The 51,414-nt window shown below is 71.9% G+C and carries 41 protein-coding genes and 1 tRNA gene; 24 read left to right on the top strand and 18 right to left on the bottom strand.

The genetic code is table 11. The features are described from left to right. Window positions 1–77: 77 nt before the first annotated feature. From ACFT2C_RS19435 to ACFT2C_RS19425, 3 genes are all read right to left on the bottom strand, one after another. On the bottom strand, window positions 78–3,914 hold the full coding sequence (locus tag ACFT2C_RS19435; protein ID WP_377208715.1) for a multifunctional oxoglutarate decarboxylase/oxoglutarate dehydrogenase thiamine pyrophosphate-binding subunit/dihydrolipoyllysine-residue succinyltransferase subunit: 3,837 nt from the start codon (window positions 3,912–3,914) through the stop codon (window positions 78–80). A gap of 402 nt (window positions 3,915–4,316) precedes the next feature. Continuing rightward, entirely contained in the window at window positions 4,317–5,486 is a 1,170-nt protein-coding gene (locus ACFT2C_RS19430) for a sensor histidine kinase (RefSeq protein ID WP_377208714.1), read from the bottom strand. 15 nt (window positions 5,487–5,501) lie between these two features. Then, on the bottom strand, window positions 5,502–6,185 hold the full coding sequence (locus ACFT2C_RS19425) for a response regulator transcription factor (protein ID WP_377208718.1): 684 nt from the start codon (window positions 6,183–6,185) through the stop codon (window positions 5,502–5,504). 309 nt (window positions 6,186–6,494) lie between these two features. Between ACFT2C_RS19425 and ACFT2C_RS19420 the strand changes: the two genes are divergently transcribed. From ACFT2C_RS19420 to ACFT2C_RS19410, 3 genes are all read left to right on the top strand, one after another. Then, window positions 6,495–7,868, top strand: coding sequence for a hemolysin family protein (locus ACFT2C_RS19420; protein WP_377208713.1), 1,374 nt, complete (start codon window positions 6,495–6,497; stop codon window positions 7,866–7,868). Then, entirely contained in the window at window positions 7,865–8,911 is a 1,047-nt protein-coding gene (locus ACFT2C_RS19415; RefSeq protein ID WP_377208712.1) for a hemolysin family protein, read from the top strand. The genes ACFT2C_RS19420 and ACFT2C_RS19415 overlap by 4 nt, the downstream gene beginning before the upstream one ends. 158 nt (window positions 8,912–9,069) lie before the next feature. Continuing rightward, window positions 9,070–10,089, top strand: coding sequence for a D-alanyl-D-alanine carboxypeptidase family protein (locus ACFT2C_RS19410; protein ID WP_377208711.1), 1,020 nt, complete (start codon window positions 9,070–9,072; stop codon window positions 10,087–10,089). 55 nt (window positions 10,090–10,144) lie between these two features. Here the strand turns inward: ACFT2C_RS19410 and ACFT2C_RS19405 are convergent, their stop codons facing one another. The 3 genes from ACFT2C_RS19405 to ACFT2C_RS19395 form a co-directional block, all read right to left on the bottom strand. Beyond that, the gene (locus ACFT2C_RS19405; RefSeq protein WP_377208710.1) at window positions 10,145–10,810 is read right to left on the bottom strand and encodes a hypothetical protein; all 666 of its coding nucleotides are present in this window, start codon (window positions 10,808–10,810) and stop codon (window positions 10,145–10,147) included. Between the two features lie 97 nt (window positions 10,811–10,907). After that, on the bottom strand, window positions 10,908–11,462 hold the full coding sequence (locus ACFT2C_RS19400) for an STM3941 family protein (protein ID WP_377208709.1): 555 nt from the start codon (window positions 11,460–11,462) through the stop codon (window positions 10,908–10,910). A gap of 52 nt (window positions 11,463–11,514) precedes the next feature. After that, window positions 11,515–12,207: an NADPH-dependent F420 reductase gene (locus ACFT2C_RS19395; protein WP_377208708.1), complete on the bottom strand. Its 693-nt coding sequence runs from the start codon at window positions 12,205–12,207 to the stop codon at window positions 11,515–11,517. A 59-nt stretch (window positions 12,208–12,266) separates the two neighbouring features. Here ACFT2C_RS19395 and ACFT2C_RS19390 point away from each other — a divergent pair, with 59 nt between their 5' ends. Further along, window positions 12,267–12,614 (top strand): winged helix-turn-helix transcriptional regulator, encoded by a 348-nt coding sequence (locus ACFT2C_RS19390; RefSeq protein WP_377208707.1) that lies wholly within the window; start codon window positions 12,267–12,269, stop codon window positions 12,612–12,614. 66 nt (window positions 12,615–12,680) lie between these two features. Here ACFT2C_RS19390 and ACFT2C_RS19385 read toward each other — a convergent pair whose 3' ends face one another. Beyond that, entirely contained in the window at window positions 12,681–13,295 is a 615-nt protein-coding gene (locus ACFT2C_RS19385; RefSeq protein WP_377208706.1) for a TetR/AcrR family transcriptional regulator, read from the bottom strand. A gap of 104 nt (window positions 13,296–13,399) precedes the next feature. Between ACFT2C_RS19385 and ACFT2C_RS19380 the strand changes: the two genes are divergently transcribed. After that, a complete protein-coding gene (locus ACFT2C_RS19380; protein ID WP_377208705.1) occupies window positions 13,400–13,822 on the top strand; it encodes an ester cyclase in 423 nt (140 codons plus the stop codon). A 536-nt stretch (window positions 13,823–14,358) separates the two neighbouring features. Here ACFT2C_RS19380 and ACFT2C_RS19375 read toward each other — a convergent pair. Further along, window positions 14,359–14,431 (bottom strand) — tRNA-Arg (locus ACFT2C_RS19375). Window positions 14,432–14,643: 212 nt separating this feature from the next. Between ACFT2C_RS19375 and argS the strand changes: the two genes are divergently transcribed. Both argS and lysA read left to right on the top strand, forming a co-directional pair. Continuing rightward, a complete protein-coding gene (gene argS, locus ACFT2C_RS19370; protein WP_377208704.1) occupies window positions 14,644–16,305 on the top strand; it encodes an arginine--tRNA ligase in 1,662 nt (553 codons plus the stop codon). 47 nt (window positions 16,306–16,352) lie between these two features. After that, window positions 16,353–17,669: a diaminopimelate decarboxylase gene (lysA, locus tag ACFT2C_RS19365; RefSeq protein ID WP_377208717.1), complete on the top strand. Its 1,317-nt coding sequence runs from the start codon at window positions 16,353–16,355 to the stop codon at window positions 17,667–17,669. A gap of 111 nt (window positions 17,670–17,780) precedes the next feature. Here the strand turns inward: lysA and ACFT2C_RS19360 are convergent, their stop codons facing one another. The 6 genes from ACFT2C_RS19360 to aceA form a co-directional block, all read right to left on the bottom strand. Beyond that, window positions 17,781–18,494 (bottom strand): hypothetical protein, encoded by a 714-nt coding sequence (locus ACFT2C_RS19360; protein WP_377208703.1) that lies wholly within the window; start codon window positions 18,492–18,494, stop codon window positions 17,781–17,783. Window positions 18,495–18,630: 136 nt separating this feature from the next. Then, on the bottom strand, window positions 18,631–21,351 hold the full coding sequence (locus ACFT2C_RS19355) for a S8 family serine peptidase (RefSeq protein ID WP_377208702.1): 2,721 nt from the start codon (window positions 21,349–21,351) through the stop codon (window positions 18,631–18,633). 161 nt (window positions 21,352–21,512) lie between these two features. Continuing rightward, on the bottom strand, window positions 21,513–23,189 hold the full coding sequence (locus ACFT2C_RS19350) for a D-alanyl-D-alanine carboxypeptidase family protein (protein WP_377208701.1): 1,677 nt from the start codon (window positions 23,187–23,189) through the stop codon (window positions 21,513–21,515). A 175-nt stretch (window positions 23,190–23,364) separates the two neighbouring features. Continuing rightward, complete coding sequence (locus tag ACFT2C_RS19345; protein ID WP_377208700.1) at window positions 23,365–25,026, bottom strand: histidinol-phosphatase; 1,662 nt, start codon at window positions 25,024–25,026, stop codon at window positions 23,365–23,367. Window positions 25,027–25,244: 218 nt separating this feature from the next. Continuing rightward, window positions 25,245–27,107, bottom strand: a complete 1,863-nt coding sequence (gene aceB / locus ACFT2C_RS19340) for a malate synthase A (protein ID WP_377208699.1) — start codon at window positions 27,105–27,107, stop codon at window positions 25,245–25,247. Further along, window positions 27,107–28,453 carry an isocitrate lyase gene (gene aceA, locus ACFT2C_RS19335; RefSeq protein ID WP_377208698.1) on the bottom strand — a complete coding sequence of 449 codons (1,347 nt, stop codon included), beginning with the start codon at window positions 28,451–28,453 and terminating at the stop codon, window positions 27,107–27,109. The genes aceB and aceA overlap by 1 nt, the downstream gene beginning before the upstream one ends. A 157-nt stretch (window positions 28,454–28,610) precedes the next feature. Between aceA and ACFT2C_RS19330 the strand changes: the two genes are divergently transcribed. Beyond that, the gene (locus tag ACFT2C_RS19330) at window positions 28,611–30,131 is read left to right on the top strand and encodes a helix-turn-helix domain-containing protein (protein WP_377208697.1); all 1,521 of its coding nucleotides are present in this window, start codon (window positions 28,611–28,613) and stop codon (window positions 30,129–30,131) included. A gap of 25 nt (window positions 30,132–30,156) precedes the next feature. Here the strand turns inward: ACFT2C_RS19330 and ACFT2C_RS19325 are convergent, their stop codons facing one another. After that, window positions 30,157–31,407 carry a PHB depolymerase family esterase gene (locus ACFT2C_RS19325; protein WP_377208696.1) on the bottom strand — a complete coding sequence of 417 codons (1,251 nt, stop codon included), beginning with the start codon at window positions 31,405–31,407 and terminating at the stop codon, window positions 30,157–30,159. Window positions 31,408–31,655: 248 nt separating this feature from the next. On the opposite strand from ACFT2C_RS19325, the gene ACFT2C_RS19320 reads away from it, so the two are divergent. Genes ACFT2C_RS19320 through ACFT2C_RS19285 form a run of 8 tightly spaced genes read left to right on the top strand, consistent with a single transcriptional unit; the run spans window position 31,656 to window position 39,691 of the window. Next, window positions 31,656–32,858, top strand: coding sequence for a substrate-binding domain-containing protein (locus tag ACFT2C_RS19320; RefSeq protein WP_377208695.1), 1,203 nt, complete (start codon window positions 31,656–31,658; stop codon window positions 32,856–32,858). Then, window positions 32,858–33,631 carry an ABC transporter ATP-binding protein gene (locus ACFT2C_RS19315; RefSeq protein ID WP_377208694.1) on the top strand — a complete coding sequence of 258 codons (774 nt, stop codon included), beginning with the start codon at window positions 32,858–32,860 and terminating at the stop codon, window positions 33,629–33,631. Before ACFT2C_RS19320 ends, ACFT2C_RS19315 begins: the two co-directional genes overlap by 1 nt. Then, entirely contained in the window at window positions 33,628–34,458 is an 831-nt protein-coding gene (locus tag ACFT2C_RS19310) for an ABC transporter ATP-binding protein (RefSeq protein WP_377208693.1), read from the top strand. The genes ACFT2C_RS19315 and ACFT2C_RS19310 overlap by 4 nt, the downstream gene beginning before the upstream one ends. Next, the gene (locus ACFT2C_RS19305; protein ID WP_377208692.1) at window positions 34,455–35,330 is read left to right on the top strand and encodes a branched-chain amino acid ABC transporter permease; all 876 of its coding nucleotides are present in this window, start codon (window positions 34,455–34,457) and stop codon (window positions 35,328–35,330) included. The genes ACFT2C_RS19310 and ACFT2C_RS19305 overlap by 4 nt, the downstream gene beginning before the upstream one ends. Continuing rightward, window positions 35,327–36,427 carry a branched-chain amino acid ABC transporter permease gene (locus ACFT2C_RS19300; RefSeq protein ID WP_377208691.1) on the top strand — a complete coding sequence of 367 codons (1,101 nt, stop codon included), beginning with the start codon at window positions 35,327–35,329 and terminating at the stop codon, window positions 36,425–36,427. The genes ACFT2C_RS19305 and ACFT2C_RS19300 overlap by 4 nt, the downstream gene beginning before the upstream one ends. Beyond that, complete coding sequence (locus ACFT2C_RS19295) at window positions 36,424–37,971, top strand: class I adenylate-forming enzyme family protein (RefSeq protein ID WP_377208690.1); 1,548 nt, start codon at window positions 36,424–36,426, stop codon at window positions 37,969–37,971. The genes ACFT2C_RS19300 and ACFT2C_RS19295 overlap by 4 nt, the downstream gene beginning before the upstream one ends. Beyond that, on the top strand, window positions 37,968–38,699 hold the full coding sequence (locus tag ACFT2C_RS19290) for a TetR/AcrR family transcriptional regulator (protein ID WP_377208689.1): 732 nt from the start codon (window positions 37,968–37,970) through the stop codon (window positions 38,697–38,699). Before ACFT2C_RS19295 ends, ACFT2C_RS19290 begins: the two co-directional genes overlap by 4 nt. Next, window positions 38,696–39,691: an alpha/beta fold hydrolase gene (locus ACFT2C_RS19285; protein ID WP_377208688.1), complete on the top strand. Its 996-nt coding sequence runs from the start codon at window positions 38,696–38,698 to the stop codon at window positions 39,689–39,691. The genes ACFT2C_RS19290 and ACFT2C_RS19285 overlap by 4 nt, the downstream gene beginning before the upstream one ends. 270 nt (window positions 39,692–39,961) lie before the next feature. On the opposite strand, the gene ACFT2C_RS19280 is transcribed toward ACFT2C_RS19285, so the two are convergent. Continuing rightward, entirely contained in the window at window positions 39,962–40,891 is a 930-nt protein-coding gene (locus ACFT2C_RS19280; RefSeq protein ID WP_377208687.1) for a LysR family transcriptional regulator, read from the bottom strand. A 162-nt stretch (window positions 40,892–41,053) separates the two neighbouring features. Between ACFT2C_RS19280 and ACFT2C_RS19275 the strand changes: the two genes are divergently transcribed. From ACFT2C_RS19275 to ACFT2C_RS19255, 5 genes are all read left to right on the top strand, one after another. Beyond that, window positions 41,054–42,418 (top strand): MFS transporter, encoded by a 1,365-nt coding sequence (locus ACFT2C_RS19275; protein WP_377208686.1) that lies wholly within the window; start codon window positions 41,054–41,056, stop codon window positions 42,416–42,418. A 54-nt stretch (window positions 42,419–42,472) separates the two neighbouring features. Then, window positions 42,473–43,237, top strand: coding sequence for a 3-hydroxybutyrate dehydrogenase (locus tag ACFT2C_RS19270; protein ID WP_377208685.1), 765 nt, complete (start codon window positions 42,473–42,475; stop codon window positions 43,235–43,237). Between the two features lie 91 nt (window positions 43,238–43,328). Next, window positions 43,329–44,162 (top strand): CoA transferase subunit A, encoded by an 834-nt coding sequence (locus tag ACFT2C_RS19265; protein WP_377208684.1) that lies wholly within the window; start codon window positions 43,329–43,331, stop codon window positions 44,160–44,162. Window positions 44,163–44,268: 106 nt separating this feature from the next. Then, window positions 44,269–44,919, top strand: a complete 651-nt coding sequence (locus tag ACFT2C_RS19260; RefSeq protein ID WP_377208683.1) for a CoA transferase subunit B — start codon at window positions 44,269–44,271, stop codon at window positions 44,917–44,919. A gap of 92 nt (window positions 44,920–45,011) precedes the next feature. Further along, window positions 45,012–46,232 (top strand): acetyl-CoA C-acyltransferase, encoded by a 1,221-nt coding sequence (locus ACFT2C_RS19255; protein ID WP_377208682.1) that lies wholly within the window; start codon window positions 45,012–45,014, stop codon window positions 46,230–46,232. A gap of 85 nt (window positions 46,233–46,317) precedes the next feature. Here ACFT2C_RS19255 and nhaA read toward each other — a convergent pair whose 3' ends face one another. Further along, window positions 46,318–47,622 carry a Na+/H+ antiporter NhaA gene (gene nhaA, locus ACFT2C_RS19250; protein ID WP_377208681.1) on the bottom strand — a complete coding sequence of 435 codons (1,305 nt, stop codon included), beginning with the start codon at window positions 47,620–47,622 and terminating at the stop codon, window positions 46,318–46,320. Beyond that, window positions 47,619–48,203, bottom strand: a complete 585-nt coding sequence (locus tag ACFT2C_RS19245) for a DUF1697 domain-containing protein (RefSeq protein WP_377208680.1) — start codon at window positions 48,201–48,203, stop codon at window positions 47,619–47,621. Before ACFT2C_RS19245 ends, nhaA begins: the two co-directional genes overlap by 4 nt. A 504-nt stretch (window positions 48,204–48,707) precedes the next feature. Between ACFT2C_RS19245 and ACFT2C_RS19240 the strand changes: the two genes are divergently transcribed. The 3 genes from ACFT2C_RS19240 to ACFT2C_RS19230 all read left to right on the top strand — a co-directional run bounded on the left by ACFT2C_RS19240 (window position 48,708) and on the right by ACFT2C_RS19230 (window position 51,363). After that, window positions 48,708–49,967, top strand: a complete 1,260-nt coding sequence (locus ACFT2C_RS19240) for a PhoH family protein (RefSeq protein ID WP_377208716.1) — start codon at window positions 48,708–48,710, stop codon at window positions 49,965–49,967. A gap of 148 nt (window positions 49,968–50,115) precedes the next feature. Continuing rightward, window positions 50,116–50,886 (top strand): GPP34 family phosphoprotein, encoded by a 771-nt coding sequence (locus tag ACFT2C_RS19235; protein WP_377208679.1) that lies wholly within the window; start codon window positions 50,116–50,118, stop codon window positions 50,884–50,886. Between the two features lie 213 nt (window positions 50,887–51,099). Continuing rightward, the gene (locus tag ACFT2C_RS19230) at window positions 51,100–51,363 is read left to right on the top strand and encodes a TM2 domain-containing protein (RefSeq protein WP_377208678.1); all 264 of its coding nucleotides are present in this window, start codon (window positions 51,100–51,102) and stop codon (window positions 51,361–51,363) included. The last annotated feature ends 51 nt before the right edge of the window (window positions 51,364–51,414 follow it).

Below are 51,414 nucleotides of genomic sequence, written 5' to 3'. Positions count from 1 at the left end.
GGTCTCGACAGGCTCGGACCACCGGTGGTCGAGCCTGTCGAGACCGGACAGGCGCTCTACTTCGCGGCCCCGGCGGGTCAGCGGGTGAAGGCCTGCTCCATGAGGGTCTTCTGCTGGGCCTGGTGCGCCTTCGCCGTGCCGGCGGCCGTGGACGCCGACGCCGGGCGGGAGACGACCTTGACGTACGGCACGTCCAGCGGCAGGGCCAGGTGGATGAAGCCCCACGCGCCCTGGTTCTGCGGCTCGTCCTGCACCCAGACCACCTCGGCGTCGCCGTACTTGGCGATCTCCGCGCGGAGGTGAGCCTCCGGGAATGGGTACAGCTGCTCCAGGCGGACGATGGCCACATTCTCGTCGCCGCGCCTGGTGCGCTCGGCGAGCAGGTCGTAGTACACGCGGCCCGTGCACAGGAGCACGCGGTCCACCTTCGCGGGGTCCGCCGACGAGTCGGTGAGGACCTCGCGGAACGTGTCCGAGGTGAAGTCCTCCACCGAGGACGCCGCCGCCTTGAGGCGCAGCAGCTGCTTCGGCGTGAACACGATCATCGGACGGCGCGGGCGGGCGTACGCCTGGCGGCGCAGCAGGTGGAAGTACGACGCCGGCGTGGACGGCTGCGCGACCGTGATGTTGTTCTCGGCGCACAGCTGCAGGAACCGCTCGATGCGGGCGGACGAGTGGTCCGGGCCCTGGCCCTCGTAACCGTGCGGCAGCAGCATGACCACCGACGACGACTGGCCCCATTTCTGCTCGGCGGACGAGATGAACTCGTCGATCACCGTCTGGGCGCCGTTGACGAAGTCGCCGAACTGAGCCTCCCAGAGCACGAGGGCGTCCGGCCGCTCCACCGAGTAGCCGTACTCGAAGCCGAGCGCCGCGTACTCCGACAGAGAGGAGTCGTAGACCCAGAACTTGGCCTGGTCGCCGGAGAGGTACAGCAGCGGCGTCCACTCGGCGCCGGTCTCCCGGTCGTGCAGCACCGCGTGCCGCTGCACGAAGGTGCCGCGGCGCGAGTCCTGGCCGGCGAGGCGCACCGGGGTGCCCTCCGCGAGCAGCGAGCCGAAGGCCGCGAGCTCGCCGAAGCCCCAGTCGATGCCGCCTTCCTTCGCCATGAGCTGGCGCTTCTCGAGGAGCTGCGCGAGCTTCGGGTGGACGGTGAAGCCCTCCGGCGGCGTGGTGTGCACGTCGCCGACGCGCTGCAGCATCTCCGGCGAGATCGCCGTCTGCCAGCCCACCATGGTCCCGGCGTCCTGACGCTGGGACTCGGGACGCTCCAGGCCGGCGAGGTGCTCCGTCTGCGGGGCGGGCGTGAAGCCGGACTTGGTCTCGGTGAACACCCGCTCGAGCTGCGACTGGTAGTCCTGCAGCACGCCCTCGGCCTCGTCCACGGTGATGTCACCGCGCGCGACCAGGTTCTCGGTGTAGAGCTTGCGCACCGAGCGCTTGGTCTCGATGAGGTTGTACATGAGCGGCTGCGTCATCGACGGGTCGTCGCCCTCGTTGTGCCCGCGGCGGCGGTAGCAGATGAGGTCGATGATGACGTCCTGGCCGAAGTGCTCGCGGAACGCGAAGGCGAGCTCGGCGGTCCGCACGACGGCCTCGGGGTCGTCGCCGTTCACGTGCATGACCGGGACCTGGTAGCCCTTGGCCACGTCCGTCGCGTACGTGGTCGAGCGGGACGACGTCGGACCAGTGGTGAAGCCCACCTGGTTGTTCACGACCACGTGGATGGTGCCGCCGGTGCGGTACCCGCGCAGCTGCGACAGGTTCAGCACCTCGGGGACCACGCCCTGGCCCGCGAACGCCGCGTCGCCGTGCACGAGGATCGGCAGCACGGAGAACCCGTCGCCGCCGAGGTCGATGCGGTCCTGCTTGGCGCGGACGATGCCTTCGAGCACCGGGTCCACGGCCTCCAGGTGCGACGGGTTGGCCGCGAGGTAGACGCGCGTCGTGGCGCCGGACTCCGACGTGAACGTGCCCTCGGTGCCGAGGTGGTACTTCACGTCGCCCGAGCCCTGGACGCTCTTGGGGTCGAGCTGGCCCTCGAACTCCTTGAAGATCTGGCCGTAGCTCTTGCCCGCGATGTTCGCCAGCACGTTCAGGCGGCCACGGTGGGCCATGCCGATGCCGACCTCGTCGAGCCCGCCCTCGGCGGCCCGCGACAGGATCGCGTCCAGCAGCGGGATCAGGGACTCGCCGCCCTCCAGCGAGAAGCGCTTCTGCCCGACGAACTTGGTCTGCAGGAACGTCTCGAACGCCTCGGCGGAGTTCAGGCGGCGCAGGATGCGCAGCTGGTCCTCGCGCGGCGTCTTGGCGTAGCCCGCCTCCAGGCGCTCCTGGAGCCACTTGCGCTGGGCCGGGTCGGCGATGTGCATGTACTCGATGCCGATCGTGCGGCAGTACGAGTCGCGCAGCAGGCCGAGGACGTCGCGCAGCGTCGCCTTGGGCTTGGGGCCGAAGCCGGCCGTCGGGAAGGTGCGATCCAGGTCCCACAGCGTCAGGCCGTGGTTCTGGATGTCCAGGTCGGGGTGCTTGCGCTGGCGGTAGGCGAGCGGGTCGGTGTCCGCCATGAGGTGGCCGCGCGAGCGGTACGACTGGATGACCTCGGCGATCTTGGCCGGCTTGGCGGCCTCGACGTCGGCGTCGACCGTGTTGTCACGGACCCAGCGGACGGGCTCGTACGGGACGCGCAGCGCCGCGAAGACGCGGTCGTAGAAGCCGTCCAGGCCGAGCAGCTTGTTCGAGATGATCTTGAGGAACTCGCCGGACTGGGCGCCCTGGATGATGCGGTGGTCGTAGGTCGACGTGACCGTCATGACCTTCGAGATGGCCATGCGGGCGAGCTGCTCCTCGGACGCGCCGGCGAACTCCGCCGGGTAGTCCATGGCGCCGACGCCGACGATGGTGCCCTGGCCCTGCATCAGGCGCGGCACCGAGTGCACGGTGCCGATGCCGCCCGGGTTGGTCAGCGAGATCGTGGTGCCCTGGAAGTCCGGCACGGCGAGCTTGTTGCCGCGGGCCTTGCGGACCAGCTCCTCGTAGGCGGCCCAGAACTCGGCGAAGTCGAGCTCCTCAGCCTTCTTGATGCTCGGCACCAGGAGCTGGCGCGAGCCGTCCGGCTTGGCCAGGTCGATCGCGAGGCCGAAGCCGACGTGCGCGGGCTGGTTCACGCCCGGCTTGCCGCCAACCTCTTCGTAGTGGGCGTTCATGACGGGCATGTCGGCCAGCGCCTCCACCAGCGCGAAGCCGATGAGGTGCGTGAACGAGATCTTGCCGCCGCGGCCGCGCTTGAGGTGGTTGTTGATGACGATCCGGTTGTCGACCATCAGCTTGGCGGGCACGGCGCGCACCGAGGTGGCGGTCGGGACCTCGAGCGAGGCCTCCATGTTCGTGACCACGCGCGCGGCGGGGCCGCGCAGCTTCTGGATGTCGTCGACGGCGTCCGGGTGGGCGACGGGGCGCTCGAACGTGTCGTCGTATTGCGTGCTGGGCGGGGTAGCGATCGGGCTGGCCGGGTTGACCTTCGGGTCGGCCGGCAGGACCTTCTCGCGTACCGGCTGCTCGGCCTCCGCGGCGGCGGTGCCGCCGGTCACCGGGGTGGCCGCCTGCTGGGCGGGTGCCGCCGGGGGGGACGCCGTCTCAGCAGGGGCGTTCGCCGGCGCCGCGGGGGCGGGTGCCGCCGGAGCGGCCGAGGCGGTCGGCGCCGAAGAGGTAGGAGTCGGGGCGGCTGCGGCAGCGCCGTCCTTGGTGGAGCCGTTCTCGCTCGGGGTGTAGTCGGCGAAGAAGTCCCACCACGCGGGGTCCACCGCGTTCTTGTCCTTCAGATACTGCTGGTAGAGCTCGTCCACAAGCCATTCGTTGGCTCCGAATGACGAGCTCGCCACGCTGATCGACTCTGAACCAGCCTTAGCTGACACGCGCGGATCGCCCACCTTCACCACAGTTGCGTTTCGTCGCGCGCCACCTTGGCGCGGCGCGCACAGCCCGAATGCTTTCGGACCCTCCAAGCCTATGCCCTTTCCGCCCGCTGGTGGGTGTGGTCGCGCGGGCGCCGGGGCGTGTCACGGCGCCAAAGAAGTTGGTTCGTCATGGTTCTCGCACCCAGAGCAAAACGCGGGCAACATTGGCCCTCGAAGTCGCCAACGCGACGTTACGGGGAATTGTTGTGGGCCGGAGTTCCTTTGCGTGTGTGACCGAAATCACGGAACCCCGTCTCACACTTCGACCGCCGGCGGTCCTAGGCTCTTCGTTTCCCGCCGACGCGTTCCCGCAGTTCGGGTGCCGGACGGCGAGCCGTTGCGCCGGACCGCCGTCCGGCCTCAGTCCGTGTGCGTGGTCGTGACACCCGGTGCCGGGTGTGCCCGCGCGGGGAGGGTGACACGCATCGTCGCCCCCCGCTGGGAGTCGACCACCTGGACCTGGCCGCCGTGCAGCTCGACCGCCCACCGGACGATGGCGAGGCCGATGCCGGTGCCGCCGCTCGACCCGACGGTGCCGCCGGCGGTGCTACCCACGGTGCTACCCACGGTGCTCCCCGCGGTGTCGGTGAACGTCTCGCTCGAGGGTCCGTTCCGCCCCCCGCTCGACCCGGTGCCGCGGACGAACCGCTGGAAGATCCGCTCCCGGTCCGCCGCGGCGATCCCGGGTCCCTCGTCGCTGACCTCGAGCACGACGTCGGACCCCTCGCTGCCGTCCACGGGATAGGCGTCCAGGCGGACGACGCCGCCCTGCGGCGAGTGCCGGATCGCGTTCTGCAGCAGGTTGAGGACCACCTGGTGCAGGCGTTCGGCGTCCCCCTCGATGGTGAGGTCCTCGGGCGTGACGTCGACGACGTAGTGGAGGTCCTTCGCGGCGTCGACCATCTGGAGGTCCTCGGCGCAGTGCTCCAGGAAGTCGCCCACGGCGATCTTGCCGACGTTCAGGGCCGAGGCGCCCGCCTCGATCCGGGAGAGGTCCAGCAGGTAGGTGACGAGCCGGGTCAGCCGCTCCGTCTGCGCGTGCGCCTGCTCGAGCGCGGCCGGGGTGGGCTGCACGACGCCGTCCACCATGTTCTCGAGCTGGGCCTGGAGCGCGGCGACCGGCGTGCGCAGCTCGTGCGACACGTTCGCGATCAGGTCGCGGCGGGTCTGCTCCACCGAGGCCAGGTCCTCGGCCATCCGGTTGAACGCGTGCGCGAGCTGCCCCACCTCGTCGCTGCTCGTCGCGCGCACCCGGCGGGTGTAGTCGCCGTCCGCCATGGCCTCGACGGCCTCGGTGATCTCCCGCAGCGGCGACGTCATGCCGCGGGCCAGGACCTGCGTGACCAGCAGCGACAGGATGATCGCCAGGGGGAAGGTGCGGCTCGGCCCCAGGTGCGCCTGCAGACCGAGCCACGTGATCAGCACCGCAGCGGTGACCGTGATCGCCACCAGCACGCCCAGCTTGATCTTGAGCGAGCGCAGCGGGTCGAGCGGCCGCACGTCGGGGACGCGGGGCACGTGCGGTCTCATCCGGATCACCGGCGGCTACTGGTTGGCGGGCGGCTCGAACGCGTACCCGACGCCGTGCACCGTGCGGATCAGGTCCGGCCCGAGCTTGCGGCGCAGCGCCTTGATGTGGGAGTCGACGGTGCGGGTGCCGCTCGCGTCCGCCCAGTCCCAGACCTCGGCGAGCAGGCGCTCGCGCGTCAGCACGGTCTTGGGGGAGCCGGCGAGCATGACGAGCAGCTCGAACTCCGTCGGGGTCAGGTGGACCTCCTCGCCCCCGCGGTAGACGCGGCGCTGCGCGCGGTCCACCGTCACGTCGCCCATGGTCATGGGCGGGTCCGCCGGCGTCGTGGCCGCGGCCTGCGCGGCGCGGTCCACCCGGCGCAGCAGCGCCTTGATGCGGGCTACCAGCTCGCGCATCGAGAACGGCTTGGTCATGTAGTCGTCCGCGCCGACGCCCAGGCCGACCAGCATGTCGGTCTCGTCGTCGCGCGCGGTGAGCATGAGGATCGGGGTGGGATGCTCGGCCTGGATGCGCCGCGTGACCTCGAGCCCGTCGATGCCCGGCAGCATCACGTCGAGGAGCACGACGTCGGGGCGGAGCCTGGACGCGGCGTCGACGCCGGACAGGCCGTCGCGGGCGACCTCGACACGCCAGCCTTCAGCGGACAATCGCTGGGCGATCGCCGTGGCGATCGTCGGCTCGTCCTCCACCACGAGCACGGTCGCGCTCTGCTGACCGGTCGAGGCTGCGGCCGACGCCGTGGCGGGCTGCTGCGGGGCCCCAGACGGCTGGGGAATACCAGATGACATAGGTCAATCATGCCCGTATCTGCCTGACAAGACACTGATGACAGGCTGAGAGTGCCACCGGGAGCGCCTCCGCGCCCCGCTGCACCCGGTCCGTCCTGCCCGCCACCGCAGCCGCTGGCACAGCGTTCCGGCTACGATCTGTAGCACGATGATCGAGCGATATCCCGACCGAAGATCCTGGAAGAATCCGGACCCCCCGAACGCCCTCCGGAGCGCGAGATGACCGGCGACTGGATCATGGTCGCCGTCGGCGTTCTCCTCACAGCAGGTACTGCTGTCTTCGTGGCCGGGGAGTTCTCCCTCGTCACCATCGACCCCGCCGTGATCGGCGACTCCGACGACTCGGAGGGGGACAGACCCGGCCAGAAAAGGTCGGGCATGCGGGACCGCAGTGTGCGCACCGCCCTGCGGCATCTGTCCACGGAGCTGAGCTCCGCCCAGGTCGGCATCACGCTGACCACGATCCTGCTGGGCTACACCGCCCAGCCCGCGCTGGACTCCCTGCTGTCGGCCGGGTTCGGCGCCGCCTCCGTGCCGACGGCGGTGTCCGCGGCGCTCGCGGCCGTGCTGGCCGTCGTGCTGGTGAACGTCTTCTCCATGGTGTTCGGCGAGCTGATCCCCAAGAACTTCGCGCTCTCGACGCCCCTGGCCACCGCGCGCCTCGTGGTGCCGATGCAACGGGTGTTCACCATCGCCTTCAAGCCGGTGATCGCCGTGCTCAACGGTTCCGCCAACGCGCTGCTGCGGCGCATCGGCGTGGAGCCGCGCGAGGAGCTGTCCGGGGCGCGCTCCGCGTCCGAGCTCGCCTACCTGGTCCGCCGCTCCGCCGAGGAGGGCACGCTCCAGGAGTCCGTCGCCACCCTGCTGACCAACTCGATCGAGCTGGACACGCTCAGCGCGCGCGACGTCATGACCGACCGCCTGCGGATGTCCGTGGTGGACCGGGACGCGACGGCGGAGGACGTCGTCGCGCTCGCCCGGCGCACCGGCCACTCGCGGTTCCCCGTGATCGGGGAGGACCGGGACGACGTCGTCGGACTGGTGCACCTGCGGCGCGCCGTGGGCGTGCCGCACGACCGCCGCGGCGAGGTGCCTGCGGCCGCCCTCATGGTGGACGCGCCGCGCGTCCCCGAGACGGTGCGCCTCGGCCCGCTGCTCGTTGAGCTGCGTGGGTTCGGGCTGCAGATGGCGGTCGTCGTCGACGAGTACGGCGGTACCTCCGGCGTCGTGACGCTGGAGGACGTCGTCGAGGAGCTGGTGGGCGACGTCGCCGACGAGCACGACCCCCGGCGCGCGGGCGCCGCCCGTGCCGCGGACGGGTCCTGGATCGTGCCGGGCATGCTGCGGCCCGACGAGCTCGACGAGTACACCGGGATCGAGGTCCCGGAGGGCGCCGCGTACGAGACGCTCGGCGGCCTCGTCATGGCCGAGCTGGGCCGCATGCCCGCCGTCGGTGACGAGGTCACCGTGGGGCACGCGGCGGGCTCAGTGTCCCTGCGGGTGGAGGCCATGGACGGGCGGCGCGTCGAGCGCCTGCGCGTCCGGCCCGTCACGTCCGGCGGGACACCTGGCGAGAAGGGCGGGAACCGATGAGCACGACCACCGCACTCGTCATCGGCCTGGTGCTGCTCGCCGGCAACGCGTTCTTCGTCGGCGCGGAGTTCGCGGTCATCTCGGCGCGGCGCAGCGCCATCGAGCCGCTCGCCGCGGCGGGGGACCGGCGCGCCGTCACCGTCCTGTGGGCGATGGAGCACGTGTCGCTCATGCTGGCCTGCGCGCAGCTCGGCGTGACGGTCTGCTCCACCGGCCTCGGCATCGTGGCGGAGCCGGCGCTCGCGGACCTCCTCGAGGGGCCGCTGCACAGCCTGGGCGTGAGCGAGGACCTGACCCACCCGATCGCGCTGGTCGTCGCGCTGTCGCTGGTCGTGTACCTGCACGTGGTGCTCGGCGAGATGGTGCCGAAGAACCTGGCCGTCGCCGGCCCGGACCGGGCGGTCATGTGGTTCGGGCCGCCGCTGGTGTTCCTCGGCCGGGTGCTGCGGCCCGTCATCGTCGCCCTGAACTGGATCGCGAACCACGCCGTGCGGCTCGCGGGCATCGAGCCCAAGGACGAGGTGGCCTCGGCGTTCACCGCCGAGGAGGTGCAGTCCATCGTGGAGCACTCCCAGGCCGAGGGCGTGCTGCGCGACGAGCAGGGCCTCCTGACAGGCGCCATCGAGTTCTCCAACCGCACGGCGGGCGACGTCATGGTGCCGTTCGACGACCTGGTCGCCGTCGACGAGACCAGCACGCCCGACGACGTCGAACGGCTCGTGTCGCGGCACGGGTTCAGCCGGTTCCCCGTGGTGACCCGGCGGGCGGACGGCGACGAGCTGGTGGGGTACCTGCACCTCAAGGACGTGCTGTACGCGACCGGCCCGGCCCGGTTCGAGCCGGTCGCGGCCTGGCGCGTGCGGGCGCTGGCCGCCGTCGCGCCGGGTGACGAGGTCGAGGACGCCTTGCGCGTCATGCAACGGTCCGGCTCGCACCTGGCCCGGGTCGAGGCCGCCGAAGGCACGGTCCTCGGCGTGGTGTTCCTCGAGGACATCCTGGAGGAGCTCGTCGGCGAGGTGCGCGACGCGATGCAGCGCCGATGAGGCCGGGGAGCGCCGATGAGCGGGCATGAACGGGTAGTGATCGCGTCATGCGCAGGTCGCGCGATCCACAGGCCGGGGTTGGCAGGCGCGCCGACCCCGGTTAGTGTCTCGTTCGACCACACCGCGAGGGGCCGCGGACACTCGACGACGGAGGACCAGTGGAGTCCACTGCTGTGACGAGCCTGCAGCCCGCGCCCATGACACGCCGCGCTCGGCGTGAGGCGGAGCAGCAGGCCGAGGCGCTACGCGCCCAGGGATCCCGGGGACCGGCGACGCGTTCCGCGGCACCGCACGCCCCGGTGAACCGGGCCCCGATCGCTCACGTGCCAGGGCCGCTCGTCCCGGCGAACCCCGCGCCGGTTGCCCCGGTGACCCGGACGCCGGTCGCCCCGGCGACCCGCGGCACCACGTCGTTCGACCAGGTGCTCACCGGGGCCATCACCCGGCCCGCCAGGCCGACGTCGTCCGTGCCGGCCGGGCAGCGGATCGTCTCCCGGGCGGCCGTGATCGGCACGTTGGCTGCCGCGACCATCGCGGCGCCGTTCGTGCAGGGCCTCGACCAGTCCAGCGAGTCCCCGTTCGACGTCGAGGCGCCGCACACGGGCCCGAACGTGCTGGACCTCGTGACGCAGCCCGTGGAGCGGCCGAAGACCTCCGGGTCGGTGGTGCGCGCCGAGGCGATCACGCGGCCGGAGTCGGCCGCGAGCCGGAGCCTCGAACGCAGCCCCCTGCCCGACTGCGATGTCAACGCTCCCGTCGAGGGGACCAACGGCGCGCTCGCCGACCACTCGCTGTGCGAGCTGTGGCAGCCGGGGGAGTACCTGCGGCCCGACGCCGCGCTGTCGCTCAGTGCGCTCAACGAGGCGTTTCGCGCGTCGTTCGGCCGCGAGATGTGCCTCGTGGCGAGCTACCGCTCCCTCGACACGCAGTACGCGCTCCAGGCCTCCCGCGGGTGGTACGCCGCCTCGCCGGGCACGTCCATGCACGGCTGGGGCCTCGCCATCGACCTCTGCACCAAGGAGACCGGGAGCAGCGAGATCATGTCGTGGCTCTGGGCCAACGCGCCGTCCTACGGCTGGCAGAACCCCTCGTGGGCGCAGCTCGGCGGCAGCAAGTACGAGCCGTGGCACTGGGAGTTCGTGTCGGGCGTCATCGAGAAGGGCGAGTGGCACGGGTAAACTCCCGGCCTGACCCCGCGGGCCGAGCCCCGCGCCTTCGCCGAGCCCCGCGCCTTCAGAGGCGAAGGTGCGTGTTCGGCCCGAAGTCCTGGCGGAACACCGGGCCGTGGCTCGCGAGCTCGGTGGCGAACGCCGGCGCCCACGCGCTGTAGGGCTCGATGGCGAGCGACTCGTTGGAGAACCGGCGGTCGTCGGTGATCTCAGTGACGCAGAAGTCCGGGATCTGCAGGCCCGTGACCGGGCCGGAGCGCTCGCACTCGGCCACCACGAGCGGGTGGTTGGCACCGCCGAAGACGTCGATCGACCAGCCGTCCGCGCCGAGCCAGGCCGCGTACCGGATCTTGACGATGGGCGCCCCGCCGCGCCGGACCAGCTCGACGCCGACACTCGGGTCCAGCTCGCGCTCCGCCTCGTACCGGGTCCCGCCGACGGCCGGGCCCTTCACTGTGACGGCGGCGAAGTCGATGTCACCGAGGTGCGCCCGGAGGATCTCCACGGGATCGGTCTCGCCCGTCAGGTCGGCGTCGACGCCCCCGGCCTGGACGCGCACGCGGAGGGCGTACCCGGCGTCGGCCAGGAAGTACGACTGCACGATGAAGGCCGGCGCGTCCCGGAGCTCGGCCGGGAGGTCGCGCACGAAGAACCGGCGCTCGAACTCGAAGTCGGCGTAGCCGCGGTCGGGATCGGCCTGGCCGGGTTCGTCGAAGCGATCGTCGCTCATGGGGTCCCCAGGTGCCTGTCGTCGGCTGATCCAGGTAGTTTACCCAGGCGGTGCGGGGCGTGGGCGCCACGGGTGCGCTGCGGCCCCGCGCACCCGATCAGGCCTGCGCGACGGCGGGGTCCGGCCGGGTGAACCGCTCGAACGCGGCGTCGAGGTCGGCCATCGTGCAGTTGATGCTGCCCGGCTTGAGCACGACGGGCGTGCCGACCAGGCGGGCGTTCGCCGCGGCGACCACGCGCCGCAGCACGGTCCGCTGCCGGGCGACCACCGCCTTCGGGTCGGCGACGTCCACCGCGAGCACCCGCCGGAAGGCGAGCCGGGTCTCGCGGACGCCGGTGACCTCGGACCAGAGCACCTGCTCGACGCCGAGGTTGGGCAGCCAGTCGACGAGGCCGTCGCCGTCCAGCGTGAGCACGGGCCACGTCGGGAGCAGCAGGCGGCGCACGACGAGGAGCCCCAGGCCGGTGAAGACGAGGACGCCGATCGCGCTCACGGACACGGTGGCGAGCGCGGCCCGGGAGCCGCTGGTCTGCGCGACGTCGAAGCCGATCCGCGCGGCGATCGCGCACAGCACCACCAGCGCGAGGGCGGCGAGGGCGAGCGTGAGGACGTGGGAGCGGGACGGGTAGAAGTCCACGGACTCGTCTGGCATACGGGGAGAGTAGCGGCACGGGGGGCGGGCCGGTAGCCGTGCGATGACGGGCTCACTGGTTCGCGGCCCTCACGCCAAGAAGAGCCGGGTCGACGTCGGGGACCGCGAAGCGCGGGTTCGCGCCAGCAGCGACCACACGCATCACGAAGCCTGCGGCTTCTTCGGCCTGCCGGGCGGCGGTCAACCCGCCCAATACCGCGGCCCGCGCCCCGAGGTCACCGATCAGCGCCGCCGTTCGATTCAGGGCGCCTGCGTCGTCGCCACAGATCGCGATCACCGGCGAGGCGCCCACCTCGCCGGTGAAGGGCCAGGATGCGCCGGCGAACAGATGCAGTGCCTTGACCACGTGGGCGCCGGCAGCGAGATCGGCGACCAGCTCGGCGGCCGATCCGGTCTCCGGAAGCAAGCACCCGGTAGCGTAGTCCACAGCGTTGGTGCTATCGATGACGGTCTTCCCCGACAGCATCCCGTCGGGGCCACCGACGAGCCTCAGCGCTTCCTCCAGCCCGCCCCAGGCGATCGCGACAACGACAGCCTCGGCCTGGTCTGCGAGCTGGCCCGGGTCGATTGGCCTCGCCGCGGCGCCGATCTGCTCCGCGGCGAACTTCGCGCGATCGGAGCTACGGCCCGTGACCACGATGGAGTGCCCAGCGGTCGCCCACGCCTTCCCCAGTGCCATGGCAAGGTTTCCGGTCCCCAGCAGCCCGATGTTCACAAGCATCTCCTTCGTCTCGTCAGATGTCATGAAGACGCTAGGAGACCGGCTCCTACCGATCGGTAGGGGCGGGATGCGAGACTCGGCTGGTGAACGAACAGGGCTGCGAGACCTTCATCTCGGACTGCCACGTGCGATCCGCGGTCGAACTCCTCAACCACACGTGGGACCCGGTCGTCGTCTCTGCTCTGCGCCTGGGCCCGACCCGCCGCAGCGTCCTCTTGGACCGCATCGCCGGGGTGAGCGACAAGGTGCTGACCGAGTCCCTCAGACGTCTGGCCGCGCGCGGCCTGGTCGAAAGACCGCCACGCGAATCGGGGCGCGACGCCGCCGTCTACGAACTCACGCCGTTGGGAGCGTCTTTCGCCAACGGTCCCTTGGCCCACCTCGCCGAGTGGGCAGCAGAGAATCAGGTCGAGCTGTCGGCAACGTCATGACCCGCGGCATCCGGTCATCCAGTCCAGACATCGGTCGGGGTTGGCGGAACCTAGCAGTTGCCGCTTTCATCGGATGCTGTCGTCCGGTGTCGAGGGAGTGTCCGTGCCCTGTCTGACCAGGAGGACGAGGCGCTCTGCTTGAGTGGCGCCGGTGGCGGTCAGGGCGATCCCGTTGGCCAGGGCGAGTAGTTCCGATGCGTTGAGGTCGGCGCGGACAGCACCGGCGCTTTGCGCCCGGGTCAGCAGTGCGGACGCGGCAGTGTGCATCGAGTGGTGCCAGCGGTCGAACAGCACGGAGCGCTGACCGGCGCGGTCATCGGTGATCGACATCGCCAGTTCCCGCTTGGCTGCCACGTGTGCGATGAAATCCTGAAGCCATTCGAAGAGGGCATCGCCAGGAGGCTCCTCGGCCAGTAAGGACTGGCTCCGGGCGCTGAGCTCGGCCACTTCCTCGGAGTAGACGGCGATGATCAGTTCGCGGCGCGTACGGAAGTGCCGATACATGGTGGCGTTGCCGACGCCGGCCCGGCGGGCGATGTCATCAAGCGGGGCATCGACGCCCTGGTCGTGGAAGACGTCGCTGGCCGCGGCCACGAGCAGGTCGTAGTTGCGCTGAGCATCCGCGCGGCGACGACGCTGGGGTTCGGAACGCGGCGCAGGTCCGGCGCTCTGCGATGGCATGACCCTCCTTGTTAACTGGGGACTTCCCCGGTTACAGTAGCCGAACATGGCAAGCGGGGTGGTCCCCACTTGCTGCCTCACGTACCCGCCAGAGGAGACTCCGGATGCCGCAGGGAGCAGAAGACGCCGCGCACGCAGAGCCGGGAGAGATTCACCGACGCTGCGTCGAGAGCTACGCGCAGGTCCTGGAAGGCCAGCTCGAGGACGCACTGGAACTGATCGACCCTGAGGTCGTCGACCACCGGGGAGGCACCCAAGGCGATCACCGGGGACGCGACGCCTGGCGACAGAAGTGGGAGCAGATGAGCGCGGGCAGAGCGTTCCACGACGTCTCCGTGACGATCGAGCAGAACGTCGTCTCCGGCGACACCTCCGTCAACCGGTACACCAGCAGGGGCACCCACACAGACTCCGGCCGACGCTACGAAGTCCTCGGCATGGACATGGTCCGCGTCCGCAACGGCCGAATCGTCGAGCACTGGGCCCTGCGCGACGCCGATGCGATGCGCGACCAGTTGGGCCTGTGAAAGAACTCGCTCATCCACGAAACATGCCGTGACCAGCGTTCGCGCTGGTCACGGCATGTTTCCATCGGTGCGCCTGAAGGTGTGCTGGTTCACGACATCGTTGATATCTGAGTCGGGACATCGTTGATATCGGCGGGTCGAGGCGGGCGGCCACGCAGGCTGGCGTCGAGCCGCAGGTTGCGGGGCGATCAGGCGGTGCAGCCGGTGCTGGCCGCGCATGCCGAGCCGAAAGAAGCACGTCGCTCAGGGCCCGGATCGACACGCGACCTACGGTTCGCCCCGGGACGCGGACCACGACCTTGCGGTTCAGCGCCGAGCCGCACCGGTCTGACGCCGCGGGGAAGGTCCGCTTCCAGAACACCATCACGCATGCTTATGGGCCCAGAACCAGGCCCAGGCGTGTTCTGGAAGCGGACATCCAAGCCAGCCCTGGCCCCCACAGCCCCGACGAGCAGAGAGCCCGGCCGATGGCCGGGCTCTCAGATATGAACGATGACGCGAGACATCTATGAATGATGTCTCGCGTCATCACACGGTGCGCCTGAAGGGATTCGAACCCCCGACCTTCTGCTCCGGAGGCAGATGCTCTATCCACTGAGCTACAGGCGCGTGGCCGACATCCAGGAGCTGACGCTCACCGTATCGGCCGAAACGAGACTACCAGGTGACGGGCCCGGGGCGTGCACTGATACGTGTGACGAGCATCGTGCCCGACGGCGGTGGCGCGCTGAGCGCGATGCGCGCCACCGCCGTCGGACCTCACGTTCCCGGCCTGTGGAAAGCGTGGGCCTCGTGTGGGTGCGCGCCCGTAGAATCGTCGAGTGACACCTTCCGAGCTCTCTGAAGCGCTGAGCGCTGCCCTCGCCGCGGCCGTTGCCGACGGCACACTCGCCCTGCCCGCCGACGCCGTCCCGGCGTCGGTCCACGTGGAGCGACCCCGGCAGCGAGAGCACGGAGACTGGGCCACGAACGTCGCCCTGCAGCTCGCGAAGAAGGCGGGCACGACGCCGCGCGCGCTCGCCGACGACCTGGCCGCACGCCTCGGCGCGACGCCGGGCATCAAGTCCGTGGGCGTCGCAGGCCCGGGCTTCCTCAACATCACGCTCGACGCCGCAGCGGCCGGCGAGCTGGCGCGCACCATCGTGGAGGCTGGCGCGGCGTACGGCCGGGGCAAGGCCCTGACCGGCCAGGTGATCAACCTGGAGTTCATCAGCGCCAACCCGACCGGCCCGCTGCACATCGGGCACACCCGCTGGGCCGCGCTGGGCGACTCGCTGGGGCGCATCCTGCGCGCGGCCGGCGCCGAGGTGGCCGCCGAGTACTACATCAACGACGCCGGCGCGCAGATGGACCGCTTCGGCGAGTCCGTGCTGGCGCGCGCCACGGGGGGCGAGGTCCCCGAGGGCGGCTACCGCGGCGAGTACGTCAAGGAGCTCGCGGCCAAGGTGCTCGCGGACCGCCCCGACCTGCCGGAGCTGCCGCGCGACGAGGCGATCGCGGTCGCCCGCGAGGCGGGCTACGCGCACCAGCTCGCGGAGATCCGCGAGGTGCTGGAGGGCTTCGGCGTGCACTTCGACGTCTGGTTCTCGGAGCGCGACCTGCACGACTCGGGCGCCGTCGAGAAGGCCGTGTCGCGCCTGCGCGAGCAGGGGCACGTGTTCGACAAGGAGGGCGCGGTCTGGCTGCGCACCACGGACTTCACGGACGACAAGGACCGCGTGATGATCCGGGCGAACGGCGAGCCCACGTACTTCGCCTCTGACGCCGCGTACTACCTGTCCAAGAAGGACCGCGGGTTCCCGGGCAAGATCTACCTGCTCGGCGCCGACCACCACGGGTACGTCAACCGCCTCAAGGCCATCGCGGCCTGCGCGGGGGACGACCCGGAGACGAACATCGAGGTGCTGATCGGCCAGCTCGTGAACGTCGGCGGGGCCAAGCTGTCCAAGCGCGCCGGCAACATCATCGAGCTGCGTGACCTGGTCGACTGGATCGGGAAGGATGCCGTCCGCTACTCCCTGGCCCGCTACCCCGCGGACACGCCGCTGGAGCTGCAGGGCGAGGACATGATCAAGCAGTCCAACGACAACCCGGTGTTCTACGTGCAGTACGCGCACAGCCGGACCGTCCAGATCGGGGCGAAGGCCGTCGAGCGCGGCGTGCGCCGCGCGGACGGGTTCGACCCGGCGCAGCTCTCGCACGCGTCGGAGACGGCGCTGATCGGCCGCCTCACCGAGTTCCCCCGGATCGTGGCGCAGGCCGCCGAGCTGCGCGAGCCGCACCGCGTCGCCCGGTACCTGGAGGCGCTCGCCGGCGACTTCCACGCCTGGTACAACGACGACGAGAAGCTGCGCGTCACGCCGTACCCGGACGAGGAGGTCACGGACGCCCACCGGGCGCGCCTGTGGCTGAACGACGCCGTCCGCACGGTCCTGGCCAACGGCCTGGACCTGCTGGGCGTGAGCGCCCCGGAGCGGATGTGACGAGCGCGCCCTGGTCGAGCGGCGTCGGGCGGCTGCCGGACGGCGCGATGGCCGTCGGGGGCGTCGACATCCGCGGCCTCGCAGCCCAGCACGGCACGCCCGCGTACGTGCTCGACGAGGCCGACTTCCGCATGCGCGCCCGCACCTATCGCACGGCGTTCGAGGCGGCGTTCGGTGCCGTCGGCACGGGCGTGGACGTGTACTACGCCGGGAAGGCGCTGCTCACGGTCGCCGTCGCGCGCTGGGCGCGCGAGGAGGGGCTGCGGGTCGACACGGCGTCGGGCGGCGAGCTCGCGGTCGCGCTGCGCGCCGAGGTGCCGGGCGCGGAGATCGGCCTGCACGGCAACAACAAGTCCGACGCCGAGATCCTCCGGGCGCTGGACGCCGGAGTGGGCCGCATCATCGTGGACTCGCTGGTCGAGATCGAGCGGGTCGCGCGACTCGCGGCCGAGCGCGGCGTCGTGGCGCCGGTGATGGTCCGCGTCACCACCGGCGTCCACGCGGGCGGGCACGAGTACATCGCGACGGCCCACGAGGACCAGAAGTTCGGGCTGTCGGTGAACCCGGTGGGCGACTCCGGGAGCCCCGCGATGAACGGGCTGCTGGAGGTGCTGAAGCACCCCGAGCTGAAGCTTCTCGGCATCCACTCGCACATCGGCTCCCAGATCCTCGACCCCGATGGCTTCGAGGCCGCGGCGCGCGTCGTGCTACGCCTGCGGGCCGACCTGGCCGAGCGCGCGGGCGTACTGGTCGACGAGGTCGACCTCGGCGGCGGCTACGGCATCGCCTACCTGCCGGGCGACGTCGCGCTCGACCCGGAACGCGTGGCGAAGGACATCGCGCAGTCGGTGGCCGGCGTGTGCCAGGACCTGGGCACGAGCCTGCCGCGGTTCTCGATCGAGCCGGGCCGGGCGATCGTCGGCCCGGCGGGCCTGACGCTCTACACGGTCGGCACGGTCAAGCCGGTCACGGTGTCCGACGCCGCCGGTGCGGGCGCCGAGTTCGTCCGCACCTACGTGTCGGTCGACGGCGGCATGAGCGACAACATCCGCCCCGCCCTGTACGGGGCGGCGTACCACGCGGAGATCGTGGGCCGGTCCTCGACGGCCGAGCCCGTGCTGGCGCGCGTGGTGGGCAAGCACTGCGAGTCCGGCGACATCGTGGTGCACGAGGTGCGGCTCCCCGCCGACGTGCGCGCGGGCGACCTGCTCGCCGTCGCCGCGACCGGCGCCTACGGGCGCTCCATGGCGTCGAACTACAACATGCTGCCGCGCCCGCCGGTGGTCGCGGTGTCCGACGGCGCTGCGCGCGTGCTCGTGCGCCGCGAGACCGAGGACGACCTGCTGGGCCTCGACCAGGGCTGACTCAGCGGGGCTGATTCAGCGGGGCTGACTCTGCCGGGCTGGTTCAGCCGGGCTGATGCGATCCCACGGAACGGGCGGGCGACGGAGATCGCCCGCCCGTTCGCGTGTCGGTCAGGCGTCCTGCGCGTTGTCGACGTGGCAGCCCTCCGCGGCGTCCTCGTAGTCGTCGATGTGACCCTGGACCTGCCTGTTCAGGTCCTCGATCTGGACGCTCAGCTTGTCGATCTCGGTGCCGACCGTCTCGGCGGCCACGAGGTCGCCGGCGTTGAGGGCGGCCATGAAGTCGTTGAGACCCGCCAGGTACACGACGGTCTTCTCGTCGATCTTCGCGGCGACCTCGAGCATCGCGTCCGCGTCGTCGATCGCGCCGACGCACGCCGTCGCCGTGCTCTCGGCGCGCGACTTGGCCGTCTCCAGGTCGTCGATCGCGGCCTGGGCGTCGGCGAAGCTCTCCTCGGCGCTCGCCAGGTCGGCCGAGAGCGAGGCCGCGCGGGACTCCCAGCTGTTGGCCGAGGACACGCCGAGCGCACCCCAGATGATCGCCGCGACGAGCAGCACCGCCAGCACGAGTGTGACGGCGTGCGCCTTGAGGAAGGCCACGGCCTTGGCGGGCTCCCGCGGCGCGGCGGGCGGGAAGGCGCCGGCCGGAGAAGCCTCGGGCCGCGTGATCTCGGCGGGGCCGGGTTCGGCAGGGCCGGGCTCGGCGGGGCCGGGTTCGGCCGCCGCGGCGGCGGGGGCGGGATCGGGCGGCGAAGCCGGTTCGGCTGAATTCGGTTCGGCCGGGGTCGCTTCAGCGGCGGGACGCGCGCTCTCGTCGTCGGACATGCGGGCAACGTACTGGCTGAAAACTGCCCGAAAGCACGAAAAACGAAAAGATCACCCGCTCGTTGAGTGCTGGATATTTGCGCTTCGAACGGCCCGGAAGGCGCAAATATCCAGCACTCAACGGTGTGGGTGAGGGTTACGGGCGGTCGATCGTGATCGTTGGGGAGGTCCAGGTCTCCCAGTGGTCCGGGTTCCAAGAGTCGCCGCCGGCCTTCAGCGCCTTGAGGGAGAGCACGTAGTCGCCGTCGCGCACGGACTTCGTGTCCCCGCGGAGCGTGGTGTACGAGCCGTCCCACGCATAGGCGGTGAACCCGCCGGCGCTCGCGTTCCGTTCCACGCCCGTCAGGTCGACGGCGTACGCGCCGCGACGGTCCACGGGGCGGCCGGTCGCGGCGTCGAGCACCGTGACCTGCAGCTTCTCCACCTGGTGCTGGAAGTGGACCAGCGTGTACGGGACGTCGGGCAGGCCGTTCACGGTGCCGAGCGTGTACGTGGCGCCGTCGGGCACCAGGTCGTAGGTGCCCTGCGGGTCGATGCAGTCGAGCTCGATGAGCTCGGCGCAGGCGGTGAGGCTCGCGACCGACGGCAGGTCGGCCACCACCTCGTCGCCCGACATGACCGGCGTGATCGGGTCGATCGCCTGGTAGTCGCCCGCGTAGCCGGCGTACGGCACGGAGTAGGCGGTGCCGTCGTCGGCGGTGACCACCACGTACCCGCCGTAGACGAGCTGGTCGGCGTCCGTCGCCTCGGGTGCGGTGACCGTCACGCCGACCGTGCCCGAGCGGCCCGGACGGAGCGTCACCGACTCGCGGCTGAACGACACGTCCGCGTAGGCGTCGGCGAACGACGGCGCGAAGGTGTCGCCGTACGTCGCGAGTGCCGGCGCGTGCGACACGGTGTATGTGACTGTCTTGCGGGTGGTGTTACGGACCGTGACCCACTTGGTCGTGGTTCCGGTCCGAGCGTCGCTCTCCCCGAGCGTGAGCTTCGCGGGCAGCACGGTGGCCCCGGCCTGCACGGCGCCCGGGATGTCGAGCATGCCCGCGCCCTGCCGGTGCGCGTTGTCGAGGTAGCCGGCTCCCGGGGCGCCGGACCAGTCGGCCGGGTCGGCGCTGTTCTGCAAGACGTCCCGGACCTGCCACGCCCGCAGGCGCGGGTGCGCCTCGAGCAGCAGGGCGACGGCGCCCGCGACGTGCGGCGACGCCATCGACGTGCCGGACATGACGCCGTGGCCGCCCTGCTCCAGGGGCAGCGTCGAGTTGATGTTGCCGCCGGGGGCGCCGATGTCGGGCTTGAGCGCCAGGTCGGGGGACAGGCCGTACGAGCTGAACGAGCTGATCAGGCCGCCGGTCGGGCTGGGCGTGGACACCTCGTCGTCGGTCCAGGTGAGTGTCACCTCGGTGCCGGCGGCGATCTCGGCCGCGAGGGCCTTGCCCTCGGCCTGCGGGATGCCGATGCCCGGGATGCCGCGGTCCACGACGCCGCCGCCGGAGAACAGGCCGGGGCTGGAGTTGTAGATCACGACGGCGGTGGCGCCCGCCTCAGCGGCCGTCGCGTACTTCTCCTCGAAGGTGCACGAACCGCGTGCGATGAGCGCGGTCTTGCCCGCGACGTCGGCCGTCAGCGGTATCCCGACGCTGGGGCAGACCTTTCCGGCGTCGACCATCGGGTCGGTGGTGCCCTCGGTGGGCGGGGCGGCGACGTTGCCCAGCGGGAGGTAGGGCACGCTCGCGCCCGACGGGTTGGCGACGGCGGAGAGCGCGGTGACGTGCGTGTTGTCGAACGACGCGACGCCGATGACCTTCTCGCCGAGGCCGGGAGCGCCCGCCGAGTACAGGCCCGAGGCGCCCTCGTTGCCGATCGAGGCGACGACGACCATGCCGCGGTCGACGAGCCGGTCGCTCGCGGTGGCCGTGGGGTACGACGGCCAGCTGTAGGCCGAGCCGATGGACATGTTCAGCACGTCCATGTCGTCCGCCAGGGCGCGCTCCATGGCGGCGAGCATGATGTCCGAGTCGGTGGAGCCCTCGCAGCCGAACACGCGGTACGCCCCGAAGGTGACGCCCGGGGCCACGCCCGTGATCCCGCCTGCTCTGCCCTCGGCGTTCGCGCCGACGATGCCCGCCACGTGGGTGCCGTGGCCGTAGCAGTCGTCCGGTACGGCGTCGGGATGCGGGACGCGCTTGGCCGGGTCGCTCGAGCCGGCGTCGTAGTCGTCGCCCACCAGGTCGTAGCCCGTCACCACGCGGCTGTTCGGGAAGCCGGGGCCGCCCAGGTCAGGGTGGTCGACGTCGACGCCCGTGTCCATGATGGCGACCTTCACGCCCGCGCCGGTCAGGCCGAGCTCGTTCTGCGCGATGTCGGCGCCCGTCATGCCGAGGGCCGTCGCGAGCTCCGGCTCGTTGCCGGCGCCGGCGGGATTCTCGGGGATCTCGACCTGCGTCATGGGGTAGATCGCCTTGACGCCCTTGGTGCGCTGCAGCCGCCCGAGCTGGGCCGAGTCCATGTCGATGGAGTAGCCGTTGAACAGCGTGTGGAACGTGCGCCGGACCGAGTAGTCGACGCCCGCGTCCTTCGCGGCCGCGCGGAAGTCCTGGCGCTCGGCCGTCAGGGTCTCGGCGTCCGTGCCCGACGACGCCGGCTCGCTCTCCAGCTCGACGAACCACGAGCCCTTGGTCTCGTTGACCAGCGTGCTGTCGACGGAGCTCGGTATGTCGTGCACCGGCGCTATCGGGTCGATGGCGCTGGTCGCGTCGAGCCCGGCGGTCGCGCCCTGGGCCGCGAGGCCCTGAGCGGTGACACCCCCGGCAGCCAGTGCGAGCGCGGCGAGCGCTCCGAGGTACTTGCTGCGATTCATACGTGCTCCCCGTTCCGAAGGCCGCCCCGACCCGGGTGGACCTTATGTGAAGAAAGCGTGACTCGGCAGACTGTAGAGGAGCGTGTGGGCACGGGGAAGGCGCTACGCGGGGGGCGGGGGTGATTTCTCGGTTGCGGCGGATGCCGCGGGGCGGCGGCGTCTCAGTCCGTGCCGAGCAGGCCGCCGACGAGGCCGCCCACCACGCCGTCGACGGTCCCGTCCACCAGCTCGACGGTGTCGTCGACGACTTCGCCGACGACTCCGGTGTCGGCCGGTGCGTCCGGGTCCTCCTCGGGCGGGTCGGAGGGAGCGGGCTTCGACGGTGCGGGCTCGGCAGGGGCGTCCGGGGTCGGCTTGGCCGGGCCGGGATCGGCCGGCCCTGTCGTCGAGCCGTCGTCCTTGGCGGGCGCTCCGCCGTCGGCTTCGCTGCCCGCCGCGTCGTCGGCGCCTGTGCCCTCGGACGGCGCGCCCGCCTCGCCGGGAGCCCGTGCGGAGGCGGGGATGACGACCAGGCCGTCGTCGCCGCCCGGCGCCACAGGTGCGACGGGCGACCAGGTACCGACGTCGGACGGGTCGATGGCGCGGTTCGGGATGGAGCCCGCGGCGAAGAACTCGAAGTGCCACGGCTCCGGCTTCGCGCCGCCGAGCCGGGCCCACGACGGGTTGTCCCAGCCGTAGTCGGGCGCGTGCAGGCGCAGCCAGACGTACTCGGGGGAGCTGCCGCCCGCGATGGGGTCGTCCAGGTCGATCGCGAGGCCCCAGCCGTGGTTCGACGTGCCGGGGATCGCCGCGAGGTGCGGCTTGGTGCCCTTGATCGCCACCTGCATCGCGTACGGGCGGTAGGAGTCGGTCAGCGGGATCGGGTAGCCGAACTCCTTCTCGAACTCGGCGCTGAGCGCCGTAAGGCGCTCGGCGGCATCGCAACGCAGCATGTGCCCGGGCGCGAACGGCAGCGGGCACAGCACGTCGGCGGGGATGCGGCCGTTGGCGTACCCCGCCGTCGAGTCGCCGTAGGCGGCCACGGTCTCCTGCAGGCTCCGGCGCAGCGAGGACTCGGCGTCCGGCCGGGTCTCGACGAGCGCGGTGGGCGACGTCGGATCGAGCATGTTCGCGAGCCGCATCGCGGCGACGGCGACCTCGTCGAAGGTGACGCGGTCGGCGTCCTGCTGCTCAGCCGGGGGGCGCGACACGGCCGGGGCGTCCGCCGAGGGCTTGTCGGTCACGAACCGCAGCACCGGCGCCGCCGACGTCGCACCGGTGGTCGTCTCAGCGGCGCCCGCGGGGCCGGACGCCGGGTCGGACGCGGGGCCGGACGCCGGGTCGGACCCGTCCCGGGGCTGCCCGTCGGCGTCGCCGAGCGCGAGCTGCTGCGCCTGGTACGTCGTGTAGAGCATGCCCAGCTCGGCCGCCGCCTGCGCGATGCGAGGGTTGAGGGGCGAGCTCTGCCGCAGCCGGCGCTCGGCGCGCTCCAGCACGGCGAGCACCTGGCCGACCGTGACGCCGTCGGTCCCGGTCGGCGCGGCCTGTCCCTGGCTGGCCGTCCCGGCGGGCGGGCGGCTTACGCCAGTCGTGGCGCCCGTCGCGCCGGACGCCGCGGCCGATGCCGCGCTGCCCGCCGCCGCGGACGTCGCCGTGCCCGTCGCCGTGCCCGCGACGGGCACGCTCGCCGACGCGCTGACCAGCACTCCGCCCGTCACGGCCAGCGCGACCGCGCCGGTCCAGACGTGCCGGGCGCGCGGGCTCGTCAGCGCGCGGCGCAGGTCCGCGCCGCGGTCACGCAGGAATGCCGCGCCGGCCTGGTACTCGCTCGTCCCGGCACCGCTCGTCTTGTCCGTCACTGGTCCAACGCCCCCTTACGCCTGGCATGTCCGCGGCGGAAGGGCTCGTGCCGCCCGCCGCGCGGTCTCGGCCGGGCCGGGCATCGATGCAGGCTGCGGCACCGATGCCCGGCCGACGAGAGCGTTCAGGGTAGCGATACTGACGCGGACGCAACAACCAAGATGTCCGGTACCGCTACCGGGCGTCGATGTAGATCGGGTTGGTGTAGAGCCAGGTGTCGGCCCACGGGTCGCCGTCGTTGTCGGCGTGGGTCACGGGACCCGCAGGGTCGACCGACGCCCCGAGGTAACCGGCGCCGTGGCGGTTTCCGTCGCTGCCGCGCAGCCGGACGTAGCAGGACTCGGTGATGCGGCCGAGCGGGATGCACAGGTCGTAGGTGCCTGATCGGGCGCTGGTGTCGACCTGCTCGACCACCCGCGCCTCCGGCGCCTGCCAGCTGTCCCGGTCGGTCGCGGGTCCGGTGACGGTGCCCCGGATCACGTCGAGGTGCGCGAGCCGGGGGAGCACCCCGTGCGGGTTCGGCCGGTGCGCGCTGCGTACGGTGACCCGCAGCTCGACCGAGGTTCCGCGCTTCACCGCGAGCCGGCCGCCGAGCGTGGCGCCGGTGCCGCGGCCGCTTCCGGCGGCGACGAGGCGCACGTCGAGGCCGTCGACGAGGTGTCCGTGGTCCACCCAGACCCGGCCGCGGCGGAGGCCGTCCATGACGTCGAGGTAGCCGTGCCGGGTCACGCCGACATGGGTGCGGCTGAACTGGCCCGGCCAGAAGTCGCTTCCCGGCTGGGGCGTCCCGGTGTCGACGGGGGACGGCTTCCAGCCGAGGGAGTCGAAGGTCTCGCCGGCCGGCATGTCGCCGTCGCGCCAGGTGTCCCAGATGGTGCGGTGGTTGTCGGAGTTGGACGTGATCGAGAAGAGGGTGCCCTCCGCCAGCATCGCGTCCCACATGCCGCCGACGGTGGCGGTCATCCAGTCGAAGCCTCCGTAGGTGCGGTAGGCCTCGAGCGGGTAGCCGGAGTACGAGTCCACACGCGGCGCGTTCCGGTACTCGCCCCGCTGGGCGCCCGTGGTGCCGCGGTAGGCGACCCAGGCCGGGTCCGCGTCACCCTGGCTGCCCGGCGCGCCTTCCATGCCGATGCAGATGCCGGCCGCGGCGTCGCGCCACGCCCGCATCTCGTGCGGGGCGTCGATGCCGAGCCGGGACGGGTGGTTGGCCAGCATGACGACGTCGTCGACGTAACCCTCCGCCTTGCGGGCCGCGAGCCACCGCAGTGCCTCGACCGAGCGCCCCTCGTTCTCGGGCAGGTCGGCCGCCCAGCCGTTGAGCTTGCCGTCCCACAGGCGCTCGAACTCGCGCAGCAAGTCGACCTCGTGCGGACCGGGCGCGGCGAACACGGTGCCGTGCTCCGCGGCCGGGATGTACCACTCCAGGCCCTGGAAGATGAGCTGGCGCGGGTTGAGCGCCCGCGCGGCCATGATCTCCTCGTGCTCGGCGGCGGCGCCCTTGTCGGCGTGCCCGAAGTTGCTGTGCTCGTTGAAGACCATCCAGTCGAGGCCGAACTGCGCGCCCTTCTTGGCCTGCTGGTCGAAGTCGTACTTGGCGTCGTGGCTGTAGCGGGTGTGCACGTGGTGGTCGCCGACGAGCCACGCGAGCTGCGGGTCTCCGGAGCGGCTCGAGGCGGCGGCGGTGCCGGCGTACGCGCCGGTGGCGAGCGCCAGCCCGCCGACCATGCCGAGGCGCAGGAACGTGCGCCGCGAGGCACCTTGGGGGTCGAGGGACGAGGTCGGGACCGACGGGTCCGCCCAGGGAGGCAGATCGGTGGCGCGGAACGGGGTGTGCATGGGTCCTCCTGGGGGCGCACAGTGACACCACAGGCTCCCGCCGGGATGTTTCGTCTGCATGAACACCTGGTTTTGGACGCTCGTCCAACAGCCGTCGAGTCGGCGACCTCGGTCACGCCAAAGCCCGACGCCGGGCCGGCCAGCCCCTGGGGTGGTGGGGACCGGAGAGAGAACGGCGGCCGGCACGGCGTCGGGCAGCTTCGGACGAGGCGCGAACCTCAGGCGCGGTCGACGTCGGACCCCACCAGGCGCCCCTGGTAGGCGGGGTTCGTGAGGAACGCCGGGAAGTCGTCCCGGAGGGCGACCTCGCGGAAGATCGCCGCGGCGTCGTCGATCCGGTTCCCGGGCTCCTGCGGCAGCGAGGCCACGACCTCGAGCAGGATCGTCTCGACCCGCTCCCGCGTCACCGGCAGCCCGTCGTCGTGGGTCGGGGTGCCCGAGGCGATCCACTGCCACACCTGCGACCGGGAGATCTCGGCGGTGGCGGCGTCCTCCATCAGGTTGTCGAGCGCTGCGGCGCCGGTACCGCGCAGCCAGGAGTCGATGTACCGGACGGCCACCGAGACATTCGACCGCAGGCCGGCGGACGTCACGGTCGCCCCGCCCCGCCGCGCGGAGGCGACGTCGAGCAGCTCGTGCTGCCCCACGGCGACGTCGGGCCGCTGCCGCGAGACCTGGTTCGGCGCGTTACCGAGGACGGCGTCGAACTCGGCCTCGGCGACCGGGATGAGGTCGGGGTGGGCCACCCAGGTGCCGTCGAAGCCATCGCCGGCCTCGCGCTTCTTGTCGGCCGCGACCTGCTGGAACGCCTTCCGGGTGACCTCCGGGTTGCGGCGGTCCGGGATGAACGCGCTCATGCCGCCGATGGCGTGCGCGCCGCGCTTGTGGCAGGTGGCCACCAGCAGCTCGGTGTACGCGCGCATGAACGGTGCGGTCATGGTGACCTGCGCGCGGTCCGGCAGCACGTACGAGTCGCCGCGGGTGCGGAAGCACTTGATGATCGAGAACAGGTAGTCCCAGCGGCCGGCGTTCAGCCCCGCGCAGTGGTCGCGCAGCTCGTAGAGGATCTCCTCCATCTCGAACGCCGCGGGCAGCGTCTCGATGAGCACCGTCGCGCGGATCGTCCCGCGGGGGATGCCGAGCGCGTCCTGCGCGACCTCGAACACCTCGTTCCACAGCCGCGCATCCTTGTAGCCCTCCAGCTTGGGCAGGTAGAAGTACGGGCCGCGGCCGCGCGCGATCAGCTCGGCGGCATTGTGGAAGAAGTACAGGCCGAAGTCCACGAGGCTGCCCAGGGTGCTGCTCGTGATGCCGTTCGCGTCCGTGTAGCGCAGGTGGGCCTCGTCGAGGTGCCAGCCGCGCGGGCGGAACACGATGGTCGGCAGGTCGGCGATGTGCGCCGACCGCAGCCGGTACTCCTTGCCCGCCTCGTTCGTGAAGCTGAGCGTGCCGCGGATCGCGTCGTGCAGCGCGAGCTGCCCCTCGATCACGTTCGGCCAGGTCGGGCTCGACGCGTCCTCGGCGTCGGCCAGCCAGCACCGGGCGCCCGAGTTGAGGGCGTTGATCGTCATCTTCGGGTCGGTGGGACCCGTGATCTCGACGCGGCGGTCCTCCAGGCCGGGCGCGCGACGCGAGCCGGCGACGCGCCAGTGCGGGTCGTCGCGCACCGGCCGGGTGGAGGCCCGGAAGTCCGGGTCGGCGCCGTCCGCTATGTCTTGACGGCGCAGCTGGCGCTGCGCGATCAGCTCGTCGCGGGCGGCGTCGAACCGGTCGTGGAGCAGGGCGAGGAACGCCAGGGCGTCCGGCGTCAGGATCTCGCCGTACCGCGGCCCGACGGAGCCGGTCACGGTGATCACGCCCCGGCGGGCGCCGGTTCGTGCGGCGCCCACCCCGCCGCCCCGCAGCGAGCTGGGGGCCGATCTCTGAGACTCCAGGGTCGAGGACGGCGCCGCCGCGGAGCTGTCCTGCGACGCGAGGGCCGAGCCGAGGTGCGACGCCGGCGGGGTGCCGATCCCGGCGAGGCCGGCGTCGGCGTCGTAGGGGCTGGTGCCCTGGCTGCGCGTGTCGATAGTGGCGGTCATCAGAACTGCGCCTCCTCGGTAGAACCGGACAGGGCCGTGGTGGCGGAGTCGGGGTTGAGCGCCGTCGCCACGCGGTCGAAGTAGCCCGTGCCCACCTCGCGCTGGTGCTTGGTGGCGGTGTAGCCGCGCTCCTCGGCGGCGAACTCGGCCTCCTGCAGCCGCACGTACGCCGACATCTGCTCACGGGCGTAGCCGTGGGCCAGGTCGAACATCGAGTAGTTCAGGGCGTGGAAGCCGGCCAGGGTGATGAACTGGAACTTGAAGCCCATGGCGCCCAGCTCACGCTGGAACTTCGCGATGGTGTCGTCGTCCAGGTGCTTCTTCCAGTTGAACGACGGCGAGCAGTTGTAGCTCAGCATCTGGTCCGGGAAGTCGGCCTTGACGGCCTCGGCGAACTTGCGGGCCAGCTCGAGGTCGGGCGTGCCGGTCTCCATCCAGATCAGGTCGGAGTACGGCGCGTAGGCCTTGGCGCGGGCGATGCAGGGCTCGATGCCGTTCGTCACCTTGTAGAAGCCCTCGGCGGTGCGCTCGCCCGTGATGAACGGGAGGTCGCGCTCGTCGACGTCGGACGTGATCAGCGTCGCGGCCTCGGCGTCGGTCCGGGCGATGACGATCGACGGCACGTCGGCGACGTCGGCCGCGAGGCGGGCCGCGTTCAGGGTGCGGACGTGCTGCTGCGTCGGGATGAGCACCTTGCCGCCGAGGTGGCCGCACTTCTTCTCCGAGGCGAGCTGGTCCTCCCAGTGCACGCCCGCGGCGCCGGACTGGATCATCGACTTCATCAGCTCGTACGCGTTGAGCGGGCCGCCGAAGCCGGCCTCGGCGTCGGCCACGATCGGGGCCAGCCAGTCGCGGGTCGTGGTGCCGTTCTCGGAGACGTCGATCTGGTCGGCGCGCAGCAGCGCGTTGTTGATGCGGCGGACGACGGCGGGCACCGAGTTGGCCGGGTAGAGCGACTGGTCGGGGTAGGTCTGCCCCGAGAGGTTCGCGTCGCCGGCGACCTGCCAGCCGGACAGGTAGATGGCCTGCAGGCCCGCCTTGACCTGCTGCACGGCCTGGTTGCCGGTCAGCGCCCCGAGGGCGTTGATGTAGTCCTCCTCGTGGAGCTGGCGCCACAGGCGCTCGGCACCGCGACGGGCCAGCGTGCTCTCCTCGCCGACGGAGCCGCGCAGGGCCACGACGTCGTCGGCGGTGTAGGTGCGCTCGATGCCGGCCCAGCGCGGGTCGGACTCCCAGGACTGCCGCAGCTCCGCTGCGGTCTGCACCTGGTCGCCGGTGCGCACGGGCCTCGACGCGGTCGCGGACACAGTCGCCTCGGACGTGGAATCGATGGTGGGTGCGCTCATGGCGGTCTCCTTCTCGGGATGGAACGTCGTCACCGCGCCTTGCCGGGTGACGTGTTACGACCTTCTGCCCTGCGCAACCCACTTCTCAAGCGAAACTCAGTAGAAGAACTTGCGTTCTTCTGTTGATCGGAAGCCTGTCCGTATGTCACCCTCGGGCATGGCAGGAATTACCGAGAATCGCAGAACCGCGCGAAACGTGACTTCCTCGCGTCCCGCGCAGAACGTGACGGCCCCGGCGGAGTCCGAGCCGGACGCCCTCACGATCGGACGCCGGATCCGGTACCTGCGCACCAGCAAGGGCATGACGCTCGACGACCTCGCGTCGGCGATCGACCGGGCGCCGTCGCAGGTCAGCACGCTGGAGAACGGCAAGCGGGAGCCCAAGTTCTCGCAGTTGCAGGCCATCGCCCGGGCGCTCGGCGCCGGCGTGGACGACCTCCTGTCGGCCGAGCCGCCGTCGGAGCGGGACGCGCTGGAGATCGAGCTCGAGCGCGCGCAGCGTGGCCCGCTGTTCGCGACGCTCGGCCTCGAGGGCGTGCGCATCGGCAAGTCGCTGCCCCATGACGCGCTCGCGACCATCCTGGCGCTGCACCGCGAGCTGGCGCGGCTGCACACCGAGCGCGCGGCCACGCCGGAGGAGGCGCGCCGGGCCAACGGCGAGCTGCGCGGCGACATGCGCGCCAAGGACAACTACCTGCCTGAGCTGGAGCAGGTCGCGAAGGATCTGCTCGCGGACGTCGGGCACACGTCCGGGCCGCTGCCGCAGCGGATGGCGGCCGAGATCGCCGCGCACCTCGGCTTCACGCTGCACTACGTGAGCGACCTGCCGCACTCCACGCGGTCCGTCATCGACACCCGCTACCGGCGCGTCTACCTGCCGTCCAAGGGCTTCCGGGGCCGGTCCAACACCCGGTCGGCGCTGCTGCAGGCGCTCGCCTCGCACGTGCTCGACCACACCGAGCCGGCCGACTACGGGGAGTTCCTCCGCCAGCGCGTCGAGGCCAACTACCTGGCGGCGGCCCTCATGGTCCCGGAGAAGCCGGGCGTGAAGTTCCTGCGCGACGCCAAGGACGAGCGCGCGATCGCCATCGAGGACCTGCGCGACGCCTTCGGGGTGTCGTTCGAGACGGCGGCGCACCGGTTCACCAACCTGGCCACCCGGCACCTGGGCATCCCGGTGCACTTCATGAAGGTCCACGAGTCGGGGATCCTGCACAAGGCGTACGAGAACGACGGCGTGCGGTTCCCTTCGGACGCCCTGGGCGCCGTCGAGGGCCAGCACGTGTGCAAGCAGTGGACCGCGCGCCGGGTGTTCGACGTCGAGGACCGGTTCAACCCGTACGCGCAGTACACGGACACGACGTCGGGCACGTACTGGTGCACCTCGCGCGTGGAGAACACGTCCGACGGCGCGTTCTCCGTGTCGGTCGGCGTGCCGTTCGCGCACGTCAAGTGGTTCGAGGGGCGCGAGACGACGGAGCGGAGGGCCTCGCGGTGCCCGGACGAGTCGTGCTGCCGCCGTCCGCCGCAGGAGCTGTCCGAGAAGTGGGGCGACTTCGCCTGGCCCTCGGCGCGGCCGCACGCGTCGATGCTCGCCGCGATGCCCTCGGGAGCGTACCCAGGGGTGGAGACCACCGAGGTCTACCGGTTCTTGGAGCGGCACGCTCCCGAGGACTGAGCGCGGATGACGCGTCAGCCGGCCGTCAGCATGACGTCACCAGGTCGAACACCCCCTCCAACGTCTCTCGCAGCGTCGTCACGGTCGCGTTGCCCTGGCCGAGGTAGTCGGTCGAGCCGACGGCGTAGAACGGGTTGTACGGGTCGATGCCATAGGACGTCGCCCGGCCGGCGGCCTGGTGCTGGGTGTTGGTGGCCGCGCCGCAGAACAGGCCCGGCGGGTCCGTGGGCGGGTCCGTCGGCGGGTCGGTGGGCTCGGCCGTCCGGTCCACACGACGGTTGTTGTCGAAGAAGAAGTCGGTGACGTACGCCGGGTAGTTGACAGAGCTCGTCGAGATGTACGACCCGCCCGGGCCACCGCCGGCGGGCCAGGCGTGGCCCACGTTCGTGTTGGCGATGAGGGAGACACGCGGCCCCGCGGCGTCGGACCAGAGGGTGCCCGAGCCCGCCGTGTTGGTGCCCTCCAAGCCGGACAGGGAGAACGACGACTGGCTGGAGGCCCCGTAGATACCGGCCATGACCTGCGCGTTCAGTGTGTTGTAGCCGGTCGCGACGGTCGTGTCGGACGACCCGTACACCACCGACGTCACCTGCGTGCCGAAGCCCGGCGACCCGGTCGAGGCGAAGTTGCGGCAGACGGTGGTGGCCTGCGCCTGGGTAGTCGCCACCGACCCGATCTGGCCGGACGTCGTGCCGACCGTCGGCCCGGCGTTGATCCCGATCCCGGCGAAGACGTCGGGCGCGAGGCAGCCCATCACCATGGTCTCGCCGCCGCCGGAGGAGAGCCCGGAGATGTACACCTGGTTGGGATCGATCCCGAGCGAGGCGTCCCCGAGCAGGTCGTCGACGAGCTGCAGCAGGTTGTCGTCGTGCCGTGCCGGGTTCGACCGTGAGTGGGACGTGTCGTAGTAGTCCCAGCAGCCGAGCAGGACGCCGCCGTTCGGTGCCGCGGGGACGGCCACGACCATGCCGCGCTGGTCGGCCGTCGTGGTCCAGTTGCCGCCGTCTCTGAGGGCGGTCGAGGTCTGGACGCACCCGTGCAGGTTGATCATCAGCGCCCGCCCGGCCGCCAGCGCGGGTTCCGACGTCGGCACGTAGAGCTGCGTGGTCATGCCGCCCGCCGTGCGGGACGACCAGGCGCCTGCTGCCACCGACTGCGCGGCTGGCGAGGCGACGGCGGCCATGGCCGCGACCGTGGGTGGGGTGAGCGCTACTGCGACGACGGCCGCGATCCAGGCGGCCAGGCGGCGACGGCGCCGCGGGGATGGGTGTGTCATTCGAACCTCCACGTTGAGGTCGTGCTGCCCGAGGCGCTCCGATGCGCGGGGTCAGCCGGACATCTGGGGACATTAGGTGCGACCTGAATCACCTGTCAATAGTTCACCCGGCCGGTTCCCCGGCTGAATGGGTTGACACGAGATGCCCGTCTCGTCCACTATCTCCGCAACCTGAATCGCCTCTCAGGTTTGGGCGACGTAGCCCGTTCCCCACGAGCGGCGACGACCACCCGAAGAAGGGCAGAGTCATGCGGACGAGGAAGTCCCTCATGGCCGTCGCCGCCGCGGCGGTGACGGGCCTGGCGCTCGCAGCGTGCGCGCCGACCGGCGCGACCACCGGCGGCAGCGGCGACGACGGCGCGGACGCGGCGCCGATCGACGTCGGCATCGTCTACTCGGAGTCCGGGCCGCTCGCCGCCTACGGCGCGGCCTACAAGCAGGGGTTCGAGGCAGGGATCGACCACGCCACCGGCGGCACCGGTGAAGTGGCCGGTCACGAGCTCCACGTGACCTACCACGACGACGCCGGGGACCCCGAGAAGGCGGTCTCGCAGGCCAAGGACCTGATCGGCAAGGGCTACCAGATCCTGGGCGGCACCGTCGTCTCGGGCGTGGCGCTGCCCCTGGCCGAGCAGGCCGAGCAGAACAAGGTCCTGTACGTGTCCGGCCCCGCCGCCGTGGACACGCTCACGGGCATCAACCGCTACACGTTCCGCAGCGGCCGGCAGTCGCTCCAGGACGTCGCGGCGGCGGGCACGTTCGTGGACCCGAAGGGAGCGAAGGTGGTCGTGTTCGCCCAGGACAACGCCTTCGGCCAGGGCAACCTGGCCGCGGTCGAGAGCGTGCTCGGCGGGCAGGGCGCCGAGGTCTCCTCGGTGCTGGTGCCCGAGGACGCCACCGAGTTCACGCCCTTCGCCAAGAAGGTGCTCGACGCGAAGGCAGACATGGTCTTCGTGGCCTGGGCCGGCGCCACGACGGGCGCGATGTGGCAGGGCCTCGACCAGCAGGGCGTGCTCGACGAGACCACCGTCGTCACGGGCCTCGGCGACGTGGCCACCTACGGCGCCTACGGGGACGCGGCCGAGAAGGTCAGCTTCCTGAACCACTACTTCCCGGGCGCGGCCGGAACCGAGACCGAGGCCGCGATGCTGGACGCCGTCGAGGCGGCCGGGGGGACGCCCGACCTGTTCACGCCGGACGGGTTCGTGGCGGCGCAGCTCATCGTGCATGCGATCGAGGAGGGCGCCGGCGACGTCGAGGCCATGGTCGACGCCCTGGAGGGCTACACGTTCGAGGGCCCCAAGGGCGAGACCACGGTCCGCGCCTCCGACCACGCGCTGATCCAGCCGATGTACCAGGCCAGGCTCGTCCAGGACGGCGATGCCTGGACGCCCGAGCTGGTCGAGGTCATCGACGGCGAGTCCGTCGCGCCCGCCGAGGCGACCGAGTAATGGTGACGGGTGGCGAGCCGGTCCTCGAGACGGCCGGCCTCGGGCTGACGATCGGCGGTGCGCGGATCCTCGACGGAGTAGACCTCCGGGTGGGGCGCGGCGAGCTGCTGGGCGTGATCGGTCCGAACGGCGCGGGCAAGACCACGCTGTTCAACCTGATCAGCGGGATCTACCGGGCCACGAGCGGCCGCGTGCTGCTGGCGGGCCGGGACGTGACCGCGGCGTCCGTCGCGGTGCGGGCCCGCGCGGGCCTGGGCCGGACCTTCCAGACCTCCAGCCTGTTCCCGCGGCTCTCGGTCGCGGAGAACGTGCGGCTCGCCACCCAGCGCCGCCTCGGCGGCAGCCTCTCGGTCCTGAGCTTCCCCCGGCGCGGCGACGTCGCCTCGGCGGAGGCCGCCGAGCACCTCGCGACGGTGGGCCTGACCCACCGGGCCGACGCCGCGGCCGGCGACCTGTCCCACGGCGACAAGCGCAAGCTGGAGATCGCGGTGCTGCTGGCGATGGACTCGTCGGTGGTGCTGCTGGACGAGCCCATGGCCGGCGTGGCGACGGGCGACGTGGCCGGGCTCGTCGAGGTGATCCGGTCCATCAACGACTCCGGTCGCACGGTGCTCATGGTGGAGCACCACATGGACGTGGTGCTCGGCCTGGCCGACCGGGTCGCCGTCATGCACCACGGGGAGCTCCTGACCTGCGACGTGCCGGAGCGGGTCATGGCGGACGAGACGGTGCAGTCGGCCTACCTGGGCACGACGGCGGGGAGCGCGGCATGAGCGGGTCTCGACAGGCACGACCAGCGGTGTTGGAGGTGCGTGGCCTGTCCGCGCGCATCGCGGGCCAGGAGGTGGTGCACGACGTGTCGTTCGAGGTCCCGGCCTCGGGCGTCACCGCAGTGCTGGGCCGCAACGGCGTCGGCAAGACGTCCACGCTCCGGGCGGTCCTCGGGCTGGTCGAGCGGTCGGGCGAGGTGCTGCTCGACGGCGTCCGCGTGGACGGCGAGCGCACGGACCGCATCGTCCGGCGCGGTGTGGGCTACGTGCCGGAGGACCGCGAGGTGTTCGCGGGGCTGACGGTGGCCGAGAACCTCCGGCTCGCGGAACGCCGCGCGGGGAGCGGCGGCGCGGGTGCCGGGCGCGGCACGACGGCGGAGCACCGCGAGCTGGTCGACGCCCTGTTCCCGGACCTGGTCAAGCGGGCCGGTCAGCGCGCGGGCACGCTCTCGGGCGGGCAGCAGCAGATGGTGTCCCTGGCGCGGGCGCTGCTCAACGACAACCGGATCCTGCTCGTGGACGAGCCGACCAAGGGGCTCGCCCCGCGGATCGTGACCGAGGTGGCCGAGACCCTGGCCGCGGCCGCCCGGACCGTGCCCGTGCTGCTCGTGGAGCAGAACCTGCAGGTGGTCGAGCGGCTGGCCGAGCGCGTCGTGGTGATCGACGCCGGACGGGTGGTGCACACGGGCGGGGCGCAGGAGCTGCTGGACGATCCCGAGCTGGTGCAGCGGCTGCTGGGGGTCTCGACAGGCTCGACCAGCGGGGACGGCTCGACCAGCGGGGACGGCTCGACCAGCGGGGCACCGAGCAACGCGGAGGCCGGCCGATGAGCACCTTGATCCTCCTGCTGGCCACGGGCCTCGGCCTAGGCGGGCTGTACTTCCTGGTCGCGTCGGGCCTGTCCCTGATCTACGGCCTGATGGGCGTCCTGAACTTCGCGCACGGCTCGTTCCTCACGCTCGGCGCGTTCGTCGGGCTGGCGGCCGGCAACCTCATCGGCGCGGGAACCTGGGGTGGTCTCCTGCTGAGCCTCCTGGTCGGCGCGCTGACCGGTGCCGCCGCGGCGACCGCCACCGAGCTGGGCCTCATCCGGCCCCTCTACGACCGGCACATCGAGCAGGTACTCGTCACCGTCGGGCTGTCGCTCGCCACCGTCGCCCTGTTCGAGGGCATCTGGGGGTCCAACCCCCGGAACGTCACGCGACCCGGCTGGCTCGCCTCGACCACCGACGTGCTGGGCGCGCACATACCGAACACCGCGTTCCTCAACGTGCTTGCCGGGGCGGCGGTGCTGGGCGGCATCGTCGCGTTCCTCCGGTTCACGCGGTACGGCCTGGTCATCCGCGCCGGCGTCGAGAACCGCGCCATGGTCACGGCCCTCGGCATCGACGTGCGCCGCGCGTTCACGCTGGTGTTCGCCGTGGGCGGGGCGGCGGCCGGGCTGGGTGGCGTGCTGGCGACGCAGTCGCTGAACTACGTCTCGCCGCACCTGGGCGCGAGCCTGCTGATCTTCGCGTTCATCGTCACCGTGATCGGCGGCATGGGGTCGCTGACCGGGGCCGCGGTGGCGTCCGTCGTCGTCGCCGTGCTGCAGCAGCTCGCGAACTTCTACCTGAACAACACTGGCGACCTGATCGTCGTCCTGCTCCTGGCGCTCGTGCTGCTCGTGCGCCCGTCCGGACTGATGGGGAGGCCCGCATGACCAGCAACCGCAACCGGCTCGGCGGCCCGGCGCTCCTCGCGCTCCTGGCCTGCCTGCCGCTGCTCGCGATCCCCGTCCCGGGCGTGCTGCCCGGCTACACCTACGAACCGGGCACGCTCCAGCTCCTCGCCCTGTGCTGGCTGACGGCGGCGCTCGCGCTGTCCTACCACCTGCTGTTCGGGGTGGCGGGGCTGATGAGCTTCGGGCACGCGCTCTACTTCGCGGCCGGGATCTACGGCCTGGCCATCGTGCTGGACCGCACCGACGTGCCGCTCCTGCCCGCCGCCGCGCTCGTGCTCGTGGGCGGCGTGGCCCTCGCGTTCGTCGTGGGCGCCGTCTCGCTGCGGGTCACCGGCATCTCGTTCGCGATGGTCACCCTCGCGTTCGCCCAGGCAGGCAACGTGCTGGTGCGCCGCGACCAGGGCGACCTGACCGGCGGCGAGGAGGGCCTCGCGCTGGCCACCGACGGCGTCCCCGCGGCGCTGGTCGGCGTGGTCAACACCCGCAACCTGTACTGGGTGGCGCTCGCGGTGCTGCTGGTGGTCTACCTGGTGGTGCTGTGGATCGAGCGCAGCCGCGCCGGGCACGTGGCCGCCGCGGTGCGCGAGAACGAGGTGCGGGTGCGCATCATCGGCGGACGTCCGTACCTGACCAAGCTCGTGGTGTTCGTGCTCGCGGCGTCGCTCGCGACCGTGGTCGGCATGGCGTACCTGCTGCTGCAGTCGGGTGCCTCGCCGGCGACGTCGACCGCGGACTTCACGCTGACGCTCCTGGTCATGGTGGTGCTGGGCGGCGTCGGCTCGCGCTGGGGCGCTGTCGTCGGCGCCGTGCTCTACACGCTGCTGGACCAGCGGCTCGCCGAGCTCGCGCACTCGGAGGCCGTGGCCGGGCTGCCCGCCGTGCTGCGCATCCCGCTGTCGGAGCCGATGTTCCTGCTGGGCACGTGCTTCGTGCTGGTGGTGCTGTTCCTGCCGGGCGGCCTGGCGGGCGCGGCGCAGCGGCTGGCGGCCCGGCGTCGTCCGGCGGACGGCCCGCCCGGGGGCGGGTCCGCAGACCCGGCGCCCGGCCGGACCGCACCCGAGGGGGCGGCGGCATGAGCGACCTGCACACGCTCGGCCGGTGGCCGCGCGACCGCGCCCTGGCGACGCCGGACCGCGTGGCGGTCGACGACCGCGGCGTCACCCTGACCTACCGCGCCCTGGAGACGCGGGCCACGGCCCTGGCCGGCCGGCTGCGGGACGCCGGCTACGGGGTGGGCGACCGGATCGCGACCGTGACGGGCAACAGCTCCGACCAGGTGGTGCTGTTCTTCGCCTGCGCCAAGGCCGGGCTGGTGCTCGCGCCCCTGTCGTGGCGGCTGTCGCCGCACGAGCTCGCGGCCCAGCTCGACCAGGCCGACCCTGCGCTCGTGCTCGTCGAGGAGGAGTGCGGCACCCTGGCGGACGCCGCTCTGGAACGGCTGCCCCTGCCGCCGTCACGCACCGCGCTGGGGCCGCACGGCGTGGAGGCGCGCGTGCCGCCGCCCACGCGCCGCCGGGCGGAGCCGCCCGCCGGCCCGCCGCACCGCGCGGTGCGCGACGACGACCCGCTGCTGCTGGTGTTCACGTCCGGCACGGGCGGCACCTCGCGCGGCGCGCTGCTCACCCACGCGAACTGCTTCTGGAACAACCTGTCGCTGTCCCGGACGGTGGAGCTGACCAGCACGGACGTCGTGCTGTCGGTGCTGCCGCAGTTCCACGTGGGCGGCTGGAACATCCAGCCCCTGCTGGCCTGGTGGACAGGTGCCACGGTGGTGCTGGAGCGCACCTTCGAGCCCGAGCGTGTGCTGCGCCTGGTCGCCGACCGGCGGGTCACGACAATGATGGGAGTGCCCACCAACTACCTGCTGCTCGCCGAGCACCCCGGGTTCGCGGCGGCCGACCTGAGCTCTCTGCGGCACGCCGTCGTGGGCGGCGCGCCCATGCCGGAGCCGCTGCTGCGCGCCTGGCACCGCCGCGGCGTCGCGCTCACGCAGGGCTACGGGCTCACCGAGGCGGGCCCCAACGTGCTCTGCCTGCCCGACGACGTGGCGCGCGACCGCGTCGGCTCCGCCGGCGTGCCCTACCCGCACGTCGAGGTGGCGGTGGCCGACCCAGTCACCGGCGAGCATCTCGCGGGTACCGCGACCGGCGAGCTGCTGGTGCGCGGCCCGAGCGTGTTCGCGGGCTACTTCCGGGAGCCGGAGGCGACGGCGGCGTCGTTCGCGGGCGGCTGGCTGCGCACCGGTGACCTGGTGGAACGCGACGGCGACGGGTACTACCGCGTGGTGGACCGGCTCAAGGACGTGTTCATCACGGGCGGCGAGAACGTCACCCCGGCCGAGGTGGAGGCGGCGCTGCGCCGGCATCCCGCCGTGGCGGACGCCGCCGTCGTCGGCGTGCCGGACGAGCGCTGGGGCGAGGTGGGCCACGCGTTCGTGGTGCCGCGCCGAGGGCAGCTCACCGACGCGGAGGACCTCGAGGCGTTCTGCCGCCGCGAGCTGGCGCGGTACAAGGTGCCGCAGCACTTCGACCTCGTCCCCGACCTGCCACGCTCGTCCCTGAACAAGGTGATGCGCTCGGCGCTCGCCCCGCACGAACACCACTCCGAGGAGGCCCGGTGAGCACCGTCCCCCAGTCCAATGAGAGTCAGCCGAGCGAGACTCAGCCGAGCGAGACTCAGCCCCGGCTGACCAAGGGGGAGCGCACCCGCGCGCGCATCCTCGTGGCCGCCGAGCGGGTGTTCGCCGACCTCGGCTTCCACGACGCGTCGATCGTCAAGATCACGGAGGCAGCCGGGGTGGGGCAGGGCACGTTCTACCTGTACTTCGCCTCGAAGATCGAGATCTTCGACGAGGTGGTCGAGGACCTGAACCGGCGCGTGCGGCACGCGATGATCGCGGCGTCCTCGCAGGCGTCGGGCCGGATCGAGGCGGAGCGGGCGGGGTTCCGCGCCTTCTTCGAGTTCACGGCCGAGCACCCCGCGCTGTACCGGATCGTGCGGCAGGCCGAGTTCGTGTCGCCGGGCGCGCTGCGCCTGCACTACACGCGGATCGTCGAGGGCTACCGCGACGGGCTCGCGAAAGCGCAGGCGGCCGGGGAGGTCGGCGACATCGACCCCGAGGTGGCCGCGTGGGCGCTCATGGGCATCGGCGAGATCGTCGGCATGCGGTGGGTCCTCTGGGGTCCCGACGTCGAGCCCGGCGGCCCGACGTCGGCCGTCCCGCCCGAGGTGTTCGACCACGCGATGAGGTTCATCGAGCGGGCGCTGGCGCCCGGCCGGTCTGATTCCGACCCGTCCGAGTCCGGCCCGCGTGAGTCCGACACCTCCGAGCGAGAGGCACGTGCATGAGCATCGTCGACCAGGCGGCGGCCACGGGCTCCCATACGTACACCACGCGCGACGTCGCGGTGGCGGGCGGGCCGCTGCGCGTCGGCCTCTGGGAGCCGACGACGCCCGCGGCGACCAGCCCGGACGGCGCGCCCCTGCCCGCCGTCGTGCTGGTGCACGGCATCACCGCCTCGCACCGCGCCTGGCCCGCGGTCGTCTCCGCGCTGCCGGGACGCCGCGTGCTCGCTCCCGACCTGCGTGGCCGTGGCCGCAGCAACGGCCTGCCCGGCCCGTACGGGATGGCCGCGCATGCCGACGACGTCGCGGCCGTGATCCGGGCGCTAGCGGCCGGCCCGGCCGTTGTCGTCGGACACTCGATGGGCGGTTTCGTGTCGCTCGTGCTGACGCACCGTCACCCGGACCTCGTGGCGCGGCTCGTGCTCGTCGACGGCGGTCTGCCCATCCCGCTGCCGCCGGGGGTGCCGGACGGCGCCACGCCTGAGGAGCTGGTGCGCGCCCTGCTCGGACCGGCGATCGAGCGGCTGACCCAGACCTTCCCCAGCGCCGAGGCGTACCGCGAGTTCTGGAGGGCGCACCCTGCCTTCGCGGAGTGGAACCCCGTGGTGGAGCAGTACGTGGACTACGACCTGGCGGAGTACCCGCGGGCGGGGAGCTCGGCGGGCGGCGGCCCTGCCGACGGTCCGGTGGCGGGGCCGGTGCTCCGGCCCGCGACGTCGTCCGACGCCGTCGCCGCCGACTCGGCGGACTCCGCCCGGGGCGACGCCCTGCCGGCCGCGCTCGCGTGGGCCGCCGAGACCAGCCTGCCGATCACGTTCCTGCGCGCGCCGCGCGGCCTGCTCGACCAGCCGGGCGGCATGTACCCGGCCGGGACCGTCGCGGAGTGGGAGCGCCGTCTGCCGCGCCTGGCGGCGAGCGAGGTGGTGGGCGTGAACCACTACACGATCATCATGGCGGAGCCGGGCATCTCGGCGGTAGCCGCCGCGGTGGGCTGACCGTGTTCGCGGCGGCCGGTGCTCTTGCCGAGCCGGCGGATCGTCGGCGTCGGCCCGCCAGGGTGAAGGCTGCTCCAGTGGTGGGTGCCGGGTCTGCTGAATCCTGTTCGGCTTCGGCACGGGTTTGCTGGCTCCGCTGAACTGTTCGGCCAGGCCGTATTGAGTCTGGCCTGGATGAACGAAGTTCAGCGGACCCGGCACCCTCACTCGGCGTGCACCTCACCCCGCGGCTCTCCGCACCGCACTCCCCGTGCCCCGCGCAGCCCTCCGTCAGGGATCCGGGCGCACACCCAGCATGCGGTCCCGCTGGCGCGTCATCTCCGCCAGCAGCGCCTGCACGACGGCGGCCACCGCGGGCCGCCGCCAGGACTCGCTGCGGATCACGGCCCAGTAGGGCAGGCGCTCGGTGACCTCGTCGGGCAGGAGCCGCACCAGGTCGTCGTGCCGGTCGGCCATGAAGCTGGGCAGGAACCCGAGGCCGGCCCCCGCGCGGGTGGCCTCGACGTGCACGAACACGTTGGTCGAGGCCAACGCGTCCGGCATGCCGGGCACGAGCCGGCGCGGGGCGTCGAGGTCGTTCACCTGGAGCATCGAGTCGACGAAGTAGACCAGGCCGTGCCGGGACATCTCCTCGACCGTGGTGGGCGTGCCGTGCCGCGCCAGGTAGTCCCGCGAGCCGTACATGCCGAGCACGTACTCGCCCAGGCGCACGGCCTTGGCCCGCTGCACGCTCAGGTCCCCGACGACGACGTCGATGTCGACCCCCGAGCGGTGGTGCGTCGCCACGCGGGTGACGGTAACGAGCTCGACCGAGAGCTCCGGGTGCTCGCCCCGCAGCCGGGCGATGGCGGGGGAGGCGACGTACGCGCTGAACCCGTCGGTGGCGGTCATGCGCACGACGCCCGTGACCGGGTCGGCCTCGGTGTCGCCCCCGACGAGCCGGTCGACGGCGTCCGACACGGCCTCGCCCGCGCGGGCCGCGCGGCGGCCGAGCGCCGTGAGCTCCCAGCCGTCGGCGCCCTTGACCAGGAGGCGGCCGCCGAGGGCGCGCTCCAGCGCGGTGATGTTGCGGGCGACGGTGGTGTGGTTGACGCCGAGCGCCTGCGCCGCCGTCGTGTACCGGCCGGTGCGGGCGACCTCCAGCAGCACCAGGAGCTGGTCGGCGACCTGGCCGGCCGGCGGGTCGTTGCGGGCTGACATGCGGTGACGTTACCAACCGCGGGTGTGCATTCGTGCACACGTGGTCTGCCGACTTCGTCATTGCTCCGCACACCGCTTCCCGGGAACACTCGGGCGAGTCACAGGTGTTGGGCCATCCGGCCCGGCCACTACCCCGTGTCAGCGTCGACACCAAGGAGCAGCATGTCTGCACAGCAGAGCACCCGAACACCGGGCGACCGGTCGCTGATCAGGCGCATCGTCGCCGCGTCGATGGCCGGCACCGTCGTCGAGTGGTACGACTTCTTCCTCTACGCGACCGCCTCCGCGCTCGTGTTCAACAAGGTCCTCATGCCCGAGACGGGCAACGAGTACGACGCGATCATCGCGGCGTTCGTGACCTACGCGGTGGGCTTCCTCGCACGGCCGCTCGGCGGCATCGTCTTCGGCCACATCGGCGACAAGGTGGGGCGCAAGCACACGCTGCAGCTCACCATCCTGCTGATCGGCGTCGCGACCGTGCTCATGGGCTGCCTGCCCACGTTCCAGCAGGTCGGCTTTCTGGCCCCCGCGCTGCTCGTGGTCCTGCGCTTCGTGCAGGGCGTCGCGCTCGGCGGGGAGTGGGGCGGCGCCGTCCTGCTCGTGGCCGAGCACAGCAAGGACGACGAGCGGGCGCGCTGGACCGCATGGCCGCAGGCGGGCGTGCCCGCCGGCAACCTGCTCGCCACCGTCGTGCTCTACACGATGTCCGCCACCCTCACCGACGCAGCGTTCCTCGCCTGGGGCTGGCGCGTCGCGTTCTGGCTGTCCGCCGTCGTCATCGTCATCGGCTACTACGTGCGCACCCGGGTCTCGGACGCCCCGATCTACGAGGAGACGAAGGCCGAGATCGACGAGGGAGCCAAGGGCTACGGAGTGTTCGAGGTCATCAAGCGCTACCCGCGCGGCGTGCTCACCGGCATGGGCCTGCGGTTCGCGGAGAACATCCTGTACTACCTCGTGGTGAGCTTCTCGATCGTCTACCTCGGCACCGCGCTCGGCATGGACACCACGGGCATCCTCGGCATCGTCGCGACCGCGCACGCGTTCCACTTCGTGGTGATCCTGGTCGTGGGGCGGCTCGCCGACAGCATCGGCCGCAAGCCCCTGTACATCGCCGGCGCGATCCTCGGCGCCACCTGGTGCTGGTTCGCCTTCCCGGCCATGGACACCCGGAACTCGTGGCTCATCCTCGCCGTCCTCATGGCCGGACTGCTCTTCCACGCCATGATGTACGCGGTGCAGCCCGCGATCATGTCGGAGATGTTCCCCACCCGGATGCGCTACTCCGGCGTCTCCATCAGCTACCAGGTCACCTCCATCGTGGCGGGCTCCCTCGCCCCGATCCTGGCCACCACCTGGCTCAAGAACACGGGCTCCTGGTGGCCGACGGCGGTCTACATGCTGATCGCGGCCGCCGTCACCCTGGTCGCGGCGCTCGCGCTGCGCGAGACCCGGGGCGCCTCGCTGCACGCCCTCGACGCCGAGGACCAGGCCCGCGAGCGGGCGCTCGCGGCGCAGAACGACTAGGGGTGGCGGGTGCGAGACGACGGGGTGCAGGACGACGGAGGAGAAGGATCGACGATGAACCCAACCCTTGAGGGCCACCGGCTCACCGGCCGCCGGGCGCTCGTGACCGGCGGCGCGAGCGGCATCGGCGCCGCGTGCGCCCGGGAGCTGGCGGCGCGGGGCGCGCACGTGACGGTGGCGGACGTCGACGGCGACGGCGCCAAGGCCGTCGCCGAGGAGATCGGCGGCGAGGCCTGGGTGGTCGACCTGTCCGACACCCGGGCGCTCGACGACCTCCGGCTGGACACCGACGTGCTGGTGAACAACGCGGGCATCCAGCGCGTCAGCGCCATCCAGGACTTCGCGCCGGACGACTTCCGGCTCGTCCACCGGATCATGCTGGAGGCGCCGTTCCTGCTGGTCCGGGCGGCGCTGCCGGGCATGTACGAGCGAGGCTGGGGCCGGGTCGTCAACATCTCTTCGGTGCACGGGCTGGTCGCCTCGCCGTTCAAGGCGGCGTACGTGTCGGCCAAGCACGGGCTGGAGGGGCTGTCGAAGGTGACGGCGCTGGAGGGCGGCGCGCACGGGGTCACGAGCGTCTGCGTCAACCCCGGCTACGTGCGCACGCCGCTGGTGGAGAAGCAGATCGCCGAGCAGGCGGCTGTGCACGGGATCCCGGAGTCCGAGGTGATGGCGCAGGTCATCCTCGCGGAGGCGGCGGTGAAACGGCTCGTCGAGCCGCACGAGGTCGCCTCGCTGGTGGGCTGGCTCACGGGCCCGGACGGCGCGATGGTGTCGGGCGCCTCGTGGACGATCGACGGTGGATGGAGCGCGCGATGACCACGAGCGATGATCGAGGTCTGGAACGCGCGACGACAACGGGTGCAGTGTGACACTGGCCGCACGTGACCTGAGTGGAACGGAGTCGATGATGACAGAGCTGGGCGATGCCGGAGCGGGCAGCACCGGAGCGAGAAGCAGCGGGTTCGACAAGGTCGTCGCCAGCGCGGCCGAGGCCGTCGCCGACATCCCCGACGGTGCCTCCCTCGCCGTGGGCGGGTTCGGCCTGTGCGGCAACCCGATAGCCCTGATCGAGGCCCTGCTGGCGCAGGGCACCTCCGACCTGTCCGTGGTGAGCAACAACTGCGGCGTCGACGACTGGGGGCTCGGCGTGCTGCTGAACGCCCACCGCGTCCGCAAGATGACCAGCTCGTACGTGGGAGAGAACAAGGAGTTCGAGCGCCAGTTCCTCTCGGGCGAGCTCGAGGTGGAGCTCACCCCGCAGGGCACGCTCGCCGAGAAGCTCCGCGCCGGCGGCGCGGGCATCGCCGCCTTCTTCACGCGCACGGGCGTGGGTACCCAGGTGGCCGACGGCGGCCTGCCGCGCAGGTACGACGGCGCGGGCGGCGTGGCCGTCGCGTCGCCGCCCAAGGAGGTGCGGAGGTTCGGCGGCGGGGACGACGCCGCCGAGTACGTGCTGGAGGAGGCGATCAGCACCGACTTCGCGCTCGTACACGCCCTGCGCGGGGACCGGCACGGGAACCTCGTGTTCAACAAGTCCGCCCGCAACTTCTCGCCGCTCGCCGCGATGGCGGGACGCGTCTGCATCGCTCAGGTCGAGGAGCTCGTCGAACCGGGGGAGATCGACCCGGACACCGTGCACCTGCCGGGCGTGTACGTGCACCGCGTGGTGCACGTCGGCACCGACATCGAGAAGCGGATCGAGCGGCGCACGGTCACCGCGCCGTCGGAGTCCGCGAAGTAGAGCGAGTGTCCGGACGCACGCTCTACCCCGACAACATGGCGACCGCGAAGTAGAGCGCCTGTCCGGACGCACGCTCTACTTCGCCGGAACGAGAGAGGGCTGAATGATGGCACTGACCCGACAGGAGATGGCCGCGCGCGCCGCGCGCGAGCTGGCCGACGGCATGTACGTGAACCTGGGCATCGGGCTGCCGACGCTCGTGCCGAACTACGTTCCCGCGGGCCGGCACCTGGTGCTGCAGTCCGAGAACGGGATCCTCGGCGTGGGGCCGTACCCGACCGAGGACGAGGTGGACCCCGACCTGATCAACGCGGGCAAGGAGACGGTGACGCTGCTGCCGGGGTCGTCGATCTTCGACTCGGCGACGTCGTTCGGCATGATCCGCGGCGGCAAGATCGATGCGGCGATCCTGGGCGGCATGCAGGTGTCGGCCACGGGCGACCTGGCCAACTGGATGATCCCCGGCAAGATGGTCAAGGGCATGGGCGGCGCGATGGACCTGGTGCACGGTGCCGGCCGCGTGATCGTCCTGATGGAGCACACGGCGCGCGACGGGTCGCCGAAGATCCTGCGCGAGTGCTCGCTGCCCCTGACCGGCAAGGGCGTGGTGAACCGGATCATCACCGACCTGGCGGTGCTCGACGTGACGCCGTCCGGGCTGGTCCTGCGGGAGCTCGCGCCGGGCGTGACGGCCGAGGAGGTCGTCGACAAGACCGAGCCGGACCTCGCCGTGGAGCTCGTGGCGCCGATGGTCTGACGCCCCCACAGTGCGGCGGAATCCGGGGCCAGGGCGAGTGACCGGCGAAGGGGCCGGAGATACGCTGGAAACGAGCGGCCGAAGGAGGCCTCATGACTGATCAGAGTGCAGTTCAGAGTGCAGTGAACAGTGCTGACGACGTGGTGATCGTCTCGGCGGCGCGGACGCCGCAGGGGCGGCTGAAAGGGTCGCTTTCCACGCTGAGCGCGGTCGAGCTGGGCGCGGTCGCGGCGCGGCGCGCGCTGGAGGGCGCGGGGCCGCTGGCCGCCGACGTCGACAAGGTGGTGTTCGGCCAGGTCATCCAGGCGGGCGCGGGGCAGAACCCGGCCCGGCAGACGGCGGTCGGCGCCGGCGTCCCCTGGGACGTCCAGGCGGTCACGATCAACAAGGTGTGCCTCTCCGGGCTGACGGCGATCATCGACGGCGCGCGGCTGCTGCGCACGGGCGAGGCCGCCGTGGTGCTGGCGGGCGGCCAGGAGTCGATGACGAACGCCCCGCACCTGCTGCCGGGTTCCCGGTTCGGGTTCGGCTACGGCTCGGCGGAGCTGCTGGACGCCACGGCGCACGACGCCCTGACCGACGCGTTCGACGGCGTCTCCATGGGCATCTCGACCGAGGACCGCAACTCCGGCTCGGTGTTCGTGTCGCGGCAGGAGCAGGACGAGATCGCCGCGGCCTCGCACCAGCGGGCCGCAGCGGCGGCGAAGGACGGCCTGTTCGAGGCCGAGCTCGCCCCCGTCCTGGTGCCGCAGCGCCGGGGCGAGCCCGTGGAGGTGCGCACCGACGAGGGCGTCCGGCCCGACACCACCCCCGAGTCCCTGGCGAAGCTGCGCCCGGCGTTCGCGGGCGAGGGGACCCTCACGGCGGGTAACTCGTCGCAGATCTCCGACGGCGCCGCCGCCCTGGTGCTCACGACGCGCGGCCGCGCGGAGGCGGCGGGCGTGCAGGTGCTCGCGACGGTTCGCGCGCACGGCCAGGTGGCGGGCCCGGACAACTCCCTGCACTCGCAGCCGGCCCGGGCGATCGCCCAGGCCCTGGAACGGCAGGGCTGGACGGCGCAGGACCTGGACCTCGTGGAGATCAACGAGGCGTTCGCTGTCGTGGTCGGGGTGTCGGCGAAGGCGCTGGGGGTGCCGCTGGACCGCGTCAACGTGCACGGCGGCGGGATCGCACTGGGGCACCCCGTCGGGGCGTCCGGCGCCCGCATCGCGATACACGCGGCGCACGAGCTGGCGCGGCGCGGGGGTGGCCGGGCCGCCGTCGGCCTGTGCGGCGGAGGAGGCCAGGGCGAGGCCCTCCTCCTGGAGCTCTGACGCGTCCCGTTGGTCGAGCTTGTCGAGACCTCCTGAGGGTCTCGACAAGCTCGACCAGCGGGGCGGGCGCGGCCAGCTGACCGCGTCAGTGGGACTCGCGGTCCTTGGCGTCGCCGATGTAGTCGTGGATGTCGTCGGCCCGGCCGTCGAGGTTCATGTCCGCGGTGCGGGCGCGGCGGGCGTCCCAGCGCAGCGAGATGCCGCCGAGGATCGCCGCCAGCACCGAGGCGCCGAGGATCGCGATCTTGGCGCCGTCGGTGTGCTCGGAGCCGTCGAAGGACAGCTCGCTGATCAGCAGCGACACGGTGAACCCGATGCCGGCCAGGAACCCGACGGGCAGCAGGTCGCGCACGCCGATGCCGTCGGGCAGGCGCAGCGGCGTGATCCGCGTGATCAGCGCCGTGGTGCCGAGCACGCCCGCGAGCTTGCCCACGACCAGGCCGGCGGCGATCGCGGCGACGATCGGCTGGCCGATCACGGCGCCCGGCCCGTCGCCGTCGACCAGCGAGACCCCCGCGGCGAAGAACGCGAACACCGGCAGCGCGAAGCCCGACGAGAGCGGCTTGACCCGGTGCTCGTACTGGGTGGTGCGCGACTTCGCCTCGCCGTGCACGGCCAGCGCCGGGACGGTGAAGCCGAGCAGCACGCCGGCGATCGTCGCGTGCACGCCGGACGCGTGCATCAGGACCCACGCCAGGACCGCGAGCGGTAGCAGGACGAACCACCGGGGCGTGCGCGAGCGGACGTGCCACCAGAACAGCCCGACGCAGACGAGCGTGCCGAGCAGCGCAAGCCAGTGGATCTCGCTGGTGTAGAAGATCGCGATGACGACGATCGCGAGCAGGTCGTCCACCACCGCGAGGGTGAGCAGGAACGTGCGGATCGCCGCGGGCAGCCCCCGGCCGAAGATCGCCAGGACGCCCACCGCGAACGCGATGTCGGTGGCAGTGGGGATGGCCCAGCCGTGCAGGGCGCTGGGCTCCCCGAACGCGAGGAGGACGCCGACGTAGATCAGGGCGGGCACGGCCATTCCGCCCACGGCGGCAATCATCGGGACGCCGGCTTCCTTCGGGTTGCGCAGGCTGCCGGCGACGAACTCCTGCTTGAGCTCCACGCCCACCACGAAGAAGAAGATCGCGAGCAGGCCGTCCGCGGCCCAGGTCGCCAGCGACAGGTCGAGGTGGACCGGCAGCGAGCCGATCGCGGCGGGCCCGACCACCGTGTCGGAGAGGGCCTGGTAGGACTCGCGCCAGGGGGAGTTGGCCCACAGCAGGGCGAGGAACGCGGCCCCGATCAGGAGCGCGCCGCCCGTCGTCTCTCGGGATATCCAGGTCTTCAGACGGTGGATCCGGGTAGGAGCTGATGCGGGGGCGGCGGCGTTAGAGATCAACGCGTGTCCTCTCGGATGGCGGGGTCGTCTGAGAAGGCGCAGGCGGCGCGCAGCTTGGTGATCGTGTTCCAGTTCCGTGCGGTGGTCGGCGCGCCGACCGCCTTGTCGATGACCCTGGGGGTGAGCTTCGACCGGCCGATCCCGTCCACGTAGTGCACGTACAGCACGCCCGCGCCGGTCGCCAGCATCTCCCGGCCGGGGTTGGCCAGGTCGAGCCGGGCCACGCCCGCCTCGTCCACGTCGCCGAACGGGACGTGCACCTGCAGGTGGGAGGGGTCGTCCCGCGCAGCGGCCGGGAACGGGTTGGCCCGCGCTATCGCGTCGAGCTGTGCGGCGCTCAGCCCGACGGCGGGCACGTCCTGGCCCAGGCGCGCGGCGAGGCACTCCTGCACCAGGCGCGCGACGTCGTCGGGCAGGGTGGCGCCCGAGGTGCCCGGCGTGACCACGAGGTTGCCGCTGTTCAGGAGGGTGCGGGCGGCGCCGAGGCCGGCGTCGTCGGCGGCGCCGCGCAGGTCGGCGGCCGAGACGCGCAGGCTCGGTCCGATGTTGACGGCTCGGAGCAGGACCGCGAAATAAGCCATGGGCCCCATCCTGCCGCTTCGGCGCGTCTTCCAGCGAGTTTTGCCATTTCTTGGAGTAATCGTCAAGTTATTGCCAGCGTGTGAACAGTTCGTGACAACTTGCGACCCGCCGGGGCGTGGGCCTGGTCATGAGATGGCAGGGCGCGTAGTTTCCATCTCAGGGACGGCACCCAGTCGCCCCTTCGGGAGGCCAACCTATGGAGTGCTCGCTCCGTGGAGAAGGGCCGGCCCCGGCTCTGCGCCACGACGCGGCGCGCCGAGCTGGTCGCCTGGCCCATCCACCAGTCCCGGTTCGTCCGGGGCGGTTCCGCCGACAGGCGGTACCCGCCAGGTAGCGACGAGGCTGTCACGGCGTTTCGGCGCCGGAGGGAGACCGCAGTGAGCCATTCCGCACACCCCACCCGTCCGTCCGACCAGAGTGCCGACGCCGCTTCCGGCGCGGCAGGTGACGAACGCAGGACCTTCGTCATCGACACGTCCGTGCTGTTGAGTGATCCGAAGGCGATGTTGCGGTTCGCGGAGCACGATGTCGTTCTCCCGATCGTCGTGATCACGGAGCTGGAGGCCAAGCGTCACCACGCCGAGCTCGGGTACTTCGCCCGGAGCGCCCTGCGGATGCTGGACGGGCTGCGGGTGCAGCACGGCAGGCTCGACTCACCGGTCCCCGTGGGGGACACGGGCGGCACCCTGCGGGTGGAGCTCAACCACGTCGACCCGACGGTGCTGCCCGCCGGGTTCCGGCTGGGCGACAACGACACCCGGATCCTCGCGGTGGCCGCCAACCTCGCGGCCGAGGGCAACGTCGTGACCGTGGTCTCCAAGGACCTGCCGATGCGGGTGAAGGCGTCCGCCGTCGGCCTGCAGGCGGAGGAGTACCGGGCCGAGCTCGCGGTGGACTCCGGCTGGACGGGCATGCGCGACATCGACCTCTCCGACGAGCAGATGGGTGCCCTCTGGGAGAACGAGTCGGTCGAGCTCGCCGCGCTGGACCCGGCGACGGTCGAGGCGGCGGAGCCGCTGCTGGTGCACACGGGGATGGTGGTGCACTCGCCGAGCGGTTCCGCGCTCGGGCGGGTGACGGCGGACAAGCGGGTGCGCCTGGTCCGCGGTGACCAGGAGGTGTTCGGGGTGCACGGCCGCTCGGCCGAGCAGCGCGTGGCGATCGACCTCCTGCTCGACGAGGAGATCGGGATCGTCTCGCTCGGCGGCCGGGCCGGCACGGGCAAGTCGGCGCTCGCCCTGTGCGCCGGGCTGGAGTCCGTGCTGGAGCGGCAGCAGCACCGCAAGGTGGTCGTGTTCCGGCCGCTGTACGCGGTGGGCGGCCAGGAGCTGGGCTACCTGCCCGGGTCCGAGTCCGAGAAGATGAACCCGTGGGCGCAGGCCGTCTTCGACACCCTCGGCGCGCTGGTCTCGCCCGCCGTCGTCGAGGAGGTCATCGCCCGCGACATGCTCGAGGTGCTGCCGCTCACGCACATCCGCGGGCGGTCCCTTCACGACTCGTTCGTCATCGTGGACGAGGCGCAGTCCCTCGAACGGAACGTCCTGCTGACGGTGCTCTCGCGGATCGGCCAGAGCTCGCGCGTGGTGCTCACCCACGACGTCGCCCAGCGCGACAACCTGCGGGTGGGCCGGCACGACGGCGTCGCCGCCGTCATCGAGGCGCTCAAGGGGCACCCGCTCTTCGCGCACGTGACCCTGACCCGGTCGGAGCGCTCGCCGGTGGCGGCGCTGGTGACCGACATGCTGGAGCGCCTGGAGGTCTGACCGCCTCCACAAGGCCACGCCGACATGTCAGAAGCTCAGGTCACCATGGTGACCTGAGCTTCTGACATGTTCGGAACTTCCGGCACGGGAGAGGCGGGCATCCGTCTCAATTGGGCGTTGTCTCGCTTGTCGGATATAGCATCGGACCATGCTGATAGCCGAAGACTTCCTGCTGCTTGCCGTCGACGACGAGACGGGCAAGACCGCCAACGTCGACAACCTGGGAGTTCGCCTCGCCGGCGCGCTCCTGGCCGACCTCGCCGCCGCGAACAAGACCCTCATGCGGGGCGCGCCGGAGGCCGGCGCGACCAAGGAGGAGCGCGAGAAGGCCGGTGACGCCACGATCCTCGTCACCGACAACGCGCCCACCGGCCATGTGGCGCTCGACGCCGCCCTGCAGGCCGCGCTCGACGCCCCTGACGCGCCCGCCCGGAAGATCGTCGAGGCCATCTCCGAGAACGCGGAGGAGAACCTCCTGGCCGCCCTCGTCGAGCGCGGCGTCCTCGAGAAGGAGGAGTCCAAGCTCTTCCGGATGCTCCCCGTCACCCGCTGGCCCGCCGCCGACTCGAGCCACGAGACCGCGCTGCGCGCCACCCTCACGAAGGTCCTCGTCGACGGCGCCGAGCCCGACGAGCGCACCGGCACGCTGATCTCGCTGCTGCACGGGTCCGGCCTGATCGGCGGCCTGGTTGGCAAGGAGCAGCGCAAGGCCGCCCAGGACCGTGCCGAGGAGATCGCCGGCAGCGAGTGGGGCGTCGCCACCGTCGCGACCCAGGTTGCCATCGCAGCGACGGTCGCCACCGTCGCCACGGTCGGTGTCGCCGCGGCGGCGTACATCCTCCTGTCGAACGACGCCGACAAGGCCGCTGACACGGCCGTGCCCGCCGCCGCCGAGCCCGCCGAAGCGCCCGTGGCCTGACCTCTCCCGTACTGGCCGGCCGCTGCAGGCTTCCCTGCATCCGCTGCCCGTTGCCAGCGACGAGGGCCGCTTCCTCCGGGAAGCGGCCCTCGTTGGGTTCAAGGCGCGGGTAACGTCCGGTCTGGGCGATTGGTGCAATAGATGCGGTTCTAGATACTTTGCGCACTTCGCGCGGTGAGCAAGGGGCTGACCGTCAATCCTTGGAGACATGAAATGACCGAGACCAGCACTCCTCGCCCGGCGACCGCGACGACGAGCGAGAAGAACACCCTCGCCGCGCTGCTGCTCTGCATCTTCCTGGGGACGCTCGGTGTCCACCGCTTCTACGTCGGCAAGATCGGCACCGGTTTCGCCGTGCTCGGCGTGACCGTCGTGACCTTGGGCGCCGGCGGCGTCGTCTGGGCGATCGTCGACATCATCGCGATCGCCCGGTCGAAGTTCCAGGACAAGGAGGGTCGGACCCTCGTCTGGAGCTGACCCGCAACACGCCGAAGTAGAGCGTGTGTCCGGGCCTACGCGGGGTTGCCC

Origin of the sequence: Promicromonospora sp. NPDC057138 (assembly GCF_042670845.1) — a bacterium.
Lineage (GTDB): Bacteria > Actinomycetota > Actinomycetes > Actinomycetales > Cellulomonadaceae > Promicromonospora.
The sequence above is the reverse complement of the archived record's forward strand: the minus strand, read 5'-3'. Positions and strand labels throughout refer to the sequence as shown.

What these genes read in the sequence shown, in the direction of transcription:
- ACFT2C_RS19355 (WP_377208702.1), bottom strand. Translation starts at nt 21,351, where the DNA reads ATGAATCGCAGCAAGTACCTCGGAGCGCTCGCCGCGCTCGCACTGGCT.
- aceB (WP_377208699.1), bottom strand. Translation starts at nt 27,107, where the DNA reads ATGACCGCCACTATCGACACGCGCAGCCAGGGCACCAGCCCCTACGAC.
- ACFT2C_RS19245 (WP_377208680.1), bottom strand. Translation starts at nt 48,203, where the DNA reads ATGGCTTATTTCGCGGTCCTGCTCCGAGCCGTCAACATCGGACCGAGC.
- ACFT2C_RS19385 (WP_377208706.1), bottom strand. Translation starts at nt 13,295, where the DNA reads ATGCCATCGCAGAGCGCCGGACCTGCGCCGCGTTCCGAACCCCAGCGT.
- ACFT2C_RS19330 (WP_377208697.1), top strand. Translation starts at nt 28,611, where the DNA reads ATGGCAGGAATTACCGAGAATCGCAGAACCGCGCGAAACGTGACTTCC.
- ACFT2C_RS19405 (WP_377208710.1), bottom strand. Translation starts at nt 10,810, where the DNA reads ATGAGCGACGATCGCTTCGACGAACCCGGCCAGGCCGATCCCGACCGC.
- ACFT2C_RS19295 (WP_377208690.1), top strand. Translation starts at nt 36,424, where the DNA reads ATGAGCGACCTGCACACGCTCGGCCGGTGGCCGCGCGACCGCGCCCTG.
- ACFT2C_RS19325 (WP_377208696.1), bottom strand. Translation starts at nt 31,407, where the DNA reads ATGACACACCCATCCCCGCGGCGCCGTCGCCGCCTGGCCGCCTGGATC.
- ACFT2C_RS19310 (WP_377208693.1), top strand. Translation starts at nt 33,628, where the DNA reads ATGAGCGGGTCTCGACAGGCACGACCAGCGGTGTTGGAGGTGCGTGGC.
- ACFT2C_RS19270 (WP_377208685.1), top strand. Translation starts at nt 42,473, where the DNA reads ATGAACCCAACCCTTGAGGGCCACCGGCTCACCGGCCGCCGGGCGCTC.
- ACFT2C_RS19255 (WP_377208682.1), top strand. Translation starts at nt 45,012, where the DNA reads ATGACTGATCAGAGTGCAGTTCAGAGTGCAGTGAACAGTGCTGACGAC.
- aceA (WP_377208698.1), bottom strand. Translation starts at nt 28,453, where the DNA reads ATGAGCGCACCCACCATCGATTCCACGTCCGAGGCGACTGTGTCCGCG.
- ACFT2C_RS19260 (WP_377208683.1), top strand. Translation starts at nt 44,269, where the DNA reads ATGGCACTGACCCGACAGGAGATGGCCGCGCGCGCCGCGCGCGAGCTG.
- ACFT2C_RS19230 (WP_377208678.1), top strand. Translation starts at nt 51,100, where the DNA reads ATGACCGAGACCAGCACTCCTCGCCCGGCGACCGCGACGACGAGCGAG.
- ACFT2C_RS19265 (WP_377208684.1), top strand. Translation starts at nt 43,329, where the DNA reads ATGACAGAGCTGGGCGATGCCGGAGCGGGCAGCACCGGAGCGAGAAGC.
- ACFT2C_RS19235 (WP_377208679.1), top strand. Translation starts at nt 50,116, where the DNA reads ATGCTGATAGCCGAAGACTTCCTGCTGCTTGCCGTCGACGACGAGACG.
- ACFT2C_RS19285 (WP_377208688.1), top strand. Translation starts at nt 38,696, where the DNA reads ATGAGCATCGTCGACCAGGCGGCGGCCACGGGCTCCCATACGTACACC.
- ACFT2C_RS19240 (WP_377208716.1), top strand. Translation starts at nt 48,708, where the DNA reads ATGTTGCGGTTCGCGGAGCACGATGTCGTTCTCCCGATCGTCGTGATC.
- ACFT2C_RS19345 (WP_377208700.1), bottom strand. Translation starts at nt 25,026, where the DNA reads ATGCACACCCCGTTCCGCGCCACCGATCTGCCTCCCTGGGCGGACCCG.
- ACFT2C_RS19430 (WP_377208714.1), bottom strand. Translation starts at nt 5,486, where the DNA reads ATGAGACCGCACGTGCCCCGCGTCCCCGACGTGCGGCCGCTCGACCCG.
- ACFT2C_RS19275 (WP_377208686.1), top strand. Translation starts at nt 41,054, where the DNA reads ATGTCTGCACAGCAGAGCACCCGAACACCGGGCGACCGGTCGCTGATC.
- ACFT2C_RS19360 (WP_377208703.1), bottom strand. Translation starts at nt 18,494, where the DNA reads ATGTCCGACGACGAGAGCGCGCGTCCCGCCGCTGAAGCGACCCCGGCC.
- ACFT2C_RS19415 (WP_377208712.1), top strand. Translation starts at nt 7,865, where the DNA reads ATGAGCACGACCACCGCACTCGTCATCGGCCTGGTGCTGCTCGCCGGC.
- ACFT2C_RS19400 (WP_377208709.1), bottom strand. Translation starts at nt 11,462, where the DNA reads ATGCCAGACGAGTCCGTGGACTTCTACCCGTCCCGCTCCCACGTCCTC.
- ACFT2C_RS19300 (WP_377208691.1), top strand. Translation starts at nt 35,327, where the DNA reads ATGACCAGCAACCGCAACCGGCTCGGCGGCCCGGCGCTCCTCGCGCTC.
- ACFT2C_RS19315 (WP_377208694.1), top strand. Translation starts at nt 32,858, where the DNA reads ATGGTGACGGGTGGCGAGCCGGTCCTCGAGACGGCCGGCCTCGGGCTG.
- ACFT2C_RS19280 (WP_377208687.1), bottom strand. Translation starts at nt 40,891, where the DNA reads ATGTCAGCCCGCAACGACCCGCCGGCCGGCCAGGTCGCCGACCAGCTC.
- ACFT2C_RS19420 (WP_377208713.1), top strand. Translation starts at nt 6,495, where the DNA reads ATGACCGGCGACTGGATCATGGTCGCCGTCGGCGTTCTCCTCACAGCA.
- ACFT2C_RS19305 (WP_377208692.1), top strand. Translation starts at nt 34,455, where the DNA reads ATGAGCACCTTGATCCTCCTGCTGGCCACGGGCCTCGGCCTAGGCGGG.
- ACFT2C_RS19380 (WP_377208705.1), top strand. Translation starts at nt 13,400, where the DNA reads ATGCCGCAGGGAGCAGAAGACGCCGCGCACGCAGAGCCGGGAGAGATT.
- ACFT2C_RS19320 (WP_377208695.1), top strand. Translation starts at nt 31,656, where the DNA reads ATGCGGACGAGGAAGTCCCTCATGGCCGTCGCCGCCGCGGCGGTGACG.
- lysA (WP_377208717.1), top strand. Translation starts at nt 16,353, where the DNA reads ATGGCCGTCGGGGGCGTCGACATCCGCGGCCTCGCAGCCCAGCACGGC.
- ACFT2C_RS19395 (WP_377208708.1), bottom strand. Translation starts at nt 12,207, where the DNA reads ATGACATCTGACGAGACGAAGGAGATGCTTGTGAACATCGGGCTGCTG.